Genomic DNA, 57,671 nt, shown 5'->3' on the forward strand with positions numbered 1-57,671 from the left:
GAGCCCGTAGAGGACTTTCACCTCCTAGATCAACGCCATGCTCGGCGCACAAAAACAAAAAAGAGAAGCCAATGCTTCTCTTTTTTGTCCAGTTCTAGTTCTAGTTCAAAAGTTTGCACTTTCGACGCCATAACTATCACTGTTAATTATCTTAGGGGTTGAAAGGTGCTATCAACCCCGCAGATTACGTCGGTATTCGCGCACTTAAGACACGACGAAGGTGACGTACTCGACGTTCAATCGTGACGACTTCTGGTTCAGAAAAACCAATCGGTCGACCGTCAGCTTCAAGACCAATATCTCTTAATAAGTGAGTATTGTTCCATGGCAGCTCATATGAACTACGACGAACTTTTCGTTGCCATTCGCGCTCTTCACGACGAAGATCGGCACGGATAAGGACTGTTGCTAATTTTAAATATACTGAGTGACGCATAATAACTCTCCAGTTGTTGAATCAACTGAGGAAAAATAGCGTGTTAGATAGTATGAGGGCTTCTCACTTAGCTGCTATTTTTCCGCAGCCAAATAAGGGTACGGATCTATTAGTTAGGTTTATCTTGGGTGTTTCGATCGGCTATGGCTGATGTGAGTGACATATCAGTCACCATGTCAGTACACGGCTCAAACGACGCGCAAATATGCTGTATAAAATCGAAATGTTTCATTTGCGCCTCCAAGCTAACTAAAAAATCCAAAAAAAAAATGGGGAAGTAAAAGCAGACAAGTCTTTGTTAAATCGTTGCTTTAACGGTTAAAGTCTAACCAAGTGAGTATATTATTCAACCGCTAATTGATTAACATTTTTAAAACAATGCATTCGCCTAAAATATCAGTTGCATATTCATTTACATATAACATATTCACCATGCTTATATAAAATCACAGCATATCTCTCTTAGGGTCTAACTAGAAAACAACGGACTACCCTTCAGAAACAAAAAAGCCACGTAGATACGTGGCCTTTAATTTACGGTGACTGAATAAAGTCATGTAGAGAAGAGTCTAAACAACACCTTCAGAGATTAGGCTGTGTTTATTCAGCAAGCGGTACATCGTCGCTCGTGATACACCGAGCTCCTTAGCCGCCAATGAAACCTGACCACCGTAAGATTCCAATACAATCAGTAACGCATCGCGCTCTGAGCGCTCTCGAATACTCTTCAAGCTTCGGCGTTCATCATTCTGTTTTGGTAAATCCAGTTGTTGATCGTCAATGATCACCGCATCCGACATCAGCACGACACGCTTAATTTGATTCATCAGCTCACGCACATTTCCAGGCCAATGGTATCGATTCATCGAACGGATAGCATCGTCTGAGAAGCTCTTCGCTTGAGCATTAAACTCTTTCGAGTACTCACGCAGAAAATGATTCGCCAGTACTGAAATATCGCTCACACGTTCTTTTAAGCTTGGAACATGAATACGCAGAACATTGATATAGTGATAAAGCTCTTCATTGAAGTCGCCCTCGATCAACGCCTTCTCGATATCAGAGGAGTTCGCGGCCAGAATACGCACATCGACAGATTTAGGTCCATTCGCAGTTTCAATCTTACCTTCTTGTAGAAAGCGCAACAGGTTCAGTTGTTGATTGCGTGGCATCGCTAAAACATCATTAAGCAAGATGGTTCCGCCATCGGCTTCTTCCAACATACAAGGCGCAGTCGCTGACGGTGCTGATATGCCAAACACCTCGGCCTCTATTCTCATTTCAGACAAGGCACGACAGTTAACCGTTAAAAATGGTTTCTGTGCTCGCGACGAATTTTGATGAATCGAGCGTGCAATCGTCTCTTTACCAGCCCCACTCTCGCCATAAATCAAGATACTGACATCAGTCGGCCCAATACGCTTTACTTGGTCTCTCAAGCGCTTCACGGCCACAGAATCGCCTAGCAGTCCCATGTTGTTATTGATGCCGTAGTTTGGCCATACCTTCTGCTCAAGCTTAAGCATACCCAGTTGGTGACCAATGGTACTCAGCAATTGAGCATCTGGGATTGGTGCCGTGAAAAAGTCGATACAGAAGTTGACGATAAACTGGCAGATCGTATCAGAGCTTAATTGAGATTCACGGATAAAGGCGAGCCATCTCACCTGCTTGTTATTGCTCACAAGGTTAGCAATACCGTTGAGACTGAACTCATCATGACTAAGATCGACAATACCAATACATGGGCCAATATCAGCAATCAAGGCATCGGCTTTTCGTAAATCTGCACACTGGGTACACTGCCAACCCACTTGTTCTAACACTGATAACCAGGGTTCGTACGCACCACCAACGACGATAAGAGAACCTGGTAAGGAATCCATCTTAAATTGAGTTCCCATCCTTCTTCCTTATTCTATTTTTATTTAAATCAGACTAATACGAGTCACTGCTTCATCGTTCGACAAAATGCCGCGAGAGCGTATTCAGCGCAGAGACGTATAGTAGTGAGACTATCTTAGATTTTATGTCTCAATAGTAAGACTATGTCAGAAATAACGATTTTTCGAATCAAGAGTGCGGTACAGACTAGGTTTTGAAGCCCCAAAACAGAAAAAGCCACTCTTCAGTGGCTTTTTAATTACATAGGCTGTTACGCCCTATAAGCGAGAATTACGCCTGTGGACGCATTGCCGGGAACAAGATCACGTCACGGATTGTGTGCGTGTTTGTAAATAGCATTGCTAGACGGTCGATACCGATACCTTGACCCGCTGTTGGCGGTAGGCCGTGCTCTAGTGCAGTAATGTAGTCTGCATCGTAGTACATCGCTTCGTCATCACCCGCGTCTTTCGCGTTAACTTGCGCTTTAAAACGCTCGTCTTGGTCTTGTGCATCGTTAAGCTCAGAGAAACCATTCGCAACTTCACGGCCACCGATGAAGAACTCAAAACGGTCTGTGAAGAACGGGTTGTCATCGCTACGACGAGCTAGAGGAGAGATGTCCGCAGGGTAGCCAGTGATGAACGTTGGTTGAATTAGCTGAGGCTCAGCCGTTTCACCAAAGATCTCTTCTAGAAGCTGACCACATGTCCAGAACGTTTCTACGTCTACGTGTACAGATTTTGCGATAGCAACCATCTTCTCACGGTCTTGTAGGTCTGCTTCTGTTAGCGCTTGAATCTCAGCGTGCTCAGGGTTGTAGTGCTTGATTGCATCGAACATGCTCATTCGAGCGTAAGTGCCACCGAACTCAACCGTTTCGTCACCGTAAGGCATAGAAGTAGAACCAAGAACGTCCATTGCTGCCGTGCTTAGCATCTCTTCAGTCAGATCCATAAGGTCTTTGTAGTCAGAGTACGCTTGGTAGAATTCCATCATTGTGAATTCTGGGTTGTGACGTGGAGATAGACCTTCGTTACGGAAATTACGGTTGATCTCGAATACACGGTCAAAACCACCAACCACTAGACGCTTAAGGTAAAGCTCTGGTGCAACACGTAGGTACATATCGATGTCTAGTGCATTGTGGTGAGTGATGAATGGACGTGCAGTTGCACCACCCGGGATCACGTGCATCATTGGCGTTTCAACTTCTAGGTAGCCTTTAGCGCTCATGAAGTTACGGATTGAAGATACAAGCTTAGAACGCACGATGAATGCATTGCGAGAGTCTTCGTTCACGATTAGGTCAACGTAACGCTGACGGTAACGCATCTCTTGGTCAGTTAGACCGTGGAACTTCTCTGGTAGAGGACGAAGTGCTTTAGTCAGCAGTTCAAACTCTTCCATGTTCACGTAAAGGTCGCCTTTACCTGATTTGTGAAGCGCACCTTTAACACCGATGATGTCACCGATATCTAGGCCTTGGTACTTCTCTTTCAGTACTTTTTGTACGTCTTTCGCTGCGTATGCTTGGATACGACCAGAAGTTTCTTGAATCGCAAGGAATGGACCACGCTTCGCCATTACACGACCAGCGATCGCAACGATGTGGTTAAGCTCTTCTAGCTCTTCCTTAGTCTTCTCACCGAATTCCGCTTGAAGATCGCCAGCTAGGTGCTCACGACGGAAGTCATTTGGGTGACCGTTAGCTTTGCAGTTTTGGCGGATGTGATCCAGCTTGCTGCGGCGCTCAGCGATTAGTTTGTTCTCTTCAGGTGAAGAAGCTTCTTGTGCGTTTTCGTTTTGAACAGCATCAGTCATTAGAGATGTACCCTGCTTTTAAAATTTGGACCGCTATATTTTTGTAAATATAGGCATTTTTACCAATATTATTGGTAAAGCTTAATAGTTGATAAAGCTTACAGACCTGATTTCAGGCTAGCTTCAATAAACTTGTCTAAGTCACCGTCAAGAACCGCTTGAGTATTACGGTTTTCGATGCCGGTGCGTAAATCTTTGATACGAGAATCATCCAGCACGTAAGAGCGGATTTGACTGCCCCAACCGATGTCTGATTTCGTCTCTTCGCTCGCTTGTTTTTCAGCATTTTGTTTTTGAATCTCAAGTTCAAAAAGCTTAGCACGTAGCTGCTTCATCGCTTGATCTTTGTTCTTATGCTGCGAACGGTCATTCTGACACTGAACCACAGTGTTAGTCGGAACGTGAGTAATACGTACCGCTGATTCCGTGGTGTTTACGTGCTGACCACCAGCGCCAGAGGCACGGTATACGTCAATACGTAGGTCAGAAGGATTAATGTCGATCGTAATGTTGTCATCAATCTCAGGATAGATAAACGCAGATGCAAATGAAGTATGACGACGACCACTTGAATCAAATGGTGACTTACGAACTAGACGGTGAACACCAGTCTCTGTGCGTAACCAACCGTAAGCATACTCACCAGAAATACGTACCGTTGCGCCTTTAAGGCCAGCAACATCACCATCCGACACTTCGATAACTTCAGTCTTGAAGCCTTTCGAATCTGCCCAACGTAAGTACATGCGCAACATCATTGAAGTCCAGTCTTGAGCTTCTGTACCGCCCGAACCTGACTGTAAATCGATGTAGCAATCTGATGCATCGTGATCACCAGAGAACATACGACGGAATTCCAGCTTCTCTAGCTTAGCTTCAAGCTCGGCCAGTTCTGGTTCAATTTCATCGAACGTTTCTTGATCTTCTTCTTCAACCGCAAGCTCTAATAGGCCATCAACATCCTCAACACCTTGGTCAAGTTGGTCGATCGTTTCTACTACCGCTTCCAATGCAGAACGTTCTTTACCTAGCGCTTGAGCACGCTCAGGTTCGTTCCATACATCCGGTTGTTCTAATTCTGCGTTTACTTCTTCTAGACGCTCTTTCTTAGCGTCATAGTCAAAGATACCCCCTCAGGATATTTGTGCGCTCAGACACATCCTGCAGACGGTTTTTTATAGGATTGATTTCAAACATTTTAGCTCATCATTTATGAGTAGAATTTAACCGAAGAATTGTACTCAAAAGTGTGACGGAGATACAGAATTTTTTAGAGTTGTGAACCAAGATTCAACAACTTAATGGGATATAAAATTGACAGGCATAAAAAACACGTAAATTTTGTAAGGGCAGGAAGGAAAACAAGCCCTGTTTTTGAACAGAGCTTGTTGAATTTGGCACTATATGATGAGCATTATTGAGCCCAAAATCACTATTTGGCTTCGATATGATCAATCATCAGCTGCAACGATTGGTTGCCGCGAAATTCGTTGATATCGAGCTTAAATGCAAGATGAACGGTTTTTACTGATGCATCAGGCCAGCGACGTAGGTCGACGTTAAAGGCAATACCGTCAATCATCACATTGGTTGGGTGGCCTTTGTAGAGCGGCTCAAGCATCAGCTTAAGGTGCTTTTCACCCACCAGCTTTTGGTGCAGCACTTTAAACTCACCATCGAAGATTGGCTCAGGGAAAGCTTGTCCCCACGGGCCACCTGAACGCAGCGTTTCAGCGGTGTGCATCGAGAACTCTTCTGGTAACAGCTCACCATCAGACAAGATAATGCCCTTCAGTGCTGTTTCTCCAAGTTCATTCTTCACCACATCATTGAACAGCTTGCTGAAGCGTTCAAAGTCCTTTTCCATGATGGTTAAACCAGCCGCCATTGCGTGGCCACCAAATTTAAGAATCAAGCCAGGGTTTTGAGTATCAATTCGGTCCAATGCATCACGCATGTGCAGACCCGGAATTGAACGACATGAACCTTTGATACTGCCTTCGCCGCCATCTGCAAACGCAATCACTGGGCGGTGGTATTTGTCTTTGATACGCGAAGCCAAAATACCAATCACACCTTGGTGCCAATCACGTTGGAACAGGGCTAAGCCAGAAGGTAGGTCGTCTTTACCAAATTCAAGGCGCTCACAAAAAGCCATCGCTTCTTGCTTCATACCCTCTTCGATCTCTTTACGTGTTTGGTTCAAGCCATCTAACTCACTCGCCATTCGACGAGCCGCATGGATGTTGTTACTCATTAGCAGCTCAACACCAAAAGACATGTCGTCTAATCGACCAGCTGCATTGATACGAGGACCAAGAGCAAAGCCAAAGTCAGACGCCACCAAACGCTTAGCGTCTCGCTTAGCAATTTCGATCAAGGCTTGAATGCCCGGACGAGCTTTACCCGCACGAATACGTTGCAAACCTTGATGAACTAAAATTCGGTTGTTTTCATCGAGTGGAACCACGTCGGCAACCGTACCCAGCGCCACAAGGTCAATCAGTTCCATCAACTTAGGTTCTGTCATGCCGCGCTCTGCAAACCAACCCAATTTACGCATGTGAACACACAATGCCATCATCAGGTAAAAAGCGACACCAACCCCCGCTAGGGCTTTCGAAGGAAAAGCACAACTTTCAAGGTTTGGGTTAACCATAGCATCGACCATTGGCAGTTCATTGCCCGGCAAGTGATGATCGGTAACCAGAACCTCTAGCCCTTTCTCTTTAGCAAAGCGAACACCTTCAATTGAAGAGACACCGTTGTCGACCGTCATGATCACTTCAGCACCAAGCTCGATTGCCTGTTCAACAACCTCAGGGCTCAAGCCATAACCATCTTCAAAACGGTTTGGTACCAGATAGTCGACGTTAGAGCTGCCGAGCATACGTAACGCTAAAACAGACAGCGCCGAGCTGGTCGCGCCATCGGCATCAAAGTCACCAACAATGATGATGCGTTTTTGCTGCTGAATAGCTTTGAACAACAGCTCAACCGCAGCATCAATGCCGCCCAGTTTTTGATAAGAGTGCAAGCCTTTCGCTGCTGTCTCTAGTTGGTCGGCACTGTCGATTCCACGACTCACATAAATGCGCTTTAACAAGTCAGGTAAGTGAGCAGGTAAGACTGAAATGTCGACCTCAGGACGGCGTTGGATCTCTATCATATAAAAATGGGCCCGATATCAATCAGGCCACTCCTTAAATCAAAAACATGGGGGATAAATTGGCAATACAGAAAACGAGATTATTGCTCTAAACGTTGAAGAAGTTGTGCTGGCGGTAAGTAACCACTCACCAACTCACCACTTGCTAGCACGATAGCCGGTGTGCCATTGATGCCAAGCTCACGACCTAATTGGTACTGTTTAGCAATGATCTGCTTTTGCTCTGCTAGATCTTTACCAGACGCTGGCATTTGACGATTTACTTTAGCGTCATGCATCGCTGTTTTTGGATCATCTGAAGCCCAGATTGCTGCCATTTGATCGGCAACTTGCCCTGTCGCACCTTGGCGTGGGTAAGCCATGTAACGAACGGTAATACCCAGATCGTTGTAGCCCTGCATTTGGCTGTGCAGACGAACACAGTAGCCACACGTAATGTCAGTAAATACCGTCACAACATACTTTTCGTTATCGGATTTGTATTCAATAACCGTATCCGACATCGCCGCGACTTTTTCAGCATTCAGCGGAGCTTGACGCTCAGCCAAAACATCACTGAACTTACCGTTTTCATCTAAAGAGTAAAGTGTACCGGCTAGAAAGTGATCGCCCTCTGGAGAAGAAAATATAATGCCGCTGTTGGTTTGAACTTCTAACAAACCATCGATATCCGAAGGAACAATCTTATCGACCTTAATACCGATTTTTTCAAAACGCTTAGTTAACGCAGCTGTATCAATAGCTTGAGCTGGAGCAGCTTCTACGGCTGTTGATGTTGTTTCTACTTTCGCTTCTGATGCATTACATGCAGTAATCATAAGAGGAAGCGCTAGTAGAGGAAGACGGCGTAATACGCTCATTAAGTTCACCTTAAAAATAAATGGATTTAAGCACGTGGGTGATGCTGCGCATGAATTTGCTTGAGCCTTTCAGTCGCCACGTGAGTATAAATTTGGGTAGTCGATAAGTCACTATGCCCAAGTAACATCTGTACGACCCTGAGATCTGCGCCATAGTTCAGTAAATGCGTCGCAAAAGCGTGTCTCAATACGTGTGGTGACAACAATTCTGTGTCGATACCAGCGACGACCGAGTAGTGCTTAATACGATACCAGAACGTCTGACGGGTCATTTGCTTGGCGCGTTTACTCGGAAAAACCACATCAGAACTGTTTTCGCCAAGTAGATGTGGACGACCCTGTTCAATAAAAGTCTCTATCCAATCCACCGCATTTTCGCCCATTGGTACTAAGCGCTCTTTGCCACCCTTACCAATAACACGCACCACGCCCTGTCTTAGGCTGATGTTTTCCATCGTCAAGCTAACCAGTTCTGTCACACGCAAACCGGTTGCATAGAGTAACTCAAGCATTGCCTTATCGCGAAGCTCAATCGGATCGTTCGGATCTGGCGCATCGAGCAAAGCATCAACCTGTTCTTCGCTCAAATCTTTCGGCAAGCGTTGCGGCAGCTTCGGGCTGATCAACAAGGCACTTGGATCATCGCCTCTGATTTTCTCGCGGTGCAAATATTGGAACAAGCGACGAATCGCCGACAACATACGGGCACGAGAGGTCTGCTTAAAATCGGCGTCGGCTAACCAGCCTTGATAATCCTGTAAACCTGAAAGGCTAATGAAGTCGAGGCGGTAATTGTTCTTTTCCATCCACGCTAATAACTTGGACAAATCGGTACGGTACGAGACAAGCGTATTCTCCGATAATCCTCGCTCCATCCACATAGCATCTAAAAACTGCTCAACGAGACCGTGGTCTGCGCTCTGCCCTTGAGGCGACTGCATAGTGTTACTCACAATATTGGAAACTGTTTTGAGAGTATGCCAGAGCAAATATGAATGCCATAAAAATTACGACTTGAGCGGATAATCGCTGCAATCGAAGTCGATTTATGGTTAGAATTCGCCATCTGAAATTAAAATCGAACGTTTGCTATGAAAATTGGATTATTTTACGGCTCAACCACCTGCTACACAGAAATGGCAGCAGAGAAAATTCGCGGCATTATTGGTGAAGACCTAGTTGATATCCATAACGTGAAAGAAAGCCCTCTTTCATTGATGGCGGACTACGACCTTTTATTGCTGGGCATCTCGACTTGGGACTTCGGTGAAATCCAAGAAGATTGGAATGAACTGTGGGAAGACATCGCAACCACGCCTATGAAAGGCAAGGTTGTGGCTCTGTTTGGTTTGGGTGACCAAGAAGGCTACGGCGAATGGTTCCTAGATGCGATGGGTCTATTGCATGATGAACTGAAAACCGCGGGTGCAGAGTTTGTTGGCTTCTGGCCAAACGATGACAGCTACGAGTTCGAAGCGTCTAAAGCGTTAACCGAAGACAAATCTCAATTCGTTGGTTTGGCGCTTGATGAAGATTCACAATACGAGCTAAGCGACGACCGTATCGCAAGCTGGGTTGAGCAAGTACTGGTTGAGTACAGCGAAAAGCTATAACCAAACAGAAGTACTCCCGGCTAAGTAGCTAACCAAGTAACTAGCTGGATATAAAAAGACCACAGAATACAAAAAGGCCTCATTACTGCGAAGTAATGAGGCCTTTTCTATTTCATCTCGAAGGACAATCTAATCTCAACGGAAGATTAAACAGTCTCTTCAGCCATCTCTTGTTCTGTTGACTTGCCAACAAAGAACATACAGATGATTGCAGCCGTTGTTGGAAGCAACCAACCCATACCGATCTCAAACAGTGGCAGCATCTTAAGTGCAGACACGTCTACACCCGCTACTTTAGCGCCATCAATAAGAGCAAACAGCAGTGACACTAATACCACTACGCGGTAAGCCGCTTTTGGATTAGGGAAACGGCTACGTAAGAATGTCAGAGCAACCAACGCGATAGCGACTGGGTACAGTGCAAACAGTACTGGAACAGACAGAGAAATCAGTTGAGAAAGACCAACGTTCGCAACGGTTGCACAAGCTACACCATTGATGATTACCCAAGTCTTGTAAGACAGAGGCGTTAGCGAGCTGAAGTAATCAGAACATGCTGACACAAGGCCAATCGCCGTAGTTAGACATGCTAATAGTACGATCACAGAAAGCACTAGCTGACCAGAAGGACCAAACAACGATTGAACGTATAGGCTTAAAATAGCACCGCCATTGTCTGCACCAGCTGCGACTGTTGCACTTGTTGCGCCTAGGAAAAATAGAGAGATGTAAACAAACGCCAGACCCGCTGCGGCAATACAACCCGCGCTAATTAGGTACTTAGTCGTCGCTGCACGGTCAGTAATGCCCTTGCTACGAATCGCATCAACAATCAGCATACCAAACATCAAAGAAGCAAAAGTATCCATGGTGTTGTAGCCTTCAAGGAAACCTTTGGTTAGTGGTTGAGTGATGTACTCACCGTGAGCCGCAAGAATATCGCCTTGAGGGTTAACGAATACAGCAATCGCCAGCACAACCAAACCAACGAACAGTGCAGGTGTTAGCACCTTACCAATGACGTCAATAAGCTTACCTTGCGACCATGAGAAGAACATCGCTACTGCAAAAAATGCAATCGAAAAGAGAGTTAGGTGAGCTTGAGAGGCATCGATGAAGAACGGTTTCACCGCCATCTCATAGGCAACAAGGCCAGTACGCGGTGCAGCAAATGCAGGACCGATAATGATAAAGATCAGTACAGCCATGATGGTTGCTGCTTTCTTAGGAAGATCTTTAGTTAAGTGACCCCAAGAGCCACCAGCCACTGCGACCGCGACGATAGTGATTAACGGCAGACCAACGGCAGTCAGCAGAAAACCAGACATCGCTGGAAGGAAGTGATCACCGGCTAATTGGCCAGCTAGAGGTGGGAAGATGATGTTACCCGCACCCAAGAAAAACGCAAAAAGCATAAAGCCCAATGCCATTATATCTGTTAGTTTTAGACTCTGTTTCACAGATAATCCTTAATTATATTTATGAATTTATGTTGTGCTTACATGAATGTTACAGCTCAAAGCTGCCAATCAATCTATAAAATAGTCGCGCATAATGACGAAACAACTGGCTAGCTGCAAGTCACCACACAAAAACACCATATAAATTTGCATATGAGAACAAAAAGCAGTGGATTCCACTAGCTATAGAAAAATAGCCACAATTATAAACTAACCATAATGCACAACAATATTCTTCCAAGCAGAACATTGATTCATACAAGCGGTTAACATTAGAGCTAATCACTTAAAATATCTCGATACTCAGAACATTAATGAAAGACAAAACAGTGCAAACTAAAAGCTTTAATTTTAAGCAATTCTCAATTTACGGCGGGAAAAGCGGTATGCCAGTCAGTACCGATGGCGTATTACTTGGCGCTTGGGTAAGCCTGCCACAAAGATCATGTGTACTCGATATTGGAACCGGGACAGGTCTGCTGGCTTTGATGGCTGCGCAGCGTTTTGAAGATGCTTCAATCTCTGCGATAGATATTGATCAACACGCTATTGATGCTGCCACTGTCAATATTGAGCAGTCGCCTTGGCAAAATCGTATCTCCCTTGATCACGGCAGCGTGTTAACAACCGACTTTCCACAAAGGTTTGATGCGATCATCTGTAACCCGCCCTACTTCAACTCTGGAGAACAGGCGCAGCAAAGCCAAAGAGCCACCGCCAGGCACACCGACAGCTTGGATCATTTAGCTCTTGCCCAGCGTTGTTTCGAGATAACAACCGACGCCGCGACTGCCAGTTTCATCCTACCGACGCCTGAGGGGGAAGGTTTTATCAAGCTTGCCGAGCAATGTGGTTGGTATCTAGCAAAACGCCTTGATGTAAAAACAACAGATAAAAAGCCAGCTAGCCGAATTTTATTCGAGTTATCTAAAGATCCTGCTTGCGAGCAAGATTTGCAGCGCGAATCGCTTACAATTCACCATCAAGGTGGTTATAGCGAAGCATTTATTGCGCTCACTAAAGATTTTTATCTCAAGATGTAGCAAATACCATGTGATCCTAATCACTAATGCTTCTATAATGTCCGACTACTCTTTTTTATCGTCTGCTTTTTGAGGCAGAAACATTTATTGCTTGTGGAGAAACAACAGTGATCAGAACCTTTGCAGAACTCGATCTAAACCAAGAGCTGCTTAAAGCAATTGACGAAATGGGCTACGAACGTCCAACACAGATACAAGCTGAAGCAATCCCACAAGCGTTAGATGGAAGAGACGTTTTGGCTTCTGCGCCAACAGGTACTGGTAAAACAGCATCATTTGTATTGCCAGCACTGCAATACCTACTGGATTTCCCACGTAAGAAATCTGGCCCTGCACGTATGCTTATCCTGACGCCAACGCGTGAGCTAGCAATGCAGATCACCGAACAAGCACGTGAGCTTGCTAAATACACCAGCCTAAATATCTTCACGATCACAGGCGGTGTGATGTACCAAGAGCACGCAGATATCTTAAGTACCACTCAAGATATCGTAGTAGCAACACCTGGCCGTTTGATGGAATACATTGAAGGCGAGCGTTTTGACTGTCGTGCGATTGAATGGCTGGTTCTAGATGAAGCCGACCGCATGCTAGACATGGGCTTTGGTCCTGTTGTTGACCGTCTGTCTGCAGAGTGTCGCTGGCGTAAACAAACTTTACTGTTCTCAGCAACGCTAGAAGGTAAAGGCATTGAAGGCTTCACTGAAGATCTACTGAAAAACCCAGCGGAGATCGATGCGAAATCATCACTTCGTGAGCGTAAGAAGATCACTCAGTGGTACCACCGTGCAGACACGGCAGAGCACAAGCTAAACATCCTAAAGCACGTCATCACAGAGCAAGCTGAGCGCAGCATCGTATTCTTGAAGACGCGTGATCGTCTAGGTGATCTACGAGCTCAACTTGAAAGCGCGCAAATCCCATGTGCGTGGATCCAAGGTGAAATGCCTCAAGATCGTCGTAACAACGCGATTGCTCGTTTCCGTGACGGCTCTGTAAACGTACTACTAGCGACTGACGTTGCTGCTCGTGGTATCGACCTTCCAGACGTAAGCCACGTAATCAACTACGACATGCCACGTACTGCTGACGTATACCTACACCGTATTGGCCGTACGGCTCGTGCTGGTAAAAAAGGTAACGCGGTTTCTATCATTGAAGCGCACGATCAACTAATGATTGAGCGTGTGGCTCGTTACACAGACGAACCAATCAAAGAACGCTTTATTGAAGGCATGCGCCCTACGCATAAGAAAGCGGCCGTGACTAAGAAGAAGAAGCCGAAGAAAGAAGATAAGAAAGCGGTAGAGAAACAAAAAATCGCGAAGAAGAAAAAAATCGCGAAGAAAAAGAAAGCAGCAAAGAAGAAGTAATCTACCAGCTTCAACGATTCAATAAAAAAGCCCCATGCAGTTCGCTGCATGGGGCTTTTCTCTATCTGGTCTGTTATCAGGCTAAAACCGAGAGCTACTCGTTAGCCAAGGACTACTAGTTTTGCTCTTCGCGCTTAAAGACAAGCTCTTTCGCGTTCGACTCTTCTTCAACGAAGTAGTAGCCCGCCGTATCAAACTGGGTCAGCGCCTCAACCGAGTCGATCTTGTTCTCGATGATGTAGCGAGCCATCATGCCACGCGCTTTCTTCGCGTAGAAACTGATCACCTTGTACTGACCGTTCTTGCAGTCTTTGAATACAGGGGTAATCACTTGGCCATCCAAGTTCTTCGGCTTCACGGCTTTAAAGTATTCGTTAGACGCCAAGTTGATCAACACATTGTCGCCTTGAGCATTCAACGCTTCATTCAGCTTGTCTGTGATGATGTTGCCCCAGAACTGGTACAAGTTAGTACCACGAGCATTGGCTAAGCGTGTACCCATCTCTAGGCGGTATGGCTGCATCAAATCTAATGGCTTAAGCAAGCCATATAACCCAGAAAGCATGCGCAGGTGGTCTTGTGCGTAGTCAAAATCTTCATCCGATAGCGTTTCAGCGTCTAGGCCAGTGTATACATCGCCTTTAAAGGCTAGGATTGCTTGGCGTGCGTTGTCTTGGGTAAAGGTCTCGCTCCACTGCTCAAAGCGCGCTACGTTCAACCCTGCGATTTTATCGCTGACTTTCATCAGTGCAGAAATATCTACTGGCGTCAGTTTGCGGCACTCTTCAATCAGCTCAGCAGAGTGTTCAACAAACTCAGGCTGACTAAAGCGTTCCGTCGCTAATGGTGATTCGTAATCAAGTGTTTTGGCTGGAGAAACGACAACTAACATAACTTTACCCTAATCGGTTATCTAACTGGATGCTGCTAGAGTATAGAAAAAACATCAACTTGTCTTTATGACTGTTCCTATTACTTCGATAGGGAGAATGAGCTTCGATAGACAGAATGAGACAAATGACAGGCAAACAAAAAGGCTAAGGTCGAAACCTTAGCCTTTCTAATCACTTTAGGATGAGCCGTTTATCGCTCCAACAAGATTACTTCTTGTTGTTGTCCCAAATACCGTCTTCCAGCTGAGACTTAAGCTCTGGGAAGTCATTCGAATCGAATGCTGGTACTTTACCCGCGTCTAGTTGGCGGTTGTAGTCTTTCGCTAGCTTAATCACGATACCTGATAGCAGGATAATCGCCACCAAGTTAACAATCGCCATTAGGCCCATCGATACGTCAGCCAGTGCCCATACCGTTGGTAACGTCGCTAGAGAACCGAACATAACCATACCCAGAACAACGATACGGAACAGCACTAGGCCCTTCTTGTTGTTGTGCTCAAGGAAGATAAGGTTCGTTTCAGCGTACGAGTAGTTTGCAATGATTGAAGTGAAAGCGAAGAAGAAAATCGCTACCGCTACAAAAATGCCGCCCCATTCGCCCACTTGTGCTGTTAGTGCACGTTGCGTTAGTTCGATACCCGTTACTTCACCGTGTGGTACATACTCACCAGACATCAGGATGATTGCGACTGTTGCTGAACAGATAACAATGGTATCCATGAACACGCCTAGCATTTGCACGTAACCTTGTGATGCTGGGTGCGGTGGGTAAGGCGTAGCAGAAGCTGCTGCGTTTGGCGCAGAACCCATACCCGCTTCGTTCGAGAACAAACCACGTTTGATGCCGTTAATCATCGCTTGTGCGATTGCGTAACCTAGGCCACCCGCTGCTGCTTCTTGCAGACCGAATGCACTCTTGAAGATAAGAGCCAGTACTTCAGGCACTTTCTCGATGTTCGCGAACATCACGTACATAGCGATCGCTAGGTAAGCCAATGCCATGATTGGAACGATGATTTCTGCTGTGCGTGCAATCTTACGGATACCACCGAAGATAACGAACGCAGAGATGATTACGATACCAACACCAACGTAGCTACGCTCAAGGTCGAATGCCGTATTCATTGCGCTTGCAATCGCGTTCGCTTGAACCGCGTTGAATACAAGACCAAATGCAATGATGAGGAAGATAGAGAATAGAACCCCCATCCAACGCATGCCTAGGCCTTTCTCCATGTAGTATGCAGGGCCGCCGCGGTAGTTACCGTCGTTATCACGCGTTTTGTATAGCTGTGCCAGTGTGCTTTCTGCAAACGATGTTGCCATACCTAGCATTGCGATTAGCCACATCCAGAAGATAGCACCAGGGCCACCAGCGGTTAGTGCTACAGCAACACCTGCCATGTTACCCGTACCTACACGAGCAGCGAGACTAGTACAAAGAGCTTGGAAAGAAGAGATACCAGCACTGTCTGCTTTACGGCTGTTTCTAAGAACAGAGAACATGTGGCCGAAATGGCGGAATTGAATGAAGCCTAGTCGTACAGTGAAGTAGATACCCACACCAACCAGTAAGTAAACTAAGATAGATCCCCAAAGGAGATCGTTCATCAAATTGATTAAGTCTGTCACGTGAACCTCGTAATTGAGTTTAAGCACCGATCATGCTTCCTAGCCTTCCTCTTAATCGCCTATGCCTCTGTCAATGTTGTGTCGGCACTCTTGTTATATTCTTGCGGCGATTGAGACTGTAAATGTCGCTTCATGCATCCATTTTACGTATCAGTGTATTTTTTGACGGGCGGATAATGCAGCGAGACGGCCTAAAAATCAATATGCAAATACACTTATATTAAAATGACATTTCACTAATAACACACCTTTTGTTAACACAACTTTCAACAATGCAGCCCAATAAAAGTCACATTATCGGGACATAATATCAACAACAGCCACGGCACTACCCCAACAAGAACACCATCCTATAAAAATGACGTCAGCCTAGGTTTTACAAGGTATAGTGAAGATCTTCGTTTTTTTCTAGGCCAATGAGATCCCTATACCGCACGGTACCATGTGCACTTCAATGCATTGTAGTCAAAACGCTATTCCATTCGCACAATGAATTAACATTCAATAACCCCCAATTTAATCGTTTACTTAGGTTTGTTTGCCTGTTTTTTATACATAATAATTCTCACAATGTGTGAGCATGCATAAGAAAATAGAACAAAAGCTTCATGGATTTGAAACAAATGAGAAACAAATCAAAGTTATTGTGAACCTAAATATGATATTTATTGGTTCGTAAGAACTAGTCCCACGGAAGGAGATATGGCTTATGGATAGCTTTCAATTCGATGAAGTATCAGAACTAGAAATGCCTCGTGTAACTCAAAAATCACGCTCGAAACCACTCAAGCGTAAGTGGCGTGAAATCGAAGCCATCAACGATCGTAGGCAGCTTGAGAAAGAGCTGAGAGAGATGAACCTGGGTCTTGATTTTAGCCTTGACGATATAAAACTTTAATCAGCACGATAAGAAATCAGATAGCAAAAGGCACCTATATAGGTGCCTTTTTTATTTTTTGAGGTAGTTAATCCGCTCAAAGCGCCATTTGGAAACCAACCCTCTAATATAGAGGATACCTAAAATAGGTGCACCTCAACATTACAACGGGCTAAACACACTCTTGTTCATTTTGTCGAACCCGAGCCGCGAGTTGGCGATATTGATCGGCGATGGTCTCTCCAAAAACAGGGTCATCTTCCGGTTGAAGCCATTGAGACTCCACTTCTTGCCAATCTTTCACCGTGAACGCCTCAACAATCATGGGTAGCACATGCTTCTCTTCATATTCCATGTGCTTTCGCTGAGCCTTAACAAACGCTTCAAGCTGCTCAATAAAGACTTGCTGAGGAACCACCGCATCTTGAAGGATCATATCGACCAAACCTAAAAAGTCCGCCGTTTTCTCAGAAAGCAATTGATGCTCTAACTCCAAGTCTTCAATCGCTTGCTCGCTGCCATATTGCTTAAGATAGTAGCGATAAATGACGTCTTCTTTAGGGTGATGCACTTTGTCTGAATGGTTCATAAGGTAATGAACCACCTCTGCGATCAGGCTATAGTTTATTTCTCGCTCCTGTTTCAGAAACTCTAACTTACTGTTGAGTATCGCGAGTAAACGAGCCATATAGCCATGCTCTCGTCTTATCCTTTCAATCATCATAGTATTGCACTCCATTACACCTACTATTTATAAGTGTATACGAATATGCTGATTTATGATTTGACCCTGCTCAGAAAACCACCAACCTACACTTCTGTTGGTAAACGCCAGTCAATAGGTTGTTGATCCATAGAAGAAAGCAGCTTGTTGGTTGTAGAGAAATGCTGACAACCGAAGAATCCACGGCGTGCCGATAATGGCGATGGGTGAGGTGCAACCAACACATGATGCTTGTCGTCATCAATCGCTTGACCTTTCTTCTGGGCGTGTGCGCCCCACAACAAAAAGATGATCGGTTCAGAGCGCTGATTGAGCTCAGCAATAATGGCATCGGTAAAGGTTTCCCAGCCACACTTAGCATGTGAGTGTGCTTTTGCCTCTTCGACTGTAAGGACTGTGTTCAACATCAACACCCCTTGCGATGCCCAAGAATCGAGATAACCATGACTAGGAATCTCAAAGCCCTCTATATCTTGTGCAAGCTCTTTGTACATATTGCGTAGAGAAGGTGGGATTTTCACACCAGGAAGCACTGAGAATGCTAAGCCGTGAGCTTGGTTAGCACCGTGATAAGGATCTTGCCCTAAGATAACCACTCGCACGGATTCGAAAGGCGTCATATCAAAGGCACTGAACACCTGTTCTTGTGGCGGGTAGACGGTTTTACCACTATTACGTTGCTGTTCAACAAACGCGAGGACACTCTGAAAGTACTCTTTATCACGTTCATCATTAATAATGGATTCCCAAGTCTTTGGTGCGGTCATCGTTTTACTTCCCAATCATCAAGGTTTCTAGCGGCTTTCGCCAGACAAAAAAATAGCTGTATCGGCTAACTGTCCTAAATAAGGCTCTAGTTATACCTCATACAGCTATCAATAAACATGATGTGTAGGGTTCACTTGTTGATGAATCATAATAATCAGTTCAAGTTGTGCTTATCTCGATTAACCACTTTTCTGCTGTGTACGATGGTGGCCGTGGTTATGCACGTGACGGTTTGGTGTAGGTAAACGGCGTGCGACAGCAATAGTTGAAGTTTGGGTGATTGAATACATAAAGGCACCTCCTCTAAGACATCGTGAACTACATATTCACTTTAATACTATGAAAGAAAGGTGCCAATTTTTAGAAATAGACGGAAATAAATTTCCCCCTCTATTATTACGCTTGTTCGCTCGCTAGCGTTGCTGAGCGATGAAACATTCTAAGTTGTTGAATTTCCTCTTTCCAGATCGTCGAATCAATGGTTTCCAAGATAAGAGGGATACCATTAAAGCGAGAATCAGAGGCAATATACTCAAAACAATCCCAGCCAATTTCGCCTTTTCCTAAAGAATGGTGTCGATCGACTCGGCTCGCGAACTCAGCTTTTGAATCATTGATGTGCATTGCTCTTAGATAGTGCATACCCACGATGCGGTCGAACTCAGCAAAAGTATGCTCACACGCCTCTTTTGTACGTAAGTCATAGCCAGCAGTAAACGTATGGCAGGTGTCTAAGCACACACCCACACGTGACTTATCTTCTACCTGCTCGATAATCTCGGCTAGATGTTCAAACTTCCAACCCAGATTAGTGCCCTGCCCAGACGTATTCTCGATCACTGCGATTACGTCAGGTACCGCTTGATGAGCTAGGTTTATCGATTCAGCGATCTTCGCCAAACATTCGCTTTCTGAGATTTTCTTTAAATGACTCCCAGGATGAAAATTCAAAAGCGTTAGTCCAAGTTGATTACAACGCTCCATTTCATCAATAAAAGCCGCGCGTGATTTCTCTAGCTTCTCTTCTTCTGGCGCTCCTAGGTTAATCAGGTAGGAGTCATGAGGAAGAATGTGCTCAGCACCGTAGCCCAACATTTTGCAATTGGCTTTAAAGGCACTAATGGTTTTCGCTTCTAGTGGTTTTGCCGCCCACTGTCTCTGGTTCTTGGTAAACAGTGCAAACGCATTGGCACCTATTTCACGTGCACGCATAGGCGCCTGATCAACTCCACCAGCAGCCGAGACATGAGCGCCAATAAACTTAATATTTGTTTCCGGTTTTGAGGATGAATTATTGTTTGTCATTAAATCACTTTACACTTTCAGAATGCTTAATAAATAAAGGGTCGTATCGGTTGTAGTTCAATAAAAACACAACAAATGTAGTAAACTTACAACAAATATGACTGTTAAATATTTTTTATACTTTAAAATATTTTGTAATTACTTTGTTTTCAAAGGTTTTATTGATTTACCTCAATATAATCACCTTTGTGAAAATATGGTTTTTGGTTGTTTTTTGACTTGAATCAATGTTAACCTTACTAATATTAGGTATATATTACCCAGCTCAATAAAAATCGAAAGTTAACACCATAATCAAACCACATTCAGTGGACTAGGAGATAGTTATGATCCAAGGTATTCAAATTACTAAAGCAGCAAACGATGACCTACTAAACTCAATCTGGCTACTAGATAGCGAGAAGAATGAAGCTCGTTGTGTTGTTGCTACTGCAGGTTTCGAAGCTGACCAAGTTATCTCAGCTGCAGACCTAGGCGAGTACGAAAGCCGTGAAGTTGCAATCGAAGCAGCACCACGCATCGAAGGTGGTCAACATCTTTAATATTGGAAAGCCTAACTACTAAAAAGTATGACTTAATCGCATCAAGCCCTTTATCAGCAATGGATTTGATAGTCATAAAGAGAGAAAAATCTCATATTTTTTATTAGTCATGTTTTTTTAAGAAGTCAGCACTTAGAGTCATGCTTTAAGTCATAAAAATCAAATCAAAAATTAAAAGGAAATCCATATGATCCAAGGTATCCAAATCACTAAAGCAGCTAACGATTCTCTACTTAACTCAATCTGGTTGCTAGATACAGAAAAGAACGAAGCACGTTGTGTTGTTGCAGTTGAAGGCTACGAAGCAGACCAAGTAGTTCCATCAGCAGATCTAGGCGAATACGAGTCTCGTGACGTTGCTATTGAAGTCCCAGCGAAGATCGAAGGCGGCCAGCATTTGAACGTGAACGTCTTAAAACGTGAGACTTTAGAAGATGCAGTAGCTAACCCTGAGAACTACCCTCAGCTAACAATCCGTGTATCGGGTTACGCTGTTCGCTTCAACTCTCTAACTCAAGAACAACAACGTGACGTTATCGCACGTACTTTCACAGAGTCTCTATAAGAGCTAAGTACAATAAATGATAAAGGCGCAATTAGCGCCTTTTTCTATTGATCGATTTTGCTAACACCATTACCAAACAACTTATTTAATCCACACCAATTTAATATGCACTCCTACATACATTGAAACCTACTACCTTCTTCTGTCCAGTCGCTTAAATCCACATCAATTCCCAATCTTGATACTTCGTTATAGATAAACGACACCGAAATCAAATTTAGCTTTTGATGACTCACAACTCTGTATTGATGAATTCCAATCTTTGTCGTATTATAGTGATATTCATTGAATTATTTGGATGCACTCGATATGCAACAAGCTGAGCTAGAAATCAGATTTCAAGCAGGTGAATTAACCAAAGCCATTGTAGTTCCAGAAGCATTTGGCACAGATTGGAATCTAATGCTACAAGGGAAGAACAAGTCAACACAATACACCGTTACTCCACAACGTGGAGATGATGCTAGAAAATTCAAAACCATTGATGCAGCAGCGAAAGTTGCACGCAAAATTGGCTTTATTGAAGTGTCAGTAAAGTTTCCAGAGCTAGTTAGATAGGCGCTACACGCCTATATTCATTTATATTCGTTACTTCTCCGTTCAAAGAGGAGTCATCAAGTGACTTTATTGCCTCCTCTCTTTCATTGATCGGTATTTTAAAGAACAAAGCTGTTACTGTTTGATGATACTCAGACTGATACTCTTTTAGGGTCTGTTTTGCTTGCTCTGCATCCTTTTTATCACGGGCACTCTCGGCTTTTAGCTCTCCATTTAAAGCCTTCAGTTTATCAACCTTTTTAGTCAAGCTCGCTACATCATCACTATGATTCTTGTTAGGGCTAGGGTTCTCTATCAACTTAACAATATCAGGGTGATGACGAAGAGCGCCAACAGATAGTCCAGCTTCCTTTTCGACATTTGACTTGTTTAGTTTTACAACATTTTTCTTTTTCAGATCTTTATGCGTGTAGGTCTGCTCTTTAATTCTAGAGATTGCATCGAGTAGTGCCTTACGAGAAGCATCCTTGTTACGAGCCATAGTTACCTCTATATGTTTTGTACAGGGATTAACTGAGAGACATCATCTGGTATCTCAAAGACTTCATGTGGGAAGTTTAGATCAGACATGATTTTCTCTGCCGAGCGTATGTCCATCACATACTTCGAAGCTGAACTGCCATTAAGCTCCCCCGATTCCTGTAAAATTAGTAGGTCTCTCATAGCCGTCATTCGTATAGATTCAGCCTCGCTTGCATCTTCAATAATATCCCAGCCACAATCAGTACATTCTGAAAGATCAATAGCAGCTCTCATTGCGCACTGCCTCTTTGTGCAGTACATACCCTTCCCAATCACATGGACATGCACCTTACCAGTTCTGATTTCCTCTTTCCAAAATCTAGGTAAAAGTTTTCTGCCATTAACGCCTTGGTCAAAAAAGTTAGCGTTATCAATAACTTCCTTCAAAAGATTTTTACCTAACCCTCCAGCCAAGCGCTCTTTGTTTGCTAACTTGTTATAGGTGCGAGACATTACTCTAGCTGAACGCTCCTCTCTTTCCTCTTTAATTTCACCAAAAATTTTCTTCAATGAGTGTGCATTTTTTGCGTACCAACGTGTCATAGCAATAGATATATGACCCAATTGTTGCTTTAACTGTGGGAAGTCCATTAACTCTAGACCAATCAGGTAGAACGCAAAACTTCTTCGGCATTGGTGGTTTGTATAAGGAAAACTATCACCAACTTCAAGGAGTCTGCTATGTTCTGGATTAGATGCCCTAAGGGCATCTAAATCATGAGAGTTCAAAACAAATGTATCTTTGTATAAACGCTTTATGGTCTCTCTAATTGTTTGTCCTAATCCGACCTTTTCAATAGGTCTTGGGTGGTACACCTCTGTTAAGGCTGCAAAGAAGGTACTGTTGGAACCTTCTTCAAAGCGCTTTCGATAAGGTCGATGGATAGCGTTGAGAACATGAAAAGCCCTAAAGCCTGTCCGATTTGTTATATAGACGTCATCGGCAGTCTGAGAATCTAGAGTCAACTTCTCCTGCTTTGTTGTAAGCGCATAAATAGTATTAATTCCTATTTTAATATGATCCCGAGCACCATACACGGGAGATATCCCAAAAAGCTCACCAATTCTCATACCACTTAATGCCATCACTAAAAATGCCGCATTGGAATTAAGAGCACGAAGATACTCTGAAAACTCAGACCTAACTCGAAAAGACTTCGAGCCAATTTTAACCTGAAAATCTTCCCAAATACCTCTAGCTTTAGAGCCATTCCAGTTTGCGCCAACACAACTTGCCCAAACATCCTCCCACAACGGCTCTTGCTCATTGTCAATGATTGGAATGCCTTCACTTTCAAACACCTCACGGATACTGTTAGCTTTAGAATCACTTGGAATGGCGCTTTCCAGTGACAACTCACCTCTTCTAACTTTTCTCATTAGTTCAGACTTTACTGAACTCGAATGAGTCAGGAAAACTTCAACTGCATTTTCAAGCTCTACTCTATTTTTGTATGCTTCACTGATTTCAGAAATAGCACAATTCACCATTTCAAAGTAAATCCTGAATGGGATAACAAAGTGTTGATCAGGCGGTAACACTGGCAAGCTAAAATGTTTCGGCTCCAACGATTTATTTATCTCAATCTGGATAGGCAATGACTCTTGGCACTGAACCAACCTGTTAATCGCAGATAAGACTTTATTCCCCTTAACGTTAATGTTCAGACCGCTCTCTTGAAGTCGAAATATGGTATCTTCATCGATATCAGAAAAGCTAGTAATCCCAATTTCTGTAGCATGTTTGGCTATTACTGTGAGCTTGCTAACCGTATCAACAATCGATGTATATGAATATTTACCGTAATCTGTCAGCAGCTCTACAGCAGCAAAGCACTTGATTTCATTGCGTATATTTCTTGGTAAAATATAACCATCAAAGCCTTTCCTTGTTGAGTGGTTAAATAGCAGGCGATTTGTTTGATAGCCGTCACCAATCTGGCTTAGATCCCATACATTTTGCTCAAACAGCACAGGAAATTCAGAATTACTAATTACCGCAAGTGATTCCAACTCATCCCAACTTCCACGTTCAATTGCTGGCAAAAGTACATCATCAACATGGTCGGTATCGATATCGTCAACAAACTCTTCAAAGCTAACCTTTGCGCCACTTGCTGCTTTAATAGTTTTCATAGTGCTCCCCAGTTAGTCTATGCATACAAAAAATAGCGACCATTCGCCTCTAGTAAAGCCTCAGCTTCTTTAAGAACATTTTCTGATATGTTTTGAGATACGATTTCTTCATATGACTCGATTCGATTATCCAACTCCTCATTTTCAGGATGAAGATCAGCAGTATCAATTAGTGACTCTATAAATGACAAAAGTTTATAGACCTGATTAGGTTCATCGACCAGTTTGGCATTGAGGCACTCATGGCATTTATCAAATTGGTAGCAATGGAGTTTTGATGAATCATCTATGACTCCCATTTTTTTTGCTGCTGCCTGAGCTAGCTTATCCTCTTGGCCTTCGAACTCTGGCTTACCATCACAACATGTGCCATTGGGATTACTAGGCTTGCCTCTTTTCTTGTATTCGTCAAAAGAGAGCACTTCAACCCTCCAAGTATCCCTAACCTTTTGCTTTGCCTCTTCAAGCTCCACACCTTTAATAACCAGCTCAATTACATCTAATGCTTGTGCAATAATCTCATTATTTAGCCCCTGATGACCGTTGGCATAATGTTCTTCGAACACTTTTTTAGAGTTCTGGAGGACAGTCATAGCTGTGAGTTCAGAACCATGTCGATACTCGTTATCCGCTACGGTTTTGCGGAATCGTGTAGAATTTAACGTGCAAAAGAAATGGCTAGGTGTAAGCCCTATCCTCGATAGAAAAGGAGCAGTAACGGGGTACGAGTTAAAGAAGCTAGTTTCACCGCTCCGTCCTTGTGGAAATAGATAAGACGCACCCTTGGTAGGCTCAATATTATAGTTTGAGCCATCAATACTTGATTTTGAAGTGTGCTGATTACCCTTTTTACGTTTTCTAAACAGAGGGTTTCTTGCTGTTGCCCAGTCTTCTATTTTCTTAACAACTGGCAAAAACACCTCATCAAGGTAAAAGGTAATCACAGCGTTCTGAGCATCTTCTGATTCTGAGCTTATCAATGCAGAAGTACATGTCACGGTGATCTTCCCATTCTCATCAGGTGCTGAATAAAACAGTGGCAATTGAGCATGTCTTAATGATTGAGCCGTGAAGCATTGCATGAACGCAACTGAAAGACGGAGCATCAATGAAGTATGTTGATTACTGGTAGGCTGGTAATACTCTTTAGACTTTGAAATACGCCGAACACCCTCATCATCAACAACCCTTTTTACCTGCTCAACATAACTGTGCTCACAAAGCGAATTAATGCTCTCCGCCAACCTTTCCGCTAACCCGACACGCTTATCCGCAAATAGCTCTAACTTTCGTGGAACGTTATCATTTTTAAAATCAGTTTTAAGTTCTGTAGGCAAACCTTCATTATCTAGCTGATATAGCAACAAGCCGTGCTCATCAGGGTTAAAAGTAGATGATAGCTTCAGCAGCATGTTCAGAAATGCAGCCCCTGTACGTTTATCTACTCGTGCAGAGACTTCCTCTAATTCAGATTCGCCAATAACCCCTGTAACTTCCTTCGCAGCTCGACCTTTAAAGCCTTTAATAATGGCGTATTTTGAAACTTTTCCTTCGGATTTTTCCTTTATGAATTCAATTGGTCTTCGAACAGATGTAACTACAGAGTCATTGAAGGCCGTATAATGGCAAAAGAGGTGATAACCAATTTCCATTGTAAAATTAAATACTGCATTGAGCGTCATACCTTCTAGAAACAGTAATTCCACATCAAGGGTTTGTTTTTTCGAGCTAAGTGTATTCTTAGCTATGCTATAGGCGATGTCTTTTGAATCATCTGAAAAACGCCCCAACTCTTGCTCTGCAATTAAGATAGGGGTAAGTAAGAAAAACTTGTCATGCAAGCGCCTGAGTGTAGTGTCATGTTCATTTTTACTGAAATTTTCTAGCGCCTTTTTAGGCTTCCCTGCGACTGAAAAGTCTTTTAAGCCTTTGTCCCAATCAAAAACATCTAAACCAATTTCAGAGAGGGCATACTTCAGAAGTCTCTTTTTACCAGCGGCAGTTTTTTCTGCAATGCCCTCTACCTGCCCGTCGTCGTACATGTAAGAGTGGCTATGCTGACGCTCTGCGGATTCAACCAACCTCCACATATACCCCTTTGCACCAAAATATGACTTCCATGATTCTTTAGAGAATGTTTCAAGTTGTTGCCTATCAGCGTGTCGAATCAATGATCGTAAGACATGGTATAATTGTTGCCCCGTACTGACTCTATCTAACTCAAAGTGCTGTTTTATTGTTCGTTTCAGCTTATCAACCAAGGTTAGTCTTACACCGCATTCAACCTTCAGTTGCTCAATGTCAGCAAATACATAGTCTAGGCATGTAAGGTCAATCTCCCTAGTAACACCTTGCTTTGTGTATTTTAAAACATCATTGTCATATGGAGATTCTTTTCTATTCTCAAGGTCAGAAACGTACAAATCCGAAATGTTACTTTTCGCCATCAGCAGCCTCCTGTGCTTCCTGATTCCGTCTCAACGCAGCTTCCTTGTTGAGCTTTAGGTCTTTTAAAAAATTGATATAAACCATAGTGTCTGTTGATTCGCTGTGTCCCATAAGGCTTTTCAGTTCGCTGAAAAAGAAGTCCAATGGCAAGTCCGAATCTCTCACTTTTTGCAGTAGAAAATCTGTTGCAAAAGTTGCTCGTAAATCATGGAACTTGTAGTACCAAGTTGTGTGAACAAGTCGAATTTCAGATCTCAGATCTGACCAAATTCCTTGAATTGTATTTGGGTGAATTGACCCTAGGAGAGTTCTATTACTGAGAAATAAGCGGGGCTCAAACTGGCTCCCCTCGGACAGCGTGCCTAACGAATCAACTATGCTTTGTCTACCTTCTGAAATCTTATAGTCATAGAGTAATGTCATTAGAGATGCTGGTATTTTAGTGACTCTTGAAAGGTCATTCTTAGTTTGGACACCATTTGATGTATTTAGCGCTAGTTCGCACTCGACCTCGCCTAAAGATGGTTGATAGATTGCCCCTTCGTTCAATGAGGCAACTTCTTTAATTCTAAGCCCTCCTTTGTAAGCCAACTCAATCATTAGTCGATTACGCACCGAAAACTCAACTCGATTTATATAAGTGTCGAGAACCTCTAATTCATACTCTGGTAATGGCTTCAGTTTCTTATGTGGTGGGACTTTTGCGGAGCGAGGGAACTTATTCATGACACTAGTTGTTTGAACCACAATCTCATAATTTCTTTTTGTGTGGCTCAACATATCTACATTCTTGTTAGATTTACGAGGTATTCGCTTCAGTGTGAATTCAAACGGTTTTACTTTATCAGACCAAACTAGTACACCTTCTCGATTCATCCATTTGTAAAAATCGACAACAAATCGCATGTACGTCTTCGCTGTAGACAAGGCGAGCTTTAACCCTGCTTCATGATCACCGATAACACACCGAACAAGAAAATCAGCAAATTCACACCCAACACCATCAGAAGGATCTGCAAATACATCCCTGTAAGACTTATCTGTTAAATCAAGCCATCGAGTAAACATCAGCAGGGCTTGGGCACGAGTAGCAATAGACTGGGTCTTACGAGCGTAGACTGTTAGATAGAGGTTTTGTGGGTATACCAATTTACCTAGAGAAGTAACGATCTGAGGAAGTTTGTTTTCTTTTTTCTTAGAGCGAGATGGAGCATAAGGCTCAATCTCACCTTCACCATTAACTCTAACTTTTAATTCTGGGTATAAATCACAGTTAAGAGTAGTGAGAGCATAGGAATAATATCCTTTACTATCGGCCCCCTCATTTCTATTAATCAAAAGTTGTTTACCACAGGAGTGGGAAAGTCATTGACCAATGGCAGCGGTAAAAAGGTTGTACTACACCAGCTTGAATTTTGGATAAGGGGGGCTTGAATATTAATCACTCGAAAACTCATTAGATATGAAATTACAACCAACATATCATAAAGCAGCTTCAGCAGCAATATTTCCAATTGTACAGCACACAAAGACCACCGGTCAAGTGTTTTATTGCGTAAACATCAAACTAGAGCGTAATCGACTAAAGAAAGCTACTTACTCACTTACAATAGAGTAGGACAAAGGTATGGCGTAAGCCCATTAACAAAATAAAACAACCACCGAATGGTGGCTGTTTTATTGGCTACAACAGCCCGCTCACTAACAAACATTGTAAATATTTAAAGAGGTCTATCTTCTTTGTTGTATTGGCGTAAGACCGATTTAACGTGATATCTCACTGCAACCAATACACTAACACTTAGGGTTAAACATAAACCAAAATTAGCATTAACAAATTCAATCATGTGTGAAGCTTCCTTATGGTGCATTTCACTACTATACATAGTTAGCCATTTACCACAATGTTGATGAGGATAGCTCAAGATAAACGGATGAATTGGAGTTAAACTCAGAGATAATCAAGCAGTCCAATCCTAAATAAATAAGTAACTCAATCCTAAATAAATAAGTAACTGTGGTTGATAGTTTGTTGGCACTGTAGATTTGGATCTTGTTGATAAGAAAGAACTTGGCTACGAGGATGCGTCCTAACATCACATATCTACCGGAAATACAAACTCGCTTTTGTCCCAAAGCATGGCGGCATAACACGCCTCTGAACATAAACGAGTTTGAGTCAGCTACCACATTGCGTCTTCGGATAAGCTGAATTAAGTAAAACCAAGTAAGCGAGCCTAACTAACAAGGCCTTTCAAATTAGCTTTGAGTATATCTCTTACTTCATCAGGAGAAATACCCCACAACTCTGCCATATACGGAATAACACTGGCCGCATCGGATGGATATAGAATTTTTCCTTTCACCTTGGCAAATGGACCATCTGTTTCCAATAAAATTCGATCTCTTGGTAGCCAAGAAATGACATTCTTCGCTCTTATCGAGAACAACATGGCTGGTCCTATAGAAAAATAACAACCAAGATCGATTGCTTTCAATACTTGTCTTTTTGTTGCAAGAAACCAATGAAGAATAGGAGTGCCCGCTTTGGGGTGCTCTCTTAAGCATTCTAAAACTGCGTCAACTGCATTTAGGCTATGAATAGTTAATATCTTATCTTTTTGAGATTCACATTTTTGAAGAATATGATTAAAAACAATCAACTGGTCGTCAAAATGTTCTTTATAGCCCTTTGAACCATCAAGTCCAATCTCTCCAATATACCGTGTTTCTTCTATCAATGTATCAAACAGGGCAAGCTCGTTTTTTCTCTGATGAGCTAACTGGGGATGCAATCCAAGTGCCGTCCGACAGTTTTTAATATCACGCGTTAAATTAACAGTACCTTTGAAAGCCGAAGGTACTGTCGTAACGGATAATAGATAGCAACCAGTATCACTGATGTCTTTTAAAACCATGTCATAATCGGGGTAAAGATCGACATGACAATGCATATCCATCATTATATTTTATTCGTCTCAAGAAACGTTTCCACTTCTTTGAGTCCACGTCTAATTGTAGACTCTAATTTTTCTCTTGTAGTTTGTTCATTCGGTAACGAGCCACTTTGTCTAATCCATCCCTTGTAGTCTTGAGATTTATTAAGCCTAATAATTGCAGTCTGCACCGCATGCAAATCATCTCTAGTATCTTTATCGTTATGAACAAATTTTAAGTTCTTACTAACGTATGGTGCATCTTGTTTGAACCCCGCATGATGGACAGATGAACGTCTAATTAAGCAAGGAACACAATGACCACACTGCATATGTTTTCGATGCCAATGACTACAGGACACGCTCAACGGAATGGCCTTAGCAATTGCAACTTGATCAACACATTCCTCTAACATTTCACCCTTTGTTTGAAATTGGTATGGGTTAACAAATGTCACGTTAAATCCAGCATCTTTTAAGAGTTCTTCAAGACGATTCAAGAAATATGGGTGAGTAGTCCGTGTACTGTGGCTACCAATTCGTCGCCTTGTGAGTGGAGGGTTGATTGAAATATACCCATTCTCGGGAACAATAATTGTAGAAATACTACTATCTTCGTTAGCATTTCTCAGAGCAGAAATCCCCAACACAGCCATAGCTAAAAAGTTAAAGCTTCTTCCACGCATCGTGACATCAGTTTTACCTTTCAATCCAGCCATTAAACTAGGTGAAATGCTATAAGAAAGCTCACCATACTTAGACTTTAAAAGCCTCTTGATGTTCTCTTGTTTAACACCATCTCCACGGTAAGCATGACTAAGCAAAAGCGGTTTATAATTGGATTTACCATTTAGTATATCTATTGCGCCAACAGCACTATCTAACCCACCAGAGAAAAGACAAACTGAGTTTAGTCCTTTGAAGCTATTCAACCTTGCTTTTGATTTGTTACTAACAATAGGTTTAGGCACCTCAAGCAAAGTTTTCGTAAACGTAAACTTCCACTGGTCACCAGTTAAGAAGCTCAAGATAGAACTAAGACGCTCCGATAAATTTCCCCATAATTTTTCGTTAATAACCGGAATATGCAAGTGCATAACCCTTGACCACGCATCTGCCGCATTACCTCGAAGTTCAAATGTCTCAGCAGCAGTAACGGCACTAGCTATGGTTATCAAATCTAAAGCATCCGCATCAATACTAACCCCAAGCTCACGTACTTTCTTTAGTAAGCTACCCGAAGCTCTACTGTGCTTAGAGCTATCGTGTGGGTGCGTACCGAAGAGTTGCACTGGGTGGCAAGTCTCGGAATACTCGGGAAGCAAAGAAGGATTATGGTTAAAGTAGAAATTAATCATTAAAAGACTCCCATTCATCTACAGTCTGCGATATCGCGTCAATTTGAATTTTAGTGATATTAGCCTGCGATAAATGCCCTCCATTATCACTCGTGATCTTTTCTACTTTAGATTGAGTTATCACTTTTATTAGATCCCTTAATTCTTCTTCCATTTTGTGATGTTTACTAGCGTGTTCAGCATGGAACCAAGCCTTGCCCATTCCATCAACAACATCCTGAAAAATCAGATCAGTTAAATAGCAAGATATAGCTTCTGTTACCACATCATCTGTAAACATGGACTCATCAAACTTTTCTTCATCAGGCAATACTTCCGCTAATGCAAAATCTATTGCTAAACGCACAGATTCAGCATCACCGTTATCAGGTGTTAGATGATCGCTAATACGATCTATAGCTTGGTCAGTAGTTAATCCATTTAACTCAGATAGAGAAAGGGTTCTATCGTTATACTTAACGCTGTCACCTTGCATCATCCCCAATAGACCGGAGCCAGCAGTGATACCGCTCGCTAGCCTGCGGCTCACTCCAGAACCTCCACCGGAGCTTCTAGAGTATTTCTTAAGAGAGCCTCTCAAATTAGAGCTGTCACTTCCTGACTTTGCGTAATCCCCAAATGCCCTTCTTGCCCCTGTCAGTCGATTTGGTGACGGAATATTAGGAACTGAGCCCGGAATCTGCTCTTGTACTTTTCCATTATCAACTTCCTGTGGTGGTACGCTAACGTCAGCTCCATTATCAGAACCAACTTCCACTGAACCGCCTTGCTCTGCCCATGGTGGTAACAACGGGCTCTTATTATTAGGTCCGGTACTTGATGCTGAAGTTCCCATTATTTAGTTGCCTCTAGTTCTTTAATCAATGATTCTAGCCATCGTTTCTTGGGAGCTTTCTTCACGAAAGCTAAAAAATTAGCCTTACACCTATCATCATGTGCTGCCAATTGCCTTGCTCCATATATTCCGGAGGTTTTTAGGCCCCATTCTTCAACTTTACGCAACTCTTCGATGAGGCTATCCATCACAGATATGTACTCTTCACTAGCTGTAAGTTCAATCAGTTCAGAGCTCGCTTTACTGGATCTAGTTTTCTGTTTCAACAATCCTTCGAGCATTTTTTGTGCTGCGCCTGACATGACGCTATTAACAGAGCCCATCGGGATATTTTGTCTACTCAAGTATGCTGCCGCTGTTAGATCTACACCTGTAAACAAAGGTTTTAATCGAGCCCATTTTTCTAGGAAATGAACTTCTTTCTTCCATTCATCAGGTAGCCTTTCGATATCAAACTCTTTATCTGTTCGTTCGAGTTCTTCAATGAGTTCTGGTTTACCACTCTCTGAATCAATGAGCTCATACAGCCTATTTGTTGCTTGAATACCCATGCAGCGTTCAAAAATTACTAGCTTAGTTATTGTTCGCTCATCTAGCTGCATACCTCTACGATGTGCAGTTTTTTTCCTCATCTTAACTTGATTAAGTAAGCGCTTTACGATTCTTGGGTTGCCGTTTATGTTCGCAGACTCTGCCAATATTGGAGCCATCTGTTCTGCTATCTTAAACTCTTCTCTAAGCTCAGCGTCATCAAGCTCACACCTTTCGAGTAAATCATCTACCGAAATCTGTCCCTGTTTCCAAGAAAACCTGAGTGATTCTTCCAACCCTAGCCTCAAGCGGTCGAACTCTTTTATTGGGATACCTCTGTCTTGGGCAATTAGCATTATCAGATAGGCTCTAACCTCAGCAAAACCGGGCTTTGGAACATGTACAGGGATTTGAATCAGTTTATCTAGATAGTCAGTTTGGTGACGTACAGAAGCTCCCTTATGGAAATGAGGAATTGCCAAGCGAATCATGTCAGGGTCAGCCGCAACAACAAATGCAGTATTTGGCATGAACAAAAACAATCTAATTGCTTCTAGTGTGGATATCGTATTCTCAGGTAAACATCTATCTAAGTTATCAACATAAACAATTACAGGTTTATCAAAAGCCTTTAGCAACGATATATAGGATTTTCTAAACTCTCTAATTTCTTTTGGAGGAGAGAATTTCTTCTTAGCTTTTACAAGTCCTTTAGCCTTTTTACCAACCTGACCTATTGCTTTAGCATCTTTCTGAGCTGCTTCGAAATCCAAATCATCATCTTCATCAAAGGCATCTCCAGCCCAACCAAAAAAGTTCTGAATTGCACCGAATGTCGGCATTCCAGAAATAGCAGCAGCACCTTCAGCCATAAGCCCCATAAACCTTACTTTGTCGATGCGCTTAGCAAAATCAAGTGCCTTTTCAAGTAGCTTTTCATCCTCAGCGGCAGCTTCAACCAATTGTGCTGCTATAGTCTCCAACAGTGCAGCTTTTGCATCGTCGTATCCTTGAAATGTCCATGCATCAAAATGAATCTGGATGTACTCTTGTTCTTCCTTCTCAAGCGCTTTAGCGGTCAACTCTAAAATTGTTGACTTACCAGCACCCCAATCACCAAATACGCCAATAGATATTGGCATTAACTCTTTCTCTGTAATGAGATCTTTGATTGATTCAGCAATCTCATTGAAATTTAAAAAATCGATCTTAGATTCTTTATCTGACCACATGTTTATGTCCTGACAGTACTAATAACAACCGCGTCAGTATTGACTCAGCTGACTGATCCTCAAGTTAAATAAGATTCTATTGAAGGCGTTACTTCTCTGATATCACAAGTAAAAACAAATATGTGCTTTGTTTCTTAATAATTTTATCATTCTAATCTGTGAATTTAGCAATTCAAAGATAATAAAACTCAGTTTGTGAGGTAAGAGTATGAGTCAGAGACTTGCCAGATCAGTTTGACAAGAGGCTATGAGAAATTGTGCACCAGCGGCTGAACAAATAGGAAGTAACTCCTTTAACAAATTGGAAAGCAACTTGCTGACTAAATTATTCTAGTGAAGGTTTACTGCTAAAAAAACACGTTTGGGGGCATTTTCGAGCTAAAAAATGCCAAATGTTAAAATTCAGATTGTGACGTTTTTGGACAGAAATCATTTAAATTCGATCGCCTAAATACCAACCACGACATTAGTTTATGTATGCTAACTTGCGACACCCAACACCACCTTAAGTACGAAAGAGTTTCGCAATCTACAGTCTCTAGCCACACCTTTAATTCCACCTAAATATCTGTGATAATTACAAAAATCTAGTTTTACTAAGGCTTGGGGAAAGTCCCAAAATAAATTGCTCACCTACCAATTTGGGGCCTTGTAATTTGAGTAAAGGTACGAAGACAGTATGGATAAGGACACAAACTTTTTTACGGCATCGCAAATAGCTAGGTCTATTTCGATTCCATTCGCTGATATAGAAGAGATGCTAGACCCCTACATATACTTCAAAGGCCTAATTTTTAAAGGTGACAAAATCAGTTATGTTGACGGTTATTTTATAGTCCACAAAACTGAAGTCGTTGGTCCCAAATTTACCCTAGAGGAAATCGAAAGTGGCTATGCGATCTGTGATCCGGATATGCCAGTTTTTAATTTCGTAGTTGAGGTTAAAGGCACAAAATACAGCAATAACGAGGAATTAATTGGGAATGTTTACCTACTAAAAACTAAGACCGAGGTAGAAGATGAAGCGTTATTCTCATATGAACAGCTTTGCAAAATAGCATCAGAAATTGGATACCCTAAGCCAATCGAAAAACTTCAACTTCTCGCAAAAGACCATGCTTATGATGTGAAGGTTATCAACCAAAAAAGTAACTTTACTTTAAGTGCCGCCGCAAAAATAGCTGCGAATATTGAACCTATGGCATCAATAGAAATGCCATCACAGAGGTACTCATACAATCACTACCTTGAACTATTAAGCGACTGTATAAAAGGAACAAATCAACATGGATTTAAATTGCATACAGTAGAGCTTTGGACATCATGTAATGATGAGTTCGGTGAAAGGTATTCTAAAAATTACAAGAATGGAACGTTACTAAAACAGCGAGCAGTATTGGATTACGAGCTTACAATAATCTCAAAGCAAGAATTTTTAAGATGGTCTGAATATCAAAGATTAGATATTGGTTTGGATTATCAACCTGAAAGCATAAGCAAGTCAGTTGAATTACTAGAGATGAGACTTTCTGAATCAGAAGAGGAAATTTCACGATTAAGAGATTTACTCATTAATGAAGATTCGATGACTCCAGAAACCACAAATAACTCATACCCGCCTGAATTACAAATAGCTATTGATGCTTATGAAGAGCTATGTTTAAACGAAGCTACTCCTCCAACAAACAAAGTAATACAACACTGGCTGAAAGCAGAAAGCAAACAGAGAGGAATCACCCACAAGGATGGTTCTGATCAAGTTCAGGGATTGAGCCAAGTAAAGCTAGAGCGAATAGCTTCAATGATCAAATCTAGGTAGGAGAAAAACTAGGGGTAACCTAGGTAACCCCTAGCCTTTTAACAGGTAACCCCACTTGCCTAACCTCCCCTCTAATAAGTTTTAATTTACCTAAATCGACCCACAACCGGCAAAGGTAACTTATGATTGATTTGATAAAGGTTTTAGCCGATCTACCTACAGAAAACCTTCTGCTAATAACACTGATAATTTATATTCTCAGTGAACGGAAGAACTCATAGAACTGTAACCGTTGAGTCGTAAGAATCAACATATACGCAACGTAAAGTAGTAGCCTCTGTATTGGGGATAAATGGTTAAAAGGATTGCTAGATTCGTTATTTATGTATTAGCTCACGTATTGAAAATTTTCACTCACAAGAAGTTCGGCTTTTGATTGACTGCAATCAACTGATTTATATAATGTGCAAATCAGTGCAGTCAGGTTGCCATCACCATTGCGACTGCTCGTAAACAAAATAGATGGCAAAGTCTGAACTCCTCTTCCTGACTCTTCATGAGACTGAGAGGAACGTATTTGAGGAGTAGCCTATGGTGAAACGAGATAATGCGGGTTCAGCATCCTTACCAAAGCTCATCACTGCTTTTGGGGGATTGTTTGTAATTTTGGTTGCAAGCTTTGAACCCGTTACAGCTTTTGTGTGTGCATTGAGTGCGACAGGATTTCTGTCACGCTTATAGGGTTGGTAAGGTAAACCCGCTCGCTAGCTCAACAGCTAGCGGGTAGCCCTCTCCTTACTATACTTACTTAGACTGCCCTGATTTACTCTAGATTTTTAGCCAGCAACAACATTAAACTTGCAAGTCGATGAAAGAGATATTCAATATGACTGCTATCAGTAAGTTTAATCTGGCTTATCTCTGAGTGACGAATGAAGAATGCGTTTCCTATATTTGTCAAAGCCTTAGCTTCTGCTTCTAGTTCTGCTCGAAAATCAGGGTCAGATGAACAGTTGTCTAGTAAGGTGGCCAATGATTGCTTTTTTCTTTTCTCTGGTTCAGCGACTGTCTTTATGCGTTCAAAAGCGTCCCAAAGCTCTTTTAAAGCTTCATACCTAACTCGTACGTCAGTATTACAAATTTTTCTATTTGCATGCTCAAGTAGGTCATTTAGCTCCTGCTCAGATGTTTTCGGGGCTTGTTGAATAACAGAACTTAGAGCCCCACTCATAACCCTTTTAATTTGGCCGTCAGCTAGTAGCTCATAAGCCAAACCATTTCGAGTGAAAATGGTATTAACCTTCTCTAAGAAATCGGCTCGTCCAGTTGTACGATCAAACGAATCTATATGGTGATGCCTATAGTACGAATGATAACTTCCTTGTGTAGGCTTAGATACATTTGCGTAGCAAAACTGTACTAAATCTAGTGCGTCCAAATAGTTAGGAACAAACGGGACTTTTTTATGCGACCAACCATCAGGATTTTCGTCTTTTTCTGTAACAAGTGGGTATTCAATTCCCAATATTTCAGCTTTTAGAGCAAAGGTAAACCCTGTCTCATCAGTACCACAGCACCCTTGTCCATCAAGGCAAAGCTCTGGAAAATTTTCTCCAAAATATCCCGTATTGATTAGCTTTTGAATTAAAGCAACGAGCCCACACCAAACATTGTGCGGGATCTCATTGTTTGTTCGAGGCGTAGTACCTCTTTCTTGATCACTAAAGTACTTCATAATTGCCTCAATTTAGTTGACGCCTTGTTAGCTTTCATTTTTCGATTGATCAATTAGATCATTTCTCCACTCTGAAACTAAGTCGGAAAGTGTTTTATAACCATATTCTGAGTCAATTAACCCCTGAAATTCATTTATCAGAAATTCACAGTCCATTGAGAATGCTGTTAGAACACGTGTAGTGTAATTATCAGGCCAAGTATCGCTCCACTCATCTCGGTGCTTGAAATAATTGGCAGTACAATTAACCATCTCTATTAGAGAATAACCCTGAACTTTTACACGGTGATTTTGATATGCTTTTTCTTTGGTCAATTTATTGAGCCCTAAGCTGACTCGGATTTCGTTAATATCTCGTAAGCTACTGATGCAGTAAGCTTGAGCTGAAACAAGCAAAGAGCCGTAAAGAACTTCACCGTATTCGTTCATCCACACCCCATCGAACCAAGGTTCAGTGCGGTTCCTCTCAAACAACTTTGCGATACCTGCTTGGATCGTTTCCTCTACATCGATTAATGGGCCAAGGCCATAGTCAACCTCAAAAATATTCATATTGCTCCTGAATGCTAACGCCTTGTTAGATACTCTGGCTCAGTCCGATGTTACGCCTCAACACAGAACCAGACTTTATAAGGCTTTTCTTGGAAAGTAACTTAGGATGTAGTTGGTCTTCCAAATAGTCTGTAGGTAAACCCGTGTCTTCACGAACAACCCAAGAAGCATATGGTCGCTTTTCACCTAAAAACTGCTGTCCAACAGAGCGAGGTAATACTCCCAACACCTCAGCAACAGCGCCATAAGTAGCACGCACTTCAATTTCATTTAGGTAATCCAGTATTTTCAATACTACTTCTTCTTTTTCACTCATAATGCTTGCCTATATTTATGATTTTTTCGACTCTAAATCATTGTATATATTTCAAGAGTACTTGCTGTTTTTGGAGTGTTTTAACGCAAATGCCTAACAGCTCAATATGTCGATGTTGGATGTTTATCACATCCTTTTCCCCCCAAGCATACCTAAATACTGGATTGAATATACGAAGGTTTTTGTGTTTGTTCTGTGTGCCATGTTGAAACATTAGCATAGATAGGGATAAATCAAGCTAGCAGTTTTCTTATTGAAAAAGGTCTAACAAGCTTTGGGGGGAAAGTGTGCTAGGAATCATTAATAGAGGTAACTCCAGATGCCCAATATTGATGAGTAAATACAGCTGCGCTACTAGGCATTGTATGTCATCTACGACGCTACTAAAGTTTGGGTCATTTATAAGCTCTGAATCGAAAACTCACGCAACCAAGGTTTGGTGACCAAACTTTGGTTGCGTAATAAGTGTATGATTCAAAATATTTATTATACACCTGATCGGGTAAAGAGATGATAGTACTCTCATCCACGAACAACAATTGACAATACCATCAACAAGTGGAAGTATTGGCCGCTTTTTGAGGGCAAAATGTCGATCCCAACGAAAAATCATCTCCTATCTTCAACGAATGAACCTATTAGTGAACTATTGTCCGTTAAAGCTACAGATCCAAATTTAACTCCTTATAAACAGTCTGCTCTGAACTCAACTTGCCCACAGAAGCTGATTCATGGATCTAGAGTCACGCATCGTCATCTAGCTAGTAATATGACCACAGTGCCTTCAGTTTTAGAAGAATTGGCGTGGCGATTACCAAATGAGCCCATCTCAAAAGCCTTCAACGAATTGATTTATGACGTATCGCATCCCAACGAGGATGAGTTAAAGTTTCGTTTTGAATACACAGCTCTTAGTTCTGCCGAGAAGTATCAAATTATGATGTTCTCAGATCTACCTATATTGATCGCGCTGCTTTTATTTTTGGACAAAAAGCAAGCATATCGTGGTGGTCTAATTATGTTTACCACAGAGGAGATCCTTATGTTGACTAACCCACGTATAACCAAAAATTTTGAACCTAGATATCAAACAATCAATGACAGTTTGTTGCGTATTTTGAATACCAAAGTTGAGTTAATCACTTCAAGGTTGAGCAGAGATCATTTAAAGCTAAATTTTATAAGATATCAAACTAGTGAGGGCTCTCCTCAGTCTCTAATGACATTTACTTTAGTAGCCGACCTAGATGTTTTCCATCAACTGCTAAAATCAATATTCACATACGTATCGAGCTGGAATAGTTTGACTGGTAGTCAACGTCATAACCTGAGCCTCGACTATGGCGAATCATTTTATGATAGAGAGTTCTCGCAGGAAACGTCATCGATGAATCGTAAGATCAACAATATTTATCGCGCATATATTAGATCATAATTTGGGAGCACGGACACTCAATCAACTAAAATGAATAAAACTTAAAATCTCTATATGGCTATCTTCTTCAAGAGAACATAAGTCATGATTTTATAGATCTATATAAACAATATTTTAAGTCATACTGGAGTCGCAACGTTACACCTAAACGTTAACGTTCTTAAGCGTGAAACGCTAGAAGACGCAGTTGCTCACCCAGAGAACTACCCACAGCTAACTATCCGTGTATCGGGTTACGCTGTACGTTTCAACTCTCTAACAACTGAACAGCAACGTGACGTTATCGCACGTACGTTCACTGAGTCTCTATAATTTTTAGAGCTTAAATTAGAATACAAAAACGGCGCTCATTGAGCGCCGTTTTTATTTGTTCGAAAAACAAATGGACGTTACGGTTGAACTCGACGAAGCACAGCTTTTAGCGCTTCAAAATCGTTATCAAGATCTTCAGACAACAATTCCATCGCCGCGTGTTTTGCTAGCGGGCCAGGCAGTTCGATATCAGAACCTAGGATGTCATCAACCACTTCTTTGAATTTCGCTGGGTGTGCTGTACACAGGAACAAGCCAGTTTCGTTCTCTTGCAGTTGCTCTTCCAGTAGACGGTAAGCAATCGCACCATGTGGTTCACATAGGTAACCTTGTGCTTTTAGGTCGCGAACTGACTCAGCGCTCTGCTCGTCAGATACTTTACCTTTGCCTAGTGTATCTAAGCCCCAACCTTTCAGTTGGCAAAGCTCTTCGATACGAGGCCAGTTGTTTGGTTGGCTTACGTCCATCGCGTTCGATGTTGTCGCAACAGTCGGTTTTGGATCCCATTGACCTGTTTCTAGGTAACGAGGAACAGTGTCATTTTCGTTAGTTGCTGCGATAAAACGCTTAACAGGTAGACCTAGCGCTTTAGCCAATAGACCAGCCGTTAGGTTACCAAAGTTACCACTTGGTACAGAGATAACGAGGTTTTCACGTTGCTCTTTAGTCAGCTGAGAAGCCGCCTCAAAGTAGTAACAGATCTGAGCCATTAAACGGCTGATGTTAATCGAGTTTGCCGAATTAAGACCGATCTCTTTACGCAGTTCAGCGTCATCAAATGAGTCTTTAACTAGAGCCTGACACGCATCAAAGTCACCATCAATCGCCACAGTGTGGATGTTCTTGCCAAGCGTACAGAACAGCTTCTCTTGCAGTGGGCTGATCTTGCCTTTCGGGTAAAGAATCACAACATTGATGTTTTCCATGCCGTAGAAAGCATGCGCAACCGCCGCACCAGTATCACCTGATGTTGCCGTTAAGATAGTGATTTGACCACCATCAGAAACAGCTGCTAAAGATTGAGCCATAAAGCGGCCACCGAAATCTTTAAACGCCAGTGTTGGACCGTGGAAAAGCTCAAGCGCGTAAACGCCGTCTTTTACTTGGTTGATTGGTGCAGGGAATTGGAACGCTGCATCCACCATTTGGTCGATCTGTTCTTTTGGTAATTCATCACCAATCAATGCTGACAGAATCTTTGAGCTACGAGGGACAAAGTCCTCTGCTAGCAGCGCATCGATATCATCAAACTTTGGCAGTTCAGATGGGAAAAATAGACCTTGATTACGGCCTAAGCCTTGACGAACGGCTTGGCCAAAAGAGACTTGTTCATCATTTTCTTTGATGTTGTACAGTTTCATAACTCACTTCCTGTAACGATCGAACCCTGCTTATCTAGGCGACAAACGTGAACGAATCCTTCTTCATTTTGTACGTAATTTTGTTCTAACCAGCGTGCAACACGCTCGGCGACATCTTGTTCTTTGCAAATGCTAAATAGAGTTGGACCACTACCAGAAATACCAGTAGCCAGTGCCCCAGCTGACAGCGCGTATTTACGAGCATCAGCAAACCCTGGAAGCAGTTTCTCACGATATGGTTCAGCGATCACGTCTTTGATCATCTTCGCCGCCAGTTCAGGTTGACCTGAATGACACGCGTGGATAAAGCCCGCTAAGTGACGACCATGAGCAATAATATCCTGACGACGATATTGAGATGGTAGGATCTCTCTCGCTTCAGCCGTTGAAACCTTAATACCCGGATAAGCCATTACCCAGTACCAGTCGTCAAAACACGGTACTTCTTGGCTGATGATGCCTAGCTCTTCAAGCATGAGCTGCACACCACCAAGGTAACATGGCGCAACGTTATCGTAGTGGATACCACCTGAAATCTTGCCTTCCATTTCACCCATCAGAGCAAGCAGTTCAGTTTCATTCAGGGGCTGACCGTGAAAACGGTTTAGCGCATCCAGTGCCGCGACGATTGAACATGCACTAGAACCCAAACCTGAACCGATAGGCATGTTCTTTTCTAGTGTCATTTCTAAAGGCTTTAGCGTAACGCCTTTTTTATCAAGCTCTCTCGAGAACACCACCCAGCAGTCGTAAACGATGTTTTCTTTTGCTTCAGTTGGCAGCTTAGAAACAAAGCTGCCTGCAGTTTTAAGTGAGAATGGTTCATCACCGGCTTTAACCATAACTCGGTCACCTAGCAGCGTGCCATCCACTGGAGACACAGCTGCCCCCAGCACATCAAACCCTACACTGACATTGCCGATTGATGCAGGCGCATAAACAACAACATCCATATCACTTGAACTCATTCCTAAACTCCTAATTTCCAACCAAGAGTACGCATCACATCAGAGAATACGCCAGCTGCTGTTACTTCAGTACCCGCGCCGTAGCCACGCAGTACTAGAGGGATTGGTTGGTAGTAACGGCTGTAGAATGCTAATGCGTTCTCGCCATCTTTAATCTTGAACATTGGGTCGTCGCCATCAACAGCAGCGATACGAACCTTACACTTACCTTCAGCGATTTCACCCACATAACGAAGTACTTTACCTTCTTCTGCTGCGATAGCTGACTGCTCTTTGAAGTAAGCATCCGCTTCTGGTAGGCGAGCCATGAACTCTTCAACCGTACCTGAATCATCAAAACCCGGTGGCAGAGCTTGGTCTACTTCAACATCTTCAAGTTCAAGCGCCATGCCTGCTTCACGAGCAAGAATAAGCAACTTACGCGCCACATCCATACCAGATAGATCATCTCGAGGATCCGGTTCAGTGAAGCCGTTATCTTTTGCAATATTGGTTGCCTGGCTCAGTGTCATACCTTCATCAAGCTTGCCGAAGATGTAAGACAGTGAACCTGAAAGAATGCCGTTGAACTTCTCAAGTTCATCACCTGCAGAGATAAGGTTCTGTAGGTTTTCGATGACCGGTAGACCTGCACCTACTGTTGTCTCGTACATCAGCTTACGACGTGAGTTGCGTGCAACTTCACGAAGCTGATGGTAGTAAGCCATGCTTGCTGTGTTTGCTTTCTTGTTTGGTGTTACTACGTGGAAACCAGCCGCTAGGAAATCAGCGTACTGCGCCGCAATACCTTCGCTAGACGTACAATCAACCAATACTGGGTTGATGATGTGGTTACGTTGAACCAAAGCCGCTAAACGCGCTAGGCTGAACTCTTCAGTCGCACTCGACATACGGTCACGCCACTGCTCTAACGGTAGACCATCGCTGTCTAGCAACAAACCTTTACTGTTTGCTAAACCACATACGCGAATCACGATGCCTTTTTCAGCCAGTTTGCCTTGCTGACGTTGGATCTGGTCAACAAGCTCGCCACCAACACCGCCGACACCCACAACGAATACATCTAGGAAGTGCTTAGAGTTAAATAGGTTCTCGTGACACGCTTTGATTGCTTCAGAGATTTTGTCTTCAGGGATAACCGCTGAAATAGCGCGCTCTGAAGAACCTTGAGCAATAGCAACAATGTTGACGTTCACTTCAGCTAAAGAAGAGAAGAACTGAGATGCTACGCCACGTGAAGTGCGCATACCGTCACCCACCAGCGTTACAATCGCAACGTCATCCATGAACTCAACCGGCTCTAACAGGCCATCTTTAAGTTCAAGTTCAAACGCGTCTGACAACACTTGTTTCGCTTTCACCTTATCAGCCGATTCAATACAGAAGCTGATGCTGTACTCAGAAGAAGATTGAGTAATAAGGACAATAGAAACGCCAGCAGAAGACATCGCGCCGAATACACGACTCGCCATACCTACCATGCCCTTCATGCCTGGGCCTGATACGTTAACCATGGTTAGGTCACTTAGCGTCGTAATACCCTTGATTGCTAGGTTATCTTCGCCAGTGTCTTGGCCAATCAAAGTACCTGCGCCTTGTGGGTTGAAGCTGTTTTTGATCAGACAAGGAATGTGGAATTGCGCAATAGGAGCAATGGTTTTCGGGTGTAGAACCGAAGCACCAAAGTAAGAAAGCTCCATCGCCTCTTGGTAGCTAAGAGACTTGAGCAGACGAGCATCATCAACTAAGCGTGGGTCACAGTTGTAAACGCCATCGACATCAGTCCAGATTTCACAGCAATCAGCACGTAGACACGCCGCTAACACAGCCGCTGAGTAGTCAGAACCATTACGACCTAGTGTGACTAGCTCACCTTTTTCATTACCCGCAGTAAAGCCCGGCATGATATTTACGTGACCTTTAGGCAGTGGCGACTGACGGAAGTTCTGAGTAGAGACATCCACATCGACCATAGCTTCAAGGTGATCACCTTTAGCGTATAGGTATTGAACTGGGTCAATCAGGCTTGCTGGTTGGCCTTTCGCTTCAAGTACCGCTTTCATCAACTGGATTGAGATTCGCTCACCTTTACTGATGATGCGAGCATTAACATGGTTCGGGCACATACCCAATAGGTTAATGCCGTTTACGAACTGTTTTAGCTGAGCAAGAGAAGTATCAACCTGCTCTTGGAACGCAGAACCATCAATAGAAGGAACAACAGTTTGAATATCTGCAAACAGTGCAGCGAATGAGGATTCGATCTCTGTAATCTGTGCGTCTGCTTCACCATTTTTAAGTGCAGCTTCAATTACAGCAACCAACTTATTGGTTGTTTTTCCTGGAGCCGATAGTACAACGGCTAGCTCTTCTTGCTGGGCATTATTAGCGATGATATCAGCCGCTCGTAAAAAACGATCTGCATCAGCTAATGATGAACCTCCAAACTTTAAAACGCGCATCCCTTTCTCCATAAGTCATAAAAATGGTACAAAAAAAGGCCTGTATCTTGTTGGATACAGGCCTTTTTTTTTAAATCCGTTACTTAGCAGCCTGCCCCAACAATGTTAATGTCGGTAATAATAATGGTTGTGGTCATTACTAGGTGGCTTACGTGCTGCATATCAAATTCTCTGCTTGTGCTTTACTCTACGTGTATCAATTTTTACCACTGGACGTCAATGAAAAGTTGCGTTTTTTTTACATTCGCACCGTTTTTCAGAGCAAACCGTCATTTAAGGGATAAAACACCCTGCATAAACCTTCACTTAAGATACTGGATTTACTCATTGAACAGGCAAGAGTGATCAATTGCATATATAGTCATAACAAAATGCTATATCGATTGTGCAGCGAACGTACAAGTTCTGTGCTTTAATTGAACGATAACGTTCGAAGAACAATAATAATGACATCAGGAGTGGCAAATGAAGAGATTACTTATTCTTTTGGCTTTTGCTATGCCTGTTGTTTGTTCAGCGAATAGCTTGCCTCTACTACCCAGCCAGATCGATAGTTCTTCTCATAAATTCTTTATCTCCACACAAAACGCGTCGAGTGAAAGCTTCGATACTTGGAAGATAGACAGTGGCTACTCTTATAGCTTGTTTTCAGATGTGGATCTTTACGTCGGTACACGTATCAATAGTGCGGCACTGAAACAGGAAAGTGGATTCTTGAGTGGTGTCAGTTATCAGTTCTCAGAAAGAGTCTCTTTTAACAGTTCTCTACACACCTATAAAGACGAGACCGAAGACAATGAGAAATCGGTAGCCGCAGAGGTTTCCAGCCGAGTGCAACTAACAGATAACCTAGATTTGCATGCCACCCTTGATTATGAAGAGTGGCAGCAAGGTGTTGAAGTGGGACTAGGGTTTCGCTTTTAGTCTCTTTAGCTTGTTCTTTATTAACAGATTAGTGCGGATTGAGATCCAAACTTTTAGTACATCACAAACCATTCCCCGTTCTAATCTATCAACGGCATTCAATTTGAGTCAGTTACGATTCAATTAACAGCTCAGATGAAATTAACACGCCATTCCAATCGGCATAAATATAGTCACCAGGCTGAATCAGTTGATTATGTATAGAGAGTGTCACATTCACTTGGCCGACACCGCGTTTCTCTGTTTTGAATGGCGATGCACCTAACGCCTGAACGCCAAGGTCCATTTGCGACATCATGCCTACATCACGCACCGCACCGTTTACAATCACGCCTTCCCAACCGTTTTCTATCGCGAGAATAGCGAGTTGATCGCCAAGCAGCGCCTTCTGGCATGAGCCATTTCCGTCAACGACAAGCACTTTGCCACAGCCGTCGGTCTCTAAAACCTCGCGAACCTTGGAATTATCGTGATAACAACGAACTGTTACAATTTTTCCAAAGAACGCACCACGTTGGCCGAAGTTCTGCAATGGCATGTTCAGTAGGGTGACTTCGCTTTCAAACTCATCACACAAGTCGGGTGTTATATCGTGCATATATCCTCCGTGAGTAAGGCGTTACCGGTTATGTCAGGCTAGCCTCTATGCTTTTATATGTTATTAAAATTAATCCTTTGTTTTCATTGTTCTATGCTCAATTTATTACTCAATAAAGGTTGATTGAGCATATTTATCTACTAGACTCTTAAGACAGCTTTCAGCTTCCTTGGTTCATAATCCGGTCTTTAGCAGGCAAGATGTGAGAAGCATCTCGAATAATCATTCTTGTTTTGGTGCTAAATAGTCACCATAACATTGGTTAAGTTGTAGCCATACTATTAAAGTTTGTTGCGATACGGCAATTGATGTAAATCAACAAAGTGAATGGAATTAACATTCTCGCGTTGTTAGCATGCTGTTAACATTATAGAATCCACTCCAATCACTAAAAGAATGATTGAAAGGCGTACTGGATCTACGTTATTGGGCAATACTTCAAGGAAGGCAGATAGCTGGAAGTAAGTGTTTTTTTGAAAACTTTAAGTTATCATCAAAAATACATTACCTGTATGTTATGTTTTTGCCTAGAATTTATTCTATTAGCACAGTTTCGTCACAAATTTAGGTACCGCCAAATGCAAACCCCGCAGATTCTTATCGTTGAAGATGAGCAAGTAACTCGTAACACTCTAAAGAGTATTTTTGAAGCAGAGGGATATGCTGTTTTTGAGGCTAGCGACGGTGAAGAGATGCACCAAGTGCTATCTGACAACCAAGTTAACCTTGTAATTATGGACATCAACCTTCCAGGTAAGAATGGCCTACTACTTGCGCGTGAACTACGTGAGCAAGCAAACGTAGCGCTTATGTTCTTAACTGGTCGTGATAATGAAGTTGATAAGATCCTTGGCCTAGAGATCGGCGCTGATGACTACATCACTAAGCCTTTCAACCCTCGTGAACTGACTATCCGTGCACGCAACCTTCTGAACCGTTCAATGAGCACAAGCTCTGTTCAAGAAGAGAAGCGTAGCGTTGAGAAGTATGAGTTCAACGGTTGGGTACTAGATATCAACAGTCGTTCTCTGGTTAGCCCAGATGGCGAAGGCTACAAGCTACCTCGTTCAGAGTTCCGTGCTCTACTTCACTTCTGTGAGAACCCAGGTAAGATCCAAACACGTGCTGACCTTCTTAAGAAGATGACTGGCCGTGAGCTTAAGCCACACGATCGTACTGTAGACGTAACAATCCGTCGTATTCGTAAGCACTTTGAATCTGTTTCTGGTACGCCAGAAATCATCGCAACGATTCACGGTGAAGGCTACCGCTTTTGTGGTGACCTAGAAGACTAATTCGATTCGCGCCTCTTACCATTTAGCACTACTCACCAGTAAGTGTTTTGAACACTAGAAGCGTCATCAATAGTTATTAAAAAGGGAGAATGCCAACGCATTCTCCCTTTTTTATTGTTCTTAATTGGATAAGATTTTAGTAAACCGTATCCACCTTAACGTCTTTCTCTACTAACCACTTCACGGTTTCGCCATCTTTAAGTTCCACCGCCACATCAACAGGCTTGTCACTGTCGATTTCTAGCTGCCATACAAACGCGACTTCCCATTGAGTTTCACTGTGTGTTCTTAAATCAAGATCGTCAGCCGTTACCAACAAGGTGTCTGCACCCTGTTTAACCGTAACACTTTCAACCGCAAGCGTTGCTGGCAGTTGTGAGTCTGACTCTAGGTAGATAGCACCATGTAGGGTCTTATCTTGAGTCTCGCCAATCGTTGGCATCTTGTTGTGCCAAAGGTTGCTTTTCATGGTAACTGTTGCTGCAGATACTTCGACTTGATTATCTTGCTGCCATTCTACTTGTGGCGCAGAACAACCCGCTAATGCCACTACACATGCGGCGAATGCTAATTTTTTCATTATTCTTCTACCTTTGATTTAACCAACTCTTTAAAACTTCAATGTCATTCTGGTATTCGTTATTTATCTCATCAACCCAATCTGAAATGTTCTCCCACCACGCAGGCAAATCTGGAGATTGAGCTTTCTGGGCAACTTGTTGGATGCGTTTCAGACCAATAGAACCTGCAGCACCTTTAATCTTATGTGCCTCAGAAACGATACTGGCTTTATCTTTCGCGACCATGTTGGAGTTCAATATTTCCATATACTCCGGCATCATATCTTCGAACATCGCGATGCTATCCAAAACCGGTTTCGGTCCAACAATATCAACATAAGACTCTAGCATATCAATATCAAGCAAAGTGGTATCAATTTCTGAAAGAACAGGCTTACTCGCGTCGACTTTATCAATGCTCTCAACCTTATCGGTGCCCGCTACCTTCTCAATTACCTCTGGTGCATCTTCGATAAGTTCACTGATGACATCTTGGATAGCTCGAACCGACAAAGGTTTACTGATCGCTTCGTCCATGCCTTTCTGGAAGTACTCTTGCTTGTTGTTTAATACGTTCGCAGTTAACGCCACCAAAGGCGGTAGCTGGCTGTATTTCTCGCGGTAGTATTGAGCAATATCGAAACCCGTCATATCTGGCAGTTGGATATCCAACAACACCAAATCATAGTCTTCAGGATTGAAAGCAATTTGCGCCTCTTTACCCGTCATCACGACTGTCACTTCATGGCCAAGGCTTTCAAGTAGAGAGCGAGCCACTGTGATATTGAGTTCAATGTCTTCGACCATAAAGATCTTAAGATTCGACTGTTTTCTTGGCGTTTTGATCAGAGCCTGAGTATCGTGATTCACTGGAACTCGAATCGAAACCGTAAAGGTACTGCCAAAGCCCTCTTCACTGATGACTTCAATGTGGCCATCCATCATATTAATTAGCTGTTGAGAGACAGCGAGACCAATACCCGTGCCGACAGCGTGCAAGTTGTCCGTGCCCGATTTCACCTGATAGTACATCGCGAAGATCTTCTCGATTTCACTTTCAGGGATACCAATACCAGTATCTTCCACTTCCATCGTAATGTTGGCAAAGTCACCATCAATGTCGGCGCTGACTGTCATCACCACTCCACCATCTTTGGTGAACTTCATCGCGTTACTAACAAGGTTCCACAGTACCTGTCTAAGACGAGTACCATCCACCTCAACAGCAGCTGGAAGATCAGACAATCTTTCTAGATCGAACCTTAACCCTTTCTGCTCAGCCATCAACGCAGAGATACTTTCGATCTCGACAACGAAATCTTCAAAGTTAATAGGCGTAGGGAAGAGTTCAAGCTTACGGCGGTCGAACTTATCCATATCAATAATATCGTTGAAGATATTACCCAGTGTCACCGCGCTCACCTTGATGGTTTGCATCTGCTTGCGCTGTTCGGTGGTCAGTTGGCTATCAAGCAGCATGCGGCTCAAGCCAATGATGCCGTTGAGCGGCGTTCTTAACTCGTGGCTAATAGTTGAGATAAAGGTGGTCTTATCGCGGCTGGCTTTTTCTAACGACTCTTGATGCTCTTTACGTTCAGTAATATCGCGGCCAAAACCAACCAAGCCCAAGTGACGACCATCTTTGCTGTAGAAAGGCACTTTACGCAGTTCGAAGTAACTCTTGCGGCCATCTGGGTATTCAAGCCATTGGTCATAAGTCAATGCTTGGTTGTCAGCAAATACTTTCTTATCGGTTTCAACAACTTGCTGAGCGACCTCTTTACTGTAAACATCCCAAGGAGTTAAACCAACTAGCTCTTTTTCTGTTTTACCAGTGAGCTCTTCAACCGCACGGTTACAACCAGAGAACACACCATCTTCATTACGGTAGTAAATAAGGTCAGGCGAGGCATCGATAAACGAGCGTAACAGTGCAGTACGTTCTGCGAGTTCAAGCTGAGTACGCTCGCGCTGGAACACCTCGTTTTCGAGATCTTGCATTGCTTCTGCGCGCGCTTCTTCCGCTTTTTCACGCTCTTCAATTTCTTGATTAAGCTTCTCGATATTGAGCTGCATTTTATTGTTGAGTTCTTGGTCTCGCTCACGCATGTCGCCAAGTTTAGAGACCAATTTCGCTAACCTTTGACGTGATTCTTCCAACTGGTCCACGACCACTGACAGAAAATAAACCGCCCAAGGCGTGATCACTAAACCGAAGAAAACTGAACGGACAATGTCGATGTCATCAACATTGCCTTTGAGTGCGAGGGTAATACCGACTTGCACAACAACAGCGAGGGCAACAAGCGCTAAGGCGAGTAAGATAGAAAAGCGGACAATCCCCAGTTTTACGAGTAGATCTACGTAATACTGAGCGAGATTTTTCATGGGTTTCATTTAGCGCTCCATGCGATAAGACTAGCAACATTCTACCCTGTTTGAAGATAGGAGGTAAGCTAGCTGCATCACACGCAGCAAGAGATCCGCAGCAATATCATGGTCAAACAATCAATATAGTGGTAACCAATCAAGATAGTGCTAAGCAACCCCAAAAAGACAGGTTAACCCAACCATAAATTTATAGAACTAGCTAATTGAAGAAGGATGTACCATTGAACGATTTCGACCGTCAGATTTAGCTTGGTAGAGTGCACTGTCAGCCATCGCAACTGCGGACTCCATTTCGTCATCAGGTGATGGAATATAAGAAATAATGCCAATACTCACCGTGATAAATTCAGAGACCGCTGATTTTTCGTGTATCAGACCTAACTTAAGTACTTCATCATGAATACGACTTGCAACAAGAAGCGCACCATCCGTAGTCGTATTTGGCAAAATAAAGCCGAACTCTTCCCCGCCATAACGAGCCACGCAATCAGACGAGCGACTGAGTACTTGCTTGAATGCCTGCGAAACTTGAATCAGAGCATCATCACCTTGCTGGTGACCATAAAAATCGTTATAGCCTTTAAAAAAGTCGATATCACACAGCATGATCGTCAATGGTAGCCTCTCACGCACATGGTAATGCCATAGTGTCGAAAGCTGTTCATCGAAACGACGTCGGTTAGACACTTTAGTCAGGCTATCCATAAAGCTGAGGCGTTCAAGTTCAAGGTTGGCTTCTTCAAGCTTTTGTTCTGCTAGATAACGCTCTGTAATATCACGCGCCATGATCAACACACCATTAGTGCTCGATGCTGGATCTCTAAACGGTGATTTGACTACATCATACCAAGTAAATGTTCCATCACTTGAGACCACTTTGTCGATATAACGCAGTGATTTACTTTGATGAAGCACTTGATGATCGGTTTCTGATATTCGCGTATAGATGCTATGTGGCACCACATCTTGTAAACGTTTACCGATCAAGTCACTGACTTCAGAGATACCCAGCGCAGCCACAAATGGTTTATTACACGCTTGATAAACCATGTTTTCATTAAAGATACCAATCGAGTCTGGGCTGGCCTCCAGGAGGTTTTGCAAGATGGTGTCACGCTGCGCAAGTGCCACTTCGGTATCTTTTCGCTTCTCCATCTCGCCACGCAGTTTCTGCTGCATGTCATGCCAATCGGTCACATCATGACTAATAGAGAGCGTGCCGATGGTTTCTCCATCTTGGGAAAGCAGCACACTTTGGTAGGTTTCAAGCAAGCAGCTTTTTCCATCTTGATCTGTAGTCCAAGAGCGTTCACTTACACGACCTTTTAATACTCCACCAGAAACACTCAGGGTGCCCTCTTCAGCACGACCATGCCAAAACTTTTTAAACGAGCGATTACTCGTCACTAACTGACCTTTCTGATCTTTCACGTAGATCAGCTCAGACAAAGAATCCAAAGCGGTACGAGCAACATTCAGTTCTCGAACTTCTTGGGACAGTTCTTCGTTAGTGTTTTTATAAGGTGAGGCGTGAATCATCCAAGCCTGCTTATTTCTAAAATGGATCTTACGACCGATCAAGTTGATCTTGAACGACTCAAATTCAGAAAGCGCCCACAGGGAGACCTGCTCGAAGGCTCGAGAGTTGATGTGGTTGGTTAAGTAGTGACGAAAGCTGTTCTCGCTTTCCACAGTAGGAAAGCGAAAATTAACACCGATTTGGCGGATACCAAGCAACTGCATGGCTTGGCGATTGGCATAGAGTATTTCGCCACTTCGAACATCAACAAAGTAGAGTGGCGACGGGGTAGCAAGTAGAAGCGTTTCGATATGCGACTGATAACGAGAATAGAGATGCCAGCAGATGAGAGCAATCAGCAATACAACAACGATATAAATACCGTAGCCATACGCCCTGTCCCACAACCAAGTCATTACCAGTTCCATTTACTCTCAATCTATACCATAAAATCTGCTAGGGAAATGTTACCACTATTTATTGGTTTTATCTGCTGTTACCTACAGTCACCCATTTCTATTAATTGGCCGCGTTTAAAACAGGCAACGTGTACTCGAATGCAGAGCCCGTTTTGATGCCTTGAGCACCGGTTTTATCCAACGAACGACCTATTTCAGTCATCGCTAACCAGCGGTTCTCACACCATAAAGGAGAAAGTAAGGTTGGGCGTCTCGCCGCTGAAGAAACACGGTGATAAACCACGTCCGCAGGCGTGCGTTGAATGATCTCACTCGCGATATCGATGTACTCTTCAAGGCTTGGGGCTTCTAGCTTTCCGGCCTTCCACGCCTTAGCCATGGTACTGCCCTCTACTATATGAAGGCCGTGCAGCTTAATACCATCGGTGCCAACGGCTAATACCTTGTCTAAGGTTTCAAGGTTATCCGCTTTGGTTTCTTTTGGTAGGCCAACAATCAGATGAGTACACACCTTGATACCTAAAGCGCGTGCGCGTTGGGTGATCGTTTCATACACTACAAAATCGTGGCCGCGGTTAATTCGCTTGAGGGTTTTATCATTGGCGGTTTGCAGGCCAAGCTCGAGCCAAATCTCATAGCCTTGTTTAACGTAGCCCGCTAACAGATCCAACACCGCATCAGGCACACAGTCTGGTCGCGTACCAACACAAAGGCCGACGATCTCTGCACCGGGTGCTTTTAGCGCCTCTTCATACATATTCTTGAGCACTTGCACCTCAGCATAAGTGCTGGTGTACGCCTGAAAGTAAGCCAGATACTTCTTAGCACGAGCAATTTCACCCGCACGATCTTTTAGTTGTTCTGCAATACTCTGAACCTGAGTTTGTTCATCGGCAAAGGAAGCCACGTTACAAAACGTGCAACCTCCACGGCCAATTGTCCCGTCTCGGTTTGGGCAGCTGAAACCACCATGAAGCGTCAGCTTGTGAACCTTCTCGCCATAACGGCGTTGAAGGTCTTGGCCGATAGTATTGACCAACTCGTGTAATTGCATATTTTCAAAGCACTCAAGTAAATAAGAATGAATATCAGTCTTTTTTGAAAAAAAATTACATCCCTGCAAAATTCGACCAATTAGTTTACTCAAGGCTTTTTGCGAGCAACCTAACAAATATCAATAAACATGCAAAAAATCGGCTCTATTTGCCTAATGTTGCACATTTGTTAGGCATTAAATTCAAAATAAAACGAAAAAAATGGTCTACATGGGTCAACTTTCATTGCAATTCGCCTAGACAAAATTGTAGGATACTTACACATATTGGCTATTTTTGAGTATTTACTTACAACGAAAACTTGCTAATAAGTCGGTGATATCTAACTCCCACCTATATAAACCACTAGTTTGTGGTTAAAAATAAACAGGTATCACTAAGGATTGTTTTTCTCGCAATACTTTTCCTGCGAGATACGGAAAGGATTCAAACCGCCAGCATAGGCAGGTTTAGACCCATAAATATAAAAGGACAAGGCTGACTTTATACAAATAAGTTGCGCCTAGATTTAACTGGAAGGATGTATCTATGGTAGATCAAGAGCAGAACTCACAGGGTCTGTATACTCCTGAATTGGAGCATGACGCTTGTGGTATCGGTTTTGTTGCGCATCTAAAGAATCGCAAATCTCATGATGTAGTAACTCAAGCACTCGATATGCTTGCACGTATGGAACACCGTGGCGGCCAAGGCTGCGATCCGTGTTCTGGTGATGGTGCAGGTATCCTGCTACAGAAGCCGCACGAATTCTTACTAGAAGAAGCCGTAAAGCTTGGAATTAAGCTGCCATCTTTTGAAAAATATGGTGTTGGTGTTGTACTTTTCCCTAAAGATGAACACAAACGTGCACAGTGTCGTGACATTCTAGAACGCAATGCACAACGCCTTGAGTTAGAAGTTATCGGTTACCGTGAACTTCCAACGGACAATTCAATGATTGGTGCTGACCCACTAAGCACTGAACCTCAATTTGAACACGTATTTATTTCTGGCGGCCCTGGTATCACACCAGAAGAGCTTGAGCGTAAACTGTATGTTCTACGTAACTACACGGTTCGTGTATGCCTAGAAAGCGTTTCAAATATCGGTGATGACTTCTACATCAACTCTATGTCTTACAAGACATTGGTGTACAAAGGTCAGCTAACAACTGAACAAGTTCCTCAGTACTTCCTAGATCTGCAAAACCCAACCATGGTGACAGCTCTAGCACTAGTACACTCTCGCTTCTCTACCAATACATTCCCACGTTGGCGTCTAGCTCAGCCTTTCCGTTACATCGCGCACAATGGCGAAATCAATACGGTTCGCGGCAACCTGAACTGGATGAAAGCACGTGAAGCAATCCTAGAATCGGATCTGTTTACACAAGCTGAAATCGACATGCTGCTTCCTATCTGTCAGGAAGGTAGTTCGGATTCATCAAACTTCGATATGGCACTTGAGCTACTTGTTCTTTCAGGTCGTACTCTGCCACACGCGTTGATGATGATGATCCCGGAAGCATGGCAAGAAAACAAAAACATGGATCCAACTCGTCGTGCGTTCTACCAGTACCACGCGAACGTAATGGAACCATGGGATGGCCCAGCATCAGTATGTTTCACCGATGGTGTTCAAGTAGGTGCAACACTTGACCGTAACGGTCTGCGTCCTTCTCGCTACACAGTAACTAAAGACGACTTCCTAGTAATGGCGTCTGAGTCTGGTGTTGTCGAGATTGCACCTGAAAACGTTGAGTACCGTGGTCGTCTACAACCAGGTCGTATCTTCGTTGCTGACCTTGAGCAAGGCCGCATCATTTCTGATGAAGAAGTGAAAGACAGCATTGCTAAAGCACAACCTTACGAAAAGTGGGTTGAAGAGAACCTTCTGAGCCTGAAAAAGCTACCGGATGCGAGCAACGAATTTAGCCAACCTTCTCCAGAGAAACTACTACACAAACAACAATCGTTTGGCGTGAGTTCTGAAGAAGTAAACGAAATCATTCTACCTCTTGCGAAAACAGGCTACGAGCCACTTTCTGCAATGGGTGCTGACTGGCCGCTAGCGATTCTTTCTCACCAATCGCAGCACCTTTCAAACTACTTCAAACAGTTGTTTGCACAAGTAACTAACCCGCCGATCGACCCGATTCGTGAGCGCATGGTTATGTCTCTGAACACTTACCTAGGTAAAGACCAGAACTTACTTGCTGAAACACCTGAGCACTGTCAAAAAGTAGAACTTGAGTCTCCAGTACTGTCTAACTCTGAGTTAGAAAAACTGCGTGCAATCGATAACGAGCACCTTCAGGCGAAGACGCTGGATATCGTATTCCAAGCAAATGGCGACCAAGGTAAGTTAGAGCGCGCACTTAAGCGTATCTGCCAATACGCAGAAGACGCAGTGATTGATGGCTACTCTATCATCCTACTGACAGACCGTGCGGTTAACTCTAACCATGCCGCTATTCCAGCAATGCTGGCGGTTGGCGCGGTTCACCACCACCTAATCCGTAAAGGTCTACGTGCTAAGTGTGACATCGTTGTTGAAACGGGCGACGCTCGTGAGACACACCACTTTGCAACGCTTATCGGTTATGGTGCAAACGCAGTTAACCCATACCTAGTTATTGAAACGATTGTTGAACTGCAACGTACTAAGAAGCTAGATCCAAACGTACACCCACGTGAGTTATTCGATAACTACCGTAAAGGTGTTAACGGCGGTCTACTTAAGATCTTCTCTAAGATGGGGATCTCTACGCTGCAGTCTTACCACGGTGCACAAATCTTTGAAGCACTTGGTGTTAGCAAATCAGTGGTTGAAAAATACTTCACAGGTACTGTTTCTCGTATCCAAGGTCTAACGATCGACGATATCGCGCGAGAAGTATTGGTTCGTCACCGTGTTGGTTACCCAGCTCGTGAAATTCCAGCTCAGATCCTTGATGTTGGTGGTGTTTACCAGTGGAAACAACGTGGTGAGAAACACTTATTCAACCCAGAAACGATTTCTCTACTTCAAGAATCGACGCGTAACAAAGATTACGGTCAGTTCAAGAAGTACGCAAAAGCAGTTGATGACCAAGGCGACAACGCAGCAACGCTACGTAGCCAACTGGACTTCATCAAGAACCCTGCAGGCTCTATTCCTCTAGCAGAAGTAGAACCAATCGAGAACATTCTTAAGCGTTTCGCAACCGGCGCAATGAGCTTTGGTTCAATCTCGCATGAGGCTCACTCAACACTGGCTGTTGCGATGAACCGCATTGGCGCGAAATCAAACTCAGGTGAAGGTGGTGAAGATCCAGCACGTTTCGAACGTAAAGAAAACGGCGACTGGGAACGTTCAGCAATCAAACAGGTGGCTTCTGGTCGCTTTGGTGTAACGTCTTACTACCTATCTAACGCTGATGAGCTACAAATCAAGATGGCTCAAGGTGCGAAACCGGGCGAAGGTGGTCAACTACCTGGTGATAAGGTTGATGACTGGATCGGCGCAACGCGTCACTCGACTCCGGGCGTAGGTCTTATCTCGCCACCGCCACACCACGATATCTACTCAATCGAAGATTTGGCTCAGCTGATCTACGATCTGAAAAACGCGAACCGTAACGGTCGTGTCAACGTGAAGCTAGTATCAGAAGCTGGCGTAGGTACGATTGCATCGGGTGTAGCGAAAGCGAAAGCTGACGTGGTACTTATCGCAGGTTTTGATGGTGGTACGGGTGCATCTCCGATGTCTTCTATCCGTCATACCGGTCTGCCTTGGGAGCTGGGTCTAGCGGAAACGCACCAAACACTACTGAAAAACGGCCTACGTAACCGTATCGTTGTTCAATCTGATGGTCAGATGAAAACACCACGTGATCTTGCAGTAGCAACGTTACTTGGCGCTGAAGAATGGGGCGTAGCAACAGCAGCTCTAGTGGTTGAAGGCTGTATCATGATGCGTAAGTGTCACAAGAATACATGTCCTGTTGGTATCGCTACACAGAACAAGACTCTGCGTGAACGTTTCGACGGCCGCGTAGAAGACGTAGTCACTTTCTTCCAATACATGGCTGAAGGTCTGCGTGAAGTAATGGCTGAACTTGGCTTCCGCTCTATCGATGAGATGGTTGGTCAATCGCACAAACTTAAAGTTCGTGATGACATCGGCCACTGGAAGTACAAGAACCTAGATCTAACACCTGTACTGCACATTGAGCAGGCACGTGAAGAAGATGGTATCTACAACCAGACGCAACAAAACCACAACCTAGAAGACGTTCTAGACCGCAAGTTGATTCAAGCTGCGATTCCAGCTCTTGAGAAAGGCGAAGCCGTGAATGCGAGCTTCCCTATCATCAACACGGACCGCTCTGCTGGTACCATGCTGTCGAACGAAATCTCGAAGGTTTACAAAGACCAAGGTTTACCACAGCCAATGAACGTTAAGTTCCACGGTAGTGCTGGTCAATCTTTCGGTGCGTTCCTTGCGAAAGGCGTTAAGTTCG

44 protein-coding genes, 2 pseudogenes and 1 other annotated feature (1 of these 47 running past the window's edge) are annotated in these 57,671 nt (G+C 43.2%); of the genes and pseudogenes, 14 read left to right on the forward strand and 32 right to left on the reverse strand.

From position 1 onward, the window contains the following. Positions 1–184: 184 nt before the first annotated feature. The 7 genes from AB6F11_RS10465 to xerD all read right to left on the reverse strand — a co-directional run bounded on the left by AB6F11_RS10465 (position 185) and on the right by xerD (position 9,114). The gene (locus tag AB6F11_RS10465; RefSeq protein ID WP_017059332.1) at positions 185–436 is read right to left on the reverse strand and encodes a hypothetical protein; all 252 of its coding nucleotides are present in this window, start codon (positions 434–436) and stop codon (positions 185–187) included. A 569-nt stretch (positions 437–1,005) separates the two neighbouring features. After that, positions 1,006–2,340, reverse strand: a complete 1,335-nt coding sequence (gene vpsR, locus AB6F11_RS10470; RefSeq protein WP_102394355.1) for a cyclic-di-GMP-binding transcriptional regulator VpsR — start codon at positions 2,338–2,340, stop codon at positions 1,006–1,008. Between the two features lie 271 nt (positions 2,341–2,611). Beyond that, complete coding sequence (lysS, locus tag AB6F11_RS10475; protein ID WP_017059330.1) at positions 2,612–4,144, reverse strand: lysine--tRNA ligase; 1,533 nt, start codon at positions 4,142–4,144, stop codon at positions 2,612–2,614. Positions 4,145–4,242: 98 nt separating this feature from the next. Continuing rightward, positions 4,243–5,341, reverse strand: a protein-coding gene (gene prfB / locus AB6F11_RS10480) for a peptide chain release factor 2 (protein ID WP_100208942.1) whose coding sequence is annotated in 2 segments (ribosomal slippage) — positions 4,243–5,265 and positions 5,267–5,341 — 1,098 coding nt in all. Because the reading frame shifts where the segments join, the coding sequence is not laid out codon by codon here. Between the two features lie 235 nt (positions 5,342–5,576). After that, the gene (recJ, locus tag AB6F11_RS10485; protein WP_017059329.1) at positions 5,577–7,313 is read right to left on the reverse strand and encodes a single-stranded-DNA-specific exonuclease RecJ; all 1,737 of its coding nucleotides are present in this window, start codon (positions 7,311–7,313) and stop codon (positions 5,577–5,579) included. An 80-nt stretch (positions 7,314–7,393) separates the two neighbouring features. Then, complete coding sequence (locus AB6F11_RS10490) at positions 7,394–8,173, reverse strand: thioredoxin fold domain-containing protein (protein WP_102394354.1); 780 nt, start codon at positions 8,171–8,173, stop codon at positions 7,394–7,396. 26 nt (positions 8,174–8,199) lie between these two features. Then, positions 8,200–9,114 (reverse strand): site-specific tyrosine recombinase XerD, encoded by a 915-nt coding sequence (xerD, locus tag AB6F11_RS10495; RefSeq protein WP_017059327.1) that lies wholly within the window; start codon positions 9,112–9,114, stop codon positions 8,200–8,202. A 150-nt stretch (positions 9,115–9,264) separates the two neighbouring features. Here xerD and fldB point away from each other — a divergent pair, with 150 nt between their 5' ends. Next, entirely contained in the window at positions 9,265–9,786 is a 522-nt protein-coding gene (gene fldB / locus AB6F11_RS10500; RefSeq protein ID WP_017062875.1) for a flavodoxin FldB, read from the forward strand. Between the two features lie 146 nt (positions 9,787–9,932). On the opposite strand, the gene brnQ is transcribed toward fldB, so the two are convergent. Continuing rightward, a complete protein-coding gene (brnQ, locus tag AB6F11_RS10505; RefSeq protein ID WP_017059325.1) occupies positions 9,933–11,246 on the reverse strand; it encodes a branched-chain amino acid transport system II carrier protein in 1,314 nt (437 codons plus the stop codon). A gap of 314 nt (positions 11,247–11,560) precedes the next feature. On the opposite strand from brnQ, the gene AB6F11_RS10510 reads away from it, so the two are divergent. Together AB6F11_RS10510 and srmB are read left to right on the forward strand one after the other, a co-directional pair. After that, the gene (locus tag AB6F11_RS10510; RefSeq protein WP_017062876.1) at positions 11,561–12,289 is read left to right on the forward strand and encodes a tRNA1(Val) (adenine(37)-N6)-methyltransferase; all 729 of its coding nucleotides are present in this window, start codon (positions 11,561–11,563) and stop codon (positions 12,287–12,289) included. A 107-nt stretch (positions 12,290–12,396) separates the two neighbouring features. Next, positions 12,397–13,662, forward strand: a complete 1,266-nt coding sequence (gene srmB / locus AB6F11_RS10515; RefSeq protein WP_017059323.1) for an ATP-dependent RNA helicase SrmB — start codon at positions 12,397–12,399, stop codon at positions 13,660–13,662. 115 nt (positions 13,663–13,777) lie between these two features. Here the strand turns inward: srmB and yaaA are convergent, their stop codons facing one another. Together yaaA and AB6F11_RS10525 are read right to left on the reverse strand one after the other, a co-directional pair. After that, entirely contained in the window at positions 13,778–14,554 is a 777-nt protein-coding gene (yaaA, locus tag AB6F11_RS10520; protein WP_017059322.1) for a peroxide stress protein YaaA, read from the reverse strand. Between the two features lie 208 nt (positions 14,555–14,762). After that, positions 14,763–16,190: a sodium:alanine symporter family protein gene (locus AB6F11_RS10525; protein ID WP_102394356.1), complete on the reverse strand. Its 1,428-nt coding sequence runs from the start codon at positions 16,188–16,190 to the stop codon at positions 14,763–14,765. Between the two features lie 709 nt (positions 16,191–16,899). Here AB6F11_RS10525 and AB6F11_RS10530 point away from each other — a divergent pair. Continuing rightward, positions 16,900–17,088, forward strand: a complete 189-nt coding sequence (locus AB6F11_RS10530) for a DUF3545 family protein (protein WP_017059319.1) — start codon at positions 16,900–16,902, stop codon at positions 17,086–17,088. A gap of 151 nt (positions 17,089–17,239) precedes the next feature. Here AB6F11_RS10530 and AB6F11_RS10535 read toward each other — a convergent pair whose 3' ends face one another. The 3 genes from AB6F11_RS10535 to nfo all read right to left on the reverse strand — a co-directional run bounded on the left by AB6F11_RS10535 (position 17,240) and on the right by nfo (position 19,864). Then, positions 17,240–17,791, reverse strand: a complete 552-nt coding sequence (locus AB6F11_RS10535; protein ID WP_017070073.1) for a hemerythrin domain-containing protein — start codon at positions 17,789–17,791, stop codon at positions 17,240–17,242. Between the two features lie 86 nt (positions 17,792–17,877). Continuing rightward, positions 17,878–18,558 carry a uracil-DNA glycosylase gene (gene ung / locus AB6F11_RS10540; RefSeq protein WP_017059317.1) on the reverse strand — a complete coding sequence of 227 codons (681 nt, stop codon included), beginning with the start codon at positions 18,556–18,558 and terminating at the stop codon, positions 17,878–17,880. 397 nt (positions 18,559–18,955) lie between these two features. Next, entirely contained in the window at positions 18,956–19,864 is a 909-nt protein-coding gene (nfo, locus tag AB6F11_RS10545) for a deoxyribonuclease IV (protein WP_102319761.1), read from the reverse strand. Positions 19,865–20,190: 326 nt separating this feature from the next. Between nfo and AB6F11_RS10550 the strand changes: the two are divergent. The 3 genes and pseudogenes from AB6F11_RS10550 to AB6F11_RS10560 form a co-directional block, all read left to right on the forward strand. Beyond that, positions 20,191–20,403: pseudogene (locus AB6F11_RS10550) on the forward strand (autonomous glycyl radical cofactor GrcA); the annotation flags it as partial. Between the two features lie 190 nt (positions 20,404–20,593). Further along, positions 20,594–20,971: an autonomous glycyl radical cofactor GrcA gene (grcA, locus tag AB6F11_RS10555; protein ID WP_104216215.1), complete on the forward strand. Its 378-nt coding sequence runs from the start codon at positions 20,594–20,596 to the stop codon at positions 20,969–20,971. 309 nt (positions 20,972–21,280) lie between these two features. Beyond that, positions 21,281–21,529: a plasmid replication protein RepB gene (locus AB6F11_RS10560; protein ID WP_104216214.1), complete on the forward strand. Its 249-nt coding sequence runs from the start codon at positions 21,281–21,283 to the stop codon at positions 21,527–21,529. On the opposite strand, the gene AB6F11_RS10565 is transcribed toward AB6F11_RS10560, so the two are convergent. From AB6F11_RS10565 to AB6F11_RS10600, 8 genes are all read right to left on the reverse strand, one after another. After that, positions 21,522–22,010 (reverse strand): hypothetical protein, encoded by a 489-nt coding sequence (locus AB6F11_RS10565; RefSeq protein WP_104216213.1) that lies wholly within the window; start codon positions 22,008–22,010, stop codon positions 21,522–21,524. The genes AB6F11_RS10560 and AB6F11_RS10565 overlap by 8 nt on opposite strands. Positions 22,011–22,018: 8 nt before the next feature. Next, the gene (locus AB6F11_RS10570; RefSeq protein ID WP_104216212.1) at positions 22,019–24,187 is read right to left on the reverse strand and encodes a site-specific integrase; all 2,169 of its coding nucleotides are present in this window, start codon (positions 24,185–24,187) and stop codon (positions 22,019–22,021) included. Between the two features lie 17 nt (positions 24,188–24,204). After that, entirely contained in the window at positions 24,205–26,634 is a 2,430-nt protein-coding gene (locus AB6F11_RS10575; RefSeq protein ID WP_104216211.1) for a hypothetical protein, read from the reverse strand. Beyond that, positions 26,621–27,973, reverse strand: a complete 1,353-nt coding sequence (locus AB6F11_RS10580; RefSeq protein WP_136999106.1) for a site-specific integrase — start codon at positions 27,971–27,973, stop codon at positions 26,621–26,623. Before AB6F11_RS10580 ends, AB6F11_RS10575 begins: the two co-directional genes overlap by 14 nt. 899 nt (positions 27,974–28,872) lie before the next feature. Next, positions 28,873–29,598, reverse strand: a complete 726-nt coding sequence (qatD, locus tag AB6F11_RS10585) for a Qat anti-phage system TatD family nuclease QatD (protein WP_104216209.1) — start codon at positions 29,596–29,598, stop codon at positions 28,873–28,875. Beyond that, positions 29,598–30,929 (reverse strand): Qat anti-phage system QueC-like protein QatC, encoded by a 1,332-nt coding sequence (qatC, locus tag AB6F11_RS10590; RefSeq protein WP_104216208.1) that lies wholly within the window; start codon positions 30,927–30,929, stop codon positions 29,598–29,600. The genes qatD and qatC overlap by 1 nt, the downstream gene beginning before the upstream one ends. Next, positions 30,922–31,764, reverse strand: a complete 843-nt coding sequence (locus tag AB6F11_RS10595; protein ID WP_104216207.1) for a hypothetical protein — start codon at positions 31,762–31,764, stop codon at positions 30,922–30,924. Before AB6F11_RS10595 ends, qatC begins: the two co-directional genes overlap by 8 nt. After that, complete coding sequence (locus AB6F11_RS10600) at positions 31,764–33,527, reverse strand: P-loop NTPase fold protein (protein WP_104216206.1); 1,764 nt, start codon at positions 33,525–33,527, stop codon at positions 31,764–31,766. Before AB6F11_RS10600 ends, AB6F11_RS10595 begins: the two co-directional genes overlap by 1 nt. Before the next feature lie 679 nt (positions 33,528–34,206). Between AB6F11_RS10600 and AB6F11_RS10605 the strand changes: the two genes are divergently transcribed. Further along, positions 34,207–35,346 carry a hypothetical protein gene (locus AB6F11_RS10605; RefSeq protein ID WP_104216205.1) on the forward strand — a complete coding sequence of 380 codons (1,140 nt, stop codon included), beginning with the start codon at positions 34,207–34,209 and terminating at the stop codon, positions 35,344–35,346. A gap of 763 nt (positions 35,347–36,109) precedes the next feature. Here AB6F11_RS10605 and AB6F11_RS10610 read toward each other — a convergent pair. The 3 genes from AB6F11_RS10610 to AB6F11_RS10620 are packed head-to-tail and all read right to left on the reverse strand — an operon-like array spanning position 36,110 to position 37,889. Beyond that, a complete protein-coding gene (locus AB6F11_RS10610; RefSeq protein ID WP_104216228.1) occupies positions 36,110–37,021 on the reverse strand; it encodes an AbiJ-NTD4 domain-containing protein in 912 nt (303 codons plus the stop codon). Between the two features lie 27 nt (positions 37,022–37,048). Beyond that, positions 37,049–37,573 (reverse strand): hypothetical protein, encoded by a 525-nt coding sequence (locus tag AB6F11_RS10615; protein ID WP_104216229.1) that lies wholly within the window; start codon positions 37,571–37,573, stop codon positions 37,049–37,051. Positions 37,574–37,598: 25 nt separating this feature from the next. Further along, a complete protein-coding gene (locus tag AB6F11_RS10620) occupies positions 37,599–37,889 on the reverse strand; it encodes a hypothetical protein (RefSeq protein ID WP_104216230.1) in 291 nt (96 codons plus the stop codon). 589 nt (positions 37,890–38,478) lie between these two features. Here AB6F11_RS10620 and AB6F11_RS10625 point away from each other — a divergent pair. Both AB6F11_RS10625 and AB6F11_RS10630 read left to right on the forward strand, forming a co-directional pair. After that, positions 38,479–39,324 (forward strand): hypothetical protein, encoded by an 846-nt coding sequence (locus AB6F11_RS10625; RefSeq protein ID WP_133160489.1) that lies wholly within the window; start codon positions 38,479–38,481, stop codon positions 39,322–39,324. A gap of 96 nt (positions 39,325–39,420) precedes the next feature. Continuing rightward, positions 39,421–39,636, forward strand: a complete 216-nt coding sequence (locus AB6F11_RS10630; protein ID WP_276605512.1) for an autonomous glycyl radical cofactor GrcA — start codon at positions 39,421–39,423, stop codon at positions 39,634–39,636. 77 nt (positions 39,637–39,713) lie between these two features. On the opposite strand, the gene thrC is transcribed toward AB6F11_RS10630, so the two are convergent. The 3 genes from thrC to thrA are packed head-to-tail and all read right to left on the reverse strand — an operon-like array spanning position 39,714 to position 44,427. Further along, positions 39,714–40,997, reverse strand: a complete 1,284-nt coding sequence (gene thrC / locus AB6F11_RS10635) for a threonine synthase (RefSeq protein ID WP_102394353.1) — start codon at positions 40,995–40,997, stop codon at positions 39,714–39,716. Beyond that, positions 40,994–41,950: a homoserine kinase gene (gene thrB / locus AB6F11_RS10640; protein WP_032545653.1), complete on the reverse strand. Its 957-nt coding sequence runs from the start codon at positions 41,948–41,950 to the stop codon at positions 40,994–40,996. Before thrB ends, thrC begins: the two co-directional genes overlap by 4 nt. Positions 41,951–41,967: 17 nt before the next feature. Next, on the reverse strand, positions 41,968–44,427 hold the full coding sequence (gene thrA, locus AB6F11_RS10645) for a bifunctional aspartate kinase/homoserine dehydrogenase I (RefSeq protein WP_102394352.1): 2,460 nt from the start codon (positions 44,425–44,427) through the stop codon (positions 41,968–41,970). A gap of 29 nt (positions 44,428–44,456) precedes the next feature. After that, positions 44,457–44,575, reverse strand: a sequence feature (Thr leader region). A 317-nt stretch (positions 44,576–44,892) separates the two neighbouring features. Here thrA and AB6F11_RS10650 point away from each other — a divergent pair. After that, on the forward strand, positions 44,893–45,351 hold the full coding sequence (locus tag AB6F11_RS10650; RefSeq protein WP_017070076.1) for a hypothetical protein: 459 nt from the start codon (positions 44,893–44,895) through the stop codon (positions 45,349–45,351). Positions 45,352–45,463: 112 nt separating this feature from the next. On the opposite strand, the gene AB6F11_RS10655 is transcribed toward AB6F11_RS10650, so the two are convergent. Further along, positions 45,464–45,949: a putative 4-hydroxy-4-methyl-2-oxoglutarate aldolase gene (locus AB6F11_RS10655; protein WP_017059310.1), complete on the reverse strand. Its 486-nt coding sequence runs from the start codon at positions 45,947–45,949 to the stop codon at positions 45,464–45,466. Positions 45,950–45,996: 47 nt separating this feature from the next. Between AB6F11_RS10655 and AB6F11_RS10660 the strand changes: the two are divergent. Together AB6F11_RS10660 and arcA are read left to right on the forward strand one after the other, a co-directional pair. Further along, positions 45,997–46,098: pseudogene (locus AB6F11_RS10660) on the forward strand (ribonuclease activity regulator protein RraA); the annotation flags it as partial. A gap of 429 nt (positions 46,099–46,527) precedes the next feature. Continuing rightward, positions 46,528–47,244, forward strand: a complete 717-nt coding sequence (gene arcA / locus AB6F11_RS10665; RefSeq protein WP_004741534.1) for a two-component system response regulator ArcA — start codon at positions 46,528–46,530, stop codon at positions 47,242–47,244. Positions 47,245–47,380: 136 nt separating this feature from the next. Here the strand turns inward: arcA and AB6F11_RS10670 are convergent, their stop codons facing one another. The 4 genes from AB6F11_RS10670 to AB6F11_RS10685 all read right to left on the reverse strand — a co-directional run bounded on the left by AB6F11_RS10670 (position 47,381) and on the right by AB6F11_RS10685 (position 53,187). Continuing rightward, positions 47,381–47,824: a hypothetical protein gene (locus tag AB6F11_RS10670; RefSeq protein WP_017062884.1), complete on the reverse strand. Its 444-nt coding sequence runs from the start codon at positions 47,822–47,824 to the stop codon at positions 47,381–47,383. A 7-nt stretch (positions 47,825–47,831) separates the two neighbouring features. After that, on the reverse strand, positions 47,832–50,201 hold the full coding sequence (gene arcB, locus AB6F11_RS10675) for an aerobic respiration two-component sensor histidine kinase ArcB (protein ID WP_017062885.1): 2,370 nt from the start codon (positions 50,199–50,201) through the stop codon (positions 47,832–47,834). Between the two features lie 189 nt (positions 50,202–50,390). Next, positions 50,391–52,142 (reverse strand): diguanylate cyclase domain-containing protein, encoded by a 1,752-nt coding sequence (locus AB6F11_RS10680; RefSeq protein ID WP_102394351.1) that lies wholly within the window; start codon positions 52,140–52,142, stop codon positions 50,391–50,393. A 91-nt stretch (positions 52,143–52,233) separates the two neighbouring features. Then, positions 52,234–53,187, reverse strand: coding sequence for a TIGR01212 family radical SAM protein (locus AB6F11_RS10685; RefSeq protein ID WP_102394350.1), 954 nt, complete (start codon positions 53,185–53,187; stop codon positions 52,234–52,236). A 529-nt stretch (positions 53,188–53,716) separates the two neighbouring features. On the opposite strand from AB6F11_RS10685, the gene gltB reads away from it, so the two are divergent. After that, positions 53,717–57,671, forward strand: the 5' portion of a protein-coding gene (gene gltB / locus AB6F11_RS10690) for a glutamate synthase large subunit (RefSeq protein ID WP_017059305.1). Its footprint extends 593 nt past the window's final position; only the first 3,955 of its 4,548 coding nucleotides appear in the window; the start codon lies at positions 53,717–53,719; its stop codon lies beyond the right edge, outside the window.

The sequence above is a fragment of the Vibrio sp. 10N.247.311.14 genome, from assembly GCF_041467715.1.
In the GTDB taxonomy this organism is placed as follows: domain Bacteria; phylum Pseudomonadota; class Gammaproteobacteria; order Enterobacterales; family Vibrionaceae; genus Vibrio; species Vibrio crassostreae_C.

Coding starts and splice junctions, on each gene's coding strand:
- AB6F11_RS10680 (WP_102394351.1), bottom strand. CDS start 52,142: ATGGAACTGGTAATGACTTGGTTGTGGGACAGGGCGTATGGCTACGGT.
- AB6F11_RS10685 (WP_102394350.1), bottom strand. CDS start 53,187: ATGCAATTACACGAGTTGGTCAATACTATCGGCCAAGACCTTCAACGC.
- yaaA (WP_017059322.1), bottom strand. CDS start 14,554: ATGTTAGTTGTCGTTTCTCCAGCCAAAACACTTGATTACGAATCACCA.
- lysS (WP_017059330.1), bottom strand. CDS start 4,144: ATGACTGATGCTGTTCAAAACGAAAACGCACAAGAAGCTTCTTCACCT.
- arcB (WP_017062885.1), bottom strand. CDS start 50,201: ATGAAACCCATGAAAAATCTCGCTCAGTATTACGTAGATCTACTCGTA.
- thrB (WP_032545653.1), bottom strand. CDS start 41,950: ATGGATGTTGTTGTTTATGCGCCTGCATCAATCGGCAATGTCAGTGTA.
- AB6F11_RS10565 (WP_104216213.1), bottom strand. CDS start 22,010: ATGGCTCGTAACAAGGATGCTTCTCGTAAGGCACTACTCGATGCAATC.
- AB6F11_RS10535 (WP_017070073.1), bottom strand. CDS start 17,791: ATGATGATTGAAAGGATAAGACGAGAGCATGGCTATATGGCTCGTTTA.
- arcA (WP_004741534.1), top strand. CDS start 46,528: ATGCAAACCCCGCAGATTCTTATCGTTGAAGATGAGCAAGTAACTCGT.
- AB6F11_RS10570 (WP_104216212.1), bottom strand. CDS start 24,187: ATGAAAACTATTAAAGCAGCAAGTGGCGCAAAGGTTAGCTTTGAAGAG.
- fldB (WP_017062875.1), top strand. CDS start 9,265: ATGAAAATTGGATTATTTTACGGCTCAACCACCTGCTACACAGAAATG.
- AB6F11_RS10575 (WP_104216211.1), bottom strand. CDS start 26,634: ATGGCGAAAAGTAACATTTCGGATTTGTACGTTTCTGACCTTGAGAAT.
- AB6F11_RS10510 (WP_017062876.1), top strand. CDS start 11,561: ATGAAAGACAAAACAGTGCAAACTAAAAGCTTTAATTTTAAGCAATTC.
- AB6F11_RS10605 (WP_104216205.1), top strand. CDS start 34,207: ATGGATAAGGACACAAACTTTTTTACGGCATCGCAAATAGCTAGGTCT.
- AB6F11_RS10595 (WP_104216207.1), bottom strand. CDS start 31,764: ATGGGAACTTCAGCATCAAGTACCGGACCTAATAATAAGAGCCCGTTG.
- AB6F11_RS10615 (WP_104216229.1), bottom strand. CDS start 37,573: ATGAATATTTTTGAGGTTGACTATGGCCTTGGCCCATTAATCGATGTA.
- recJ (WP_017059329.1), bottom strand. CDS start 7,313: ATGATAGAGATCCAACGCCGTCCTGAGGTCGACATTTCAGTCTTACCT.
- AB6F11_RS10650 (WP_017070076.1), top strand. CDS start 44,893: ATGAAGAGATTACTTATTCTTTTGGCTTTTGCTATGCCTGTTGTTTGT.
- grcA (WP_104216215.1), top strand. CDS start 20,594: ATGATCCAAGGTATCCAAATCACTAAAGCAGCTAACGATTCTCTACTT.
- AB6F11_RS10530 (WP_017059319.1), top strand. CDS start 16,900: ATGGATAGCTTTCAATTCGATGAAGTATCAGAACTAGAAATGCCTCGT.
- AB6F11_RS10610 (WP_104216228.1), bottom strand. CDS start 37,021: ATGAAGTACTTTAGTGATCAAGAAAGAGGTACTACGCCTCGAACAAAC.
- AB6F11_RS10465 (WP_017059332.1), bottom strand. CDS start 436: ATGCGTCACTCAGTATATTTAAAATTAGCAACAGTCCTTATCCGTGCC.
- AB6F11_RS10620 (WP_104216230.1), bottom strand. CDS start 37,889: ATGAGTGAAAAAGAAGAAGTAGTATTGAAAATACTGGATTACCTAAAT.
- qatC (WP_104216208.1), bottom strand. CDS start 30,929: ATGATTAATTTCTACTTTAACCATAATCCTTCTTTGCTTCCCGAGTAT.
- thrC (WP_102394353.1), bottom strand. CDS start 40,997: ATGAAACTGTACAACATCAAAGAAAATGATGAACAAGTCTCTTTTGGC.
- AB6F11_RS10560 (WP_104216214.1), top strand. CDS start 21,281: ATGCAACAAGCTGAGCTAGAAATCAGATTTCAAGCAGGTGAATTAACC.
- AB6F11_RS10670 (WP_017062884.1), bottom strand. CDS start 47,824: ATGAAAAAATTAGCATTCGCCGCATGTGTAGTGGCATTAGCGGGTTGT.
- ung (WP_017059317.1), bottom strand. CDS start 18,558: ATGACCGCACCAAAGACTTGGGAATCCATTATTAATGATGAACGTGAT.
- xerD (WP_017059327.1), bottom strand. CDS start 9,114: ATGCAGTCGCCTCAAGGGCAGAGCGCAGACCACGGTCTCGTTGAGCAG.
- thrA (WP_102394352.1), bottom strand. CDS start 44,427: ATGCGCGTTTTAAAGTTTGGAGGTTCATCATTAGCTGATGCAGATCGT.
- AB6F11_RS10655 (WP_017059310.1), bottom strand. CDS start 45,949: ATGCACGATATAACACCCGACTTGTGTGATGAGTTTGAAAGCGAAGTC.
- AB6F11_RS10490 (WP_102394354.1), bottom strand. CDS start 8,173: ATGAGCGTATTACGCCGTCTTCCTCTACTAGCGCTTCCTCTTATGATT.
- vpsR (WP_102394355.1), bottom strand. CDS start 2,340: ATGGGAACTCAATTTAAGATGGATTCCTTACCAGGTTCTCTTATCGTC.
- nfo (WP_102319761.1), bottom strand. CDS start 19,864: ATGACAAACAATAATTCATCCTCAAAACCGGAAACAAATATTAAGTTT.
- AB6F11_RS10600 (WP_104216206.1), bottom strand. CDS start 33,527: ATGTGGTCAGATAAAGAATCTAAGATCGATTTTTTAAATTTCAATGAG.
- AB6F11_RS10625 (WP_133160489.1), top strand. CDS start 38,479: ATGTCGATCCCAACGAAAAATCATCTCCTATCTTCAACGAATGAACCT.
- qatD (WP_104216209.1), bottom strand. CDS start 29,598: ATGATGGATATGCATTGTCATGTCGATCTTTACCCCGATTATGACATG.